This is a genomic window from Amycolatopsis marina (assembly GCF_900111885.1).
Lineage (GTDB): Bacteria > Actinomycetota > Actinomycetes > Mycobacteriales > Pseudonocardiaceae > Amycolatopsis > Amycolatopsis marina.
The window spans coordinates 249648-306437 of the sequence record NZ_FOKG01000002.1 but is presented as its reverse complement, the minus strand read 5'-3'; the positions used below and the strand labels follow the sequence as shown (position 1 = coordinate 306437).

At 70.2% G+C, this 56790-nt stretch carries 49 protein-coding genes, 1 pseudogene and 2 riboswitches (2 of these 52 running past the window's edge); of the genes and pseudogenes, 21 read left to right on the top strand and 29 right to left on the bottom strand.

Annotated features, from left to right (window positions below; translation table 11 throughout):
- From BM199_RS05590 to BM199_RS05580, 3 genes are all read right to left on the bottom strand, one after another.
- Window positions 1-200, bottom strand: partial view of an RNA-binding S4 domain-containing protein gene (locus BM199_RS05590; protein WP_091670509.1) — the 5' portion only. 22 nt of this gene lie to the left of the window's left edge; the window shows 200 of its 222 coding nt (coding positions 1-200); the start codon lies at window positions 198-200; its stop codon lies beyond the left edge, outside the window.
- Between the two features lie 7 nt (window positions 201-207).
- Entirely contained in the window at window positions 208-1443 is a 1236-nt protein-coding gene (locus tag BM199_RS05585; RefSeq protein ID WP_245788171.1) for a hypothetical protein, read from the bottom strand.
- Window positions 1444-1507: 64 nt separating this feature from the next.
- On the bottom strand, window positions 1508-3220 hold the full coding sequence (locus BM199_RS05580; RefSeq protein WP_091670938.1) for a GMC oxidoreductase: 1713 nt from the start codon (window positions 3218-3220) through the stop codon (window positions 1508-1510).
- A gap of 118 nt (window positions 3221-3338) precedes the next feature.
- On the opposite strand from BM199_RS05580, the gene BM199_RS05575 reads away from it, so the two are divergent.
- From BM199_RS05575 to BM199_RS05560, 4 genes are read left to right on the top strand one after another with little or no spacing between them, the layout of a single operon-like run.
- Entirely contained in the window at window positions 3339-4412 is a 1074-nt protein-coding gene (locus BM199_RS05575) for an AraC family transcriptional regulator (RefSeq protein WP_091670506.1), read from the top strand.
- 58 nt (window positions 4413-4470) lie between these two features.
- Window positions 4471-5025 (top strand): TetR/AcrR family transcriptional regulator, encoded by a 555-nt coding sequence (locus BM199_RS05570; RefSeq protein ID WP_091670503.1) that lies wholly within the window; start codon window positions 4471-4473, stop codon window positions 5023-5025.
- Window positions 5018-5746, top strand: coding sequence for an ABC transporter ATP-binding protein (locus BM199_RS05565; RefSeq protein ID WP_091670500.1), 729 nt, complete (start codon window positions 5018-5020; stop codon window positions 5744-5746). Before BM199_RS05570 ends, BM199_RS05565 begins: the two co-directional genes overlap by 8 nt.
- Window positions 5743-6510: an ABC transporter permease gene (locus BM199_RS05560; protein ID WP_218160292.1), complete on the top strand. Its 768-nt coding sequence runs from the start codon at window positions 5743-5745 to the stop codon at window positions 6508-6510. Before BM199_RS05565 ends, BM199_RS05560 begins: the two co-directional genes overlap by 4 nt.
- A gap of 134 nt (window positions 6511-6644) precedes the next feature.
- Here the strand turns inward: BM199_RS05560 and BM199_RS05555 are convergent, their stop codons facing one another.
- Window positions 6645-7388: a TetR/AcrR family transcriptional regulator gene (locus BM199_RS05555; protein ID WP_091670495.1), complete on the bottom strand. Its 744-nt coding sequence runs from the start codon at window positions 7386-7388 to the stop codon at window positions 6645-6647.
- Window positions 7389-7477: 89 nt separating this feature from the next.
- Between BM199_RS05555 and BM199_RS05550 the strand changes: the two genes are divergently transcribed.
- Window positions 7478-8383, top strand: a complete 906-nt coding sequence (locus BM199_RS05550; RefSeq protein ID WP_218160291.1) for an AurF N-oxygenase family protein — start codon at window positions 7478-7480, stop codon at window positions 8381-8383.
- 10 nt (window positions 8384-8393) lie between these two features.
- On the opposite strand, the gene BM199_RS05545 is transcribed toward BM199_RS05550, so the two are convergent.
- Both BM199_RS05545 and BM199_RS05540 read right to left on the bottom strand, forming a co-directional pair.
- Complete coding sequence (locus BM199_RS05545) at window positions 8394-8852, bottom strand: GreA/GreB family elongation factor (RefSeq protein ID WP_091670489.1); 459 nt, start codon at window positions 8850-8852, stop codon at window positions 8394-8396.
- A gap of 56 nt (window positions 8853-8908) precedes the next feature.
- Entirely contained in the window at window positions 8909-11338 is a 2430-nt protein-coding gene (locus BM199_RS05540) for a Tex family protein (RefSeq protein WP_425425500.1), read from the bottom strand.
- A gap of 113 nt (window positions 11339-11451) precedes the next feature.
- Here BM199_RS05540 and ilvD point away from each other — a divergent pair, with 113 nt between their 5' ends.
- The 3 genes and pseudogenes from ilvD (at window position 11452) to BM199_RS33745 (ending at window position 13566) form a co-directional block, all read left to right on the top strand.
- Window positions 11452-13125 carry a dihydroxy-acid dehydratase gene (gene ilvD, locus BM199_RS05535; protein ID WP_091670487.1) on the top strand — a complete coding sequence of 558 codons (1674 nt, stop codon included), beginning with the start codon at window positions 11452-11454 and terminating at the stop codon, window positions 13123-13125.
- 152 nt (window positions 13126-13277) lie between these two features.
- Window positions 13278-13388, top strand: a pseudogene (locus BM199_RS35150) (hypothetical protein); the annotation flags it as partial.
- A gap of 34 nt (window positions 13389-13422) precedes the next feature.
- On the top strand, window positions 13423-13566 hold the full coding sequence (locus BM199_RS33745; protein WP_177242484.1) for a hypothetical protein: 144 nt from the start codon (window positions 13423-13425) through the stop codon (window positions 13564-13566).
- Between the two features lie 44 nt (window positions 13567-13610).
- Here the strand turns inward: BM199_RS33745 and cobN are convergent, their stop codons facing one another.
- The 4 genes from cobN to BM199_RS05515 form a co-directional block, all read right to left on the bottom strand.
- Window positions 13611-17231 (bottom strand): cobaltochelatase subunit CobN, encoded by a 3621-nt coding sequence (gene cobN / locus BM199_RS05530; protein WP_091670484.1) that lies wholly within the window; start codon window positions 17229-17231, stop codon window positions 13611-13613.
- Window positions 17232-17270: 39 nt separating this feature from the next.
- Window positions 17271-17416: riboswitch (cobalamin riboswitch) on the bottom strand.
- Window positions 17417-17513: 97 nt separating this feature from the next.
- The gene (locus tag BM199_RS05525) at window positions 17514-17753 is read right to left on the bottom strand and encodes a helix-turn-helix transcriptional regulator (protein WP_091670482.1); all 240 of its coding nucleotides are present in this window, start codon (window positions 17751-17753) and stop codon (window positions 17514-17516) included.
- Window positions 17754-17760: 7 nt separating this feature from the next.
- Window positions 17761-18612 (bottom strand): ABC transporter permease, encoded by an 852-nt coding sequence (locus tag BM199_RS05520; RefSeq protein WP_091670479.1) that lies wholly within the window; start codon window positions 18610-18612, stop codon window positions 17761-17763.
- Window positions 18609-19574 carry an ABC transporter ATP-binding protein gene (locus tag BM199_RS05515; protein WP_091670477.1) on the bottom strand — a complete coding sequence of 322 codons (966 nt, stop codon included), beginning with the start codon at window positions 19572-19574 and terminating at the stop codon, window positions 18609-18611. The genes BM199_RS05520 and BM199_RS05515 overlap by 4 nt, the downstream gene beginning before the upstream one ends.
- Before the next feature lie 101 nt (window positions 19575-19675).
- On the opposite strand from BM199_RS05515, the gene BM199_RS05510 reads away from it, so the two are divergent.
- From BM199_RS05510 to BM199_RS05500, 3 genes are read left to right on the top strand one after another with little or no spacing between them, the layout of a single operon-like run.
- A complete protein-coding gene (locus tag BM199_RS05510; protein ID WP_091670475.1) occupies window positions 19676-20878 on the top strand; it encodes a nitrite/sulfite reductase in 1203 nt (400 codons plus the stop codon).
- A complete protein-coding gene (locus BM199_RS05505) occupies window positions 20875-21498 on the top strand; it encodes a precorrin-8X methylmutase (RefSeq protein ID WP_091670472.1) in 624 nt (207 codons plus the stop codon). Before BM199_RS05510 ends, BM199_RS05505 begins: the two co-directional genes overlap by 4 nt.
- Window positions 21498-23033 (top strand): precorrin-2 C(20)-methyltransferase, encoded by a 1536-nt coding sequence (locus BM199_RS05500; RefSeq protein ID WP_091670468.1) that lies wholly within the window; start codon window positions 21498-21500, stop codon window positions 23031-23033. Before BM199_RS05505 ends, BM199_RS05500 begins: the two co-directional genes overlap by 1 nt.
- A gap of 90 nt (window positions 23034-23123) precedes the next feature.
- Here the strand turns inward: BM199_RS05500 and BM199_RS05495 are convergent, their stop codons facing one another.
- From BM199_RS05495 to BM199_RS05485, 3 genes are all read right to left on the bottom strand, one after another.
- Window positions 23124-26207: an arabinosyltransferase domain-containing protein gene (locus BM199_RS05495; protein WP_091670466.1), complete on the bottom strand. Its 3084-nt coding sequence runs from the start codon at window positions 26205-26207 to the stop codon at window positions 23124-23126.
- A 241-nt stretch (window positions 26208-26448) separates the two neighbouring features.
- Complete coding sequence (bluB, locus tag BM199_RS05490; RefSeq protein ID WP_091670463.1) at window positions 26449-27114, bottom strand: 5,6-dimethylbenzimidazole synthase; 666 nt, start codon at window positions 27112-27114, stop codon at window positions 26449-26451.
- Window positions 27111-27908 (bottom strand): cobalt-precorrin-6A reductase, encoded by a 798-nt coding sequence (locus tag BM199_RS05485; RefSeq protein ID WP_177242482.1) that lies wholly within the window; start codon window positions 27906-27908, stop codon window positions 27111-27113. The genes bluB and BM199_RS05485 overlap by 4 nt, the downstream gene beginning before the upstream one ends.
- Before the next feature lie 21 nt (window positions 27909-27929).
- Between BM199_RS05485 and BM199_RS05480 the strand changes: the two genes are divergently transcribed.
- Entirely contained in the window at window positions 27930-29018 is a 1089-nt protein-coding gene (locus BM199_RS05480; RefSeq protein WP_091670460.1) for a cobalt-precorrin-5B (C(1))-methyltransferase, read from the top strand.
- 5 nt (window positions 29019-29023) lie between these two features.
- On the opposite strand, the gene cobM is transcribed toward BM199_RS05480, so the two are convergent.
- Together cobM and cbiE are read right to left on the bottom strand one after the other, a co-directional pair.
- Window positions 29024-29788, bottom strand: a complete 765-nt coding sequence (gene cobM / locus BM199_RS05475) for a precorrin-4 C(11)-methyltransferase (protein ID WP_091670457.1) — start codon at window positions 29786-29788, stop codon at window positions 29024-29026.
- A 109-nt stretch (window positions 29789-29897) separates the two neighbouring features.
- Entirely contained in the window at window positions 29898-31124 is a 1227-nt protein-coding gene (gene cbiE, locus BM199_RS05470; RefSeq protein ID WP_245788170.1) for a precorrin-6y C5,15-methyltransferase (decarboxylating) subunit CbiE, read from the bottom strand.
- A gap of 110 nt (window positions 31125-31234) precedes the next feature.
- A riboswitch (cobalamin riboswitch) is annotated at window positions 31235-31307 on the top strand.
- A 92-nt stretch (window positions 31308-31399) separates the two neighbouring features.
- Here cbiE and BM199_RS05465 point away from each other — a divergent pair.
- Genes BM199_RS05465 through cobC form a run of 4 tightly spaced genes read left to right on the top strand, consistent with a single transcriptional unit; the run spans window position 31400 to window position 36439 of the window.
- Entirely contained in the window at window positions 31400-33436 is a 2037-nt protein-coding gene (locus BM199_RS05465; protein WP_091670455.1) for a putative cobaltochelatase, read from the top strand.
- A 6-nt stretch (window positions 33437-33442) separates the two neighbouring features.
- On the top strand, window positions 33443-34066 hold the full coding sequence (gene cobO / locus BM199_RS34225) for a cob(I)yrinic acid a,c-diamide adenosyltransferase (RefSeq protein ID WP_091670452.1): 624 nt from the start codon (window positions 33443-33445) through the stop codon (window positions 34064-34066).
- The gene (locus tag BM199_RS05455) at window positions 34060-35424 is read left to right on the top strand and encodes a cobyrinic acid a,c-diamide synthase CobB (protein ID WP_091670450.1); all 1365 of its coding nucleotides are present in this window, start codon (window positions 34060-34062) and stop codon (window positions 35422-35424) included. The genes cobO and BM199_RS05455 overlap by 7 nt, the downstream gene beginning before the upstream one ends.
- Window positions 35357-36439: an Rv2231c family histidinol phosphate aminotransferase CobC gene (gene cobC / locus BM199_RS05450; protein ID WP_091670447.1), complete on the top strand. Its 1083-nt coding sequence runs from the start codon at window positions 35357-35359 to the stop codon at window positions 36437-36439. The genes BM199_RS05455 and cobC overlap by 68 nt, the downstream gene beginning before the upstream one ends.
- A gap of 86 nt (window positions 36440-36525) precedes the next feature.
- Here the strand turns inward: cobC and BM199_RS05445 are convergent, their stop codons facing one another.
- Genes BM199_RS05445 through BM199_RS05435 form a run of 3 tightly spaced genes read right to left on the bottom strand, consistent with a single transcriptional unit; the run spans window position 36526 to window position 38995 of the window.
- Window positions 36526-37257 carry an adenosylcobinamide-GDP ribazoletransferase gene (locus BM199_RS05445; protein ID WP_091670928.1) on the bottom strand — a complete coding sequence of 244 codons (732 nt, stop codon included), beginning with the start codon at window positions 37255-37257 and terminating at the stop codon, window positions 36526-36528.
- A 29-nt stretch (window positions 37258-37286) separates the two neighbouring features.
- Window positions 37287-38336 (bottom strand): nicotinate-nucleotide--dimethylbenzimidazole phosphoribosyltransferase, encoded by a 1050-nt coding sequence (gene cobT, locus BM199_RS05440; RefSeq protein ID WP_425425499.1) that lies wholly within the window; start codon window positions 38334-38336, stop codon window positions 37287-37289.
- Window positions 38333-38995: a bifunctional adenosylcobinamide kinase/adenosylcobinamide-phosphate guanylyltransferase gene (locus BM199_RS05435; protein ID WP_091670444.1), complete on the bottom strand. Its 663-nt coding sequence runs from the start codon at window positions 38993-38995 to the stop codon at window positions 38333-38335. The genes cobT and BM199_RS05435 overlap by 4 nt, the downstream gene beginning before the upstream one ends.
- Window positions 38996-39034: 39 nt before the next feature.
- On the opposite strand from BM199_RS05435, the gene BM199_RS05430 reads away from it, so the two are divergent.
- Window positions 39035-40015 carry a cobalamin biosynthesis protein gene (locus tag BM199_RS05430; RefSeq protein ID WP_425425498.1) on the top strand — a complete coding sequence of 327 codons (981 nt, stop codon included), beginning with the start codon at window positions 39035-39037 and terminating at the stop codon, window positions 40013-40015.
- On the opposite strand, the gene BM199_RS05425 is transcribed toward BM199_RS05430, so the two are convergent.
- Together BM199_RS05425 and BM199_RS05420 are read right to left on the bottom strand one after the other, a co-directional pair.
- Window positions 39999-40220 (bottom strand): helix-turn-helix domain-containing protein, encoded by a 222-nt coding sequence (locus BM199_RS05425; protein WP_091670442.1) that lies wholly within the window; start codon window positions 40218-40220, stop codon window positions 39999-40001. The genes BM199_RS05430 and BM199_RS05425 overlap by 17 nt on opposite strands.
- Entirely contained in the window at window positions 40220-40855 is a 636-nt protein-coding gene (locus tag BM199_RS05420; RefSeq protein WP_143101769.1) for a hypothetical protein, read from the bottom strand. The genes BM199_RS05425 and BM199_RS05420 overlap by 1 nt, the downstream gene beginning before the upstream one ends.
- A gap of 122 nt (window positions 40856-40977) precedes the next feature.
- Between BM199_RS05420 and BM199_RS05415 the strand changes: the two genes are divergently transcribed.
- Window positions 40978-41895 (top strand): ROK family protein, encoded by a 918-nt coding sequence (locus BM199_RS05415; RefSeq protein ID WP_091670436.1) that lies wholly within the window; start codon window positions 40978-40980, stop codon window positions 41893-41895.
- A gap of 3 nt (window positions 41896-41898) precedes the next feature.
- Here BM199_RS05415 and BM199_RS05410 read toward each other — a convergent pair whose 3' ends face one another.
- From BM199_RS05410 to BM199_RS05385, 6 genes are all read right to left on the bottom strand, one after another.
- A complete protein-coding gene (locus tag BM199_RS05410; protein ID WP_091670433.1) occupies window positions 41899-42189 on the bottom strand; it encodes a DUF6343 family protein in 291 nt (96 codons plus the stop codon).
- A gap of 90 nt (window positions 42190-42279) precedes the next feature.
- Window positions 42280-43731 carry a glutamate synthase subunit beta gene (locus BM199_RS05405; protein WP_091670431.1) on the bottom strand — a complete coding sequence of 484 codons (1452 nt, stop codon included), beginning with the start codon at window positions 43729-43731 and terminating at the stop codon, window positions 42280-42282.
- Window positions 43724-48262: a glutamate synthase large subunit gene (gltB, locus tag BM199_RS05400; RefSeq protein ID WP_245788188.1), complete on the bottom strand. Its 4539-nt coding sequence runs from the start codon at window positions 48260-48262 to the stop codon at window positions 43724-43726. The genes BM199_RS05405 and gltB overlap by 8 nt, the downstream gene beginning before the upstream one ends.
- Window positions 48263-48882: 620 nt before the next feature.
- The gene (locus BM199_RS05395; protein ID WP_091670426.1) at window positions 48883-49395 is read right to left on the bottom strand and encodes a hypothetical protein; all 513 of its coding nucleotides are present in this window, start codon (window positions 49393-49395) and stop codon (window positions 48883-48885) included.
- On the bottom strand, window positions 49392-50189 hold the full coding sequence (locus BM199_RS05390; protein WP_091670422.1) for a 2-keto-4-pentenoate hydratase: 798 nt from the start codon (window positions 50187-50189) through the stop codon (window positions 49392-49394). The genes BM199_RS05395 and BM199_RS05390 overlap by 4 nt, the downstream gene beginning before the upstream one ends.
- Window positions 50190-50257: 68 nt before the next feature.
- Window positions 50258-51163 (bottom strand): phosphotransferase family protein, encoded by a 906-nt coding sequence (locus BM199_RS05385; protein ID WP_245788169.1) that lies wholly within the window; start codon window positions 51161-51163, stop codon window positions 50258-50260.
- A 186-nt stretch (window positions 51164-51349) separates the two neighbouring features.
- On the opposite strand from BM199_RS05385, the gene BM199_RS05380 reads away from it, so the two are divergent.
- The 3 genes from BM199_RS05380 (at window position 51350) to BM199_RS05370 (ending at window position 53902) form a co-directional block, all read left to right on the top strand.
- Window positions 51350-52228 (top strand): SDR family oxidoreductase, encoded by an 879-nt coding sequence (locus BM199_RS05380; protein ID WP_091670917.1) that lies wholly within the window; start codon window positions 51350-51352, stop codon window positions 52226-52228.
- A 141-nt stretch (window positions 52229-52369) separates the two neighbouring features.
- On the top strand, window positions 52370-53455 hold the full coding sequence (locus tag BM199_RS05375; protein ID WP_091670420.1) for an alpha/beta fold hydrolase: 1086 nt from the start codon (window positions 52370-52372) through the stop codon (window positions 53453-53455).
- Window positions 53456-53515: 60 nt separating this feature from the next.
- A complete protein-coding gene (locus tag BM199_RS05370; RefSeq protein ID WP_143101768.1) occupies window positions 53516-53902 on the top strand; it encodes a hypothetical protein in 387 nt (128 codons plus the stop codon).
- A gap of 10 nt (window positions 53903-53912) precedes the next feature.
- Here BM199_RS05370 and BM199_RS05365 read toward each other — a convergent pair whose 3' ends face one another.
- The 3 genes from BM199_RS05365 to BM199_RS05355 all read right to left on the bottom strand — a co-directional run.
- Window positions 53913-55130 carry a cytochrome P450 gene (locus tag BM199_RS05365; protein WP_091670415.1) on the bottom strand — a complete coding sequence of 406 codons (1218 nt, stop codon included), beginning with the start codon at window positions 55128-55130 and terminating at the stop codon, window positions 53913-53915.
- Window positions 55131-55209: 79 nt separating this feature from the next.
- Window positions 55210-55437, bottom strand: a complete 228-nt coding sequence (locus tag BM199_RS05360) for a hypothetical protein (protein WP_091670412.1) — start codon at window positions 55435-55437, stop codon at window positions 55210-55212.
- A gap of 398 nt (window positions 55438-55835) precedes the next feature.
- Window positions 55836-56790, bottom strand: partial view of an acyl-CoA dehydrogenase family protein gene (locus BM199_RS05355; protein WP_091670409.1) — the 3' portion only. 260 nt of this gene lie beyond the right edge of the window; 955 of the gene's 1215 nt are visible here — the last part of the coding sequence; its start codon lies beyond the right edge, outside the window — the gene reads right to left on this strand; it ends in the stop codon at window positions 55836-55838.

Below are 56790 nucleotides of genomic sequence, written 5' to 3'. Positions count from 1 at the left end.
CGCTCGTCCTCGATGGCGACCACGTCACCGCCGCGCAACTGCCGCCCCCGCCGGTGCTCGGCCTCGCCGTTCACCGTGACGTCACCGGACTCGAGCAGCATGCGCGCGTGGGAGCCGTCGTCGGCGAGGCCGGCCAGCTTCAGGAACTGGCCGAGTTTGATGGGCTCTTCGTTGATACTGACGTCGCGAACGCTGGACATGTCCACATCATCGCGCACGGCCGGTGAGAGCTGTCCACGGCACGTGCACGGTGACGCGTTCACGCAGCTGTTCGTTCATCAGCCAGAGTTCGCCGGTGGCGGGCCAGTAGGACAGGTTCTGGCTGTTCACCGGTGCGCGGCCCAGGCGTGTGGTGGACTCCCCGCCCACGCCGCCGTGCAGGCAGGACGGTTTGTCGCCGGGTGTGCCCGCGAACTCCGGGCAGACGCCGGTGAGCAGCAGGTAGCCGTCCTTCGCGAGCGCGCCCTGCATGCCCCAGACCGGAGACCGGAAGCCTTCCGCGGCATGTACCCGCTGATCCGCCGCCATCCGGAGCAACCCCGTCGTGCGGTCCAGGGGCCACCGGACTATCCGGCCGCCTGCCGCCCCTGGCACGTGTTCCGCGGCGATCAGCGATCCCGTGCCGCTGTGGTCCAGCGACAGGGTCGCCAGGCAGGGGCGGGGCCCTGTCCTGCTGGTGCAGCCGCCACCTCCCGGATACCAGTAGGCACCGACCTGAGGGAGGGCGAATGCGTGGTAGGCGGCGTGGTACTTCCCGTCGGCGCCGAGGCCGACCTCGCCGGTGCTGTGGTCCATCCGCCAGAAGTGCGCGGTGTCGAAGACCCGGATCACGCCGCCGCTGGTGGCGACGAACAGCCGGTCGCCGATCCAGGTCACCCCGTGGCCGTGTCCGGAGATGGCCGCGAAGTCGTTGTCCGAGGTGGGTTCGACGAGCAGCACGTGCCGGTATTTGGGCCTGCTCGGGTCTGTCACGTCGACGAACGACAGCCGGATCAGGGTGTCGCCCCGGTTGTGCCAGGACGCGACCACCACCCGCTTGCCGCCGGCCCTGCCGGTGCCGGGCCGGGCATCGCCCGAGCCGGTGACGCCCTGCGGGACCCAGTCGTTGTTGGTGTCGTCACCGCTGGTGTCCCAGCAGAACCCCGCCGGCTTCAGCGTCGGGTCGAGGTGCGTGGCGTGACACAGCGGCCGGGCAGTCCGGTTGGTCGCGCCGAGTACGTCGCTCAGCCCGAGCGCGGCGAGTTGCGGGTGCCGCTCCAGTTCCGCGATCCGGCCGGGATAGACGGTGAACGTCTGACCCCTGGTCAGCCGGAAGGTGTCCAGCTCCGCGGTTCCGAGCCGGGGCAGCGGCGCCGCCGCGGCCGCGTTCGGGACGGCGACCAGCAGAGCCGCCACCATGAGCAACGCCGCGGCGAACCCGTGAACCACCCGCGATCCGTGCACGACCGCCTCCTCGTCAACTCGTCGAGGACCAGAGTGCCGGGTGGGGGTACACGATCGCTACAACTCACACCGGGGTGATCGGCAGCCGCAGCGCGCCCGGCGCGAACTCGGGCACCACGGGGTTCTTCGGTGGTACCGGCCGCAGCCGCTGGTAGGCGGCGCCCAGTGGCGGGCGGGGGTCGGATTCGCCCTTGTTCGGCCAGCAGGCCATCGCCCGCTCGGCCTGTGCGGTGATGGTCAGCGACGGGTTCACGCCGAGGTTGGCCGAGATGGCGGAACCGTCCACCACGTGCAGGCCCGCGTGCCCGTACAGCCGCTGGTACGGGTCGACCACGCCGGTTTCCGGCGAGTCGCCGATCGCGCAGCCGCCGATGAAGTGGCCGGTGATCGGGATGTTGAACATGTCCGGCCACGCGCCCTGGGGAAGCCCGCCGATCTTCTCGGCGACCCTGCGGGTGACCTCGTTGCCCGCGGGGATCCACTCCGGACTCGGCATGCCATCGCCCTGCCGGGTCGTCATCCGCCTGCCCAGTAGGCCACGACGGGTGTAGGTGGTGACCGAGTTGTCCAGCGTCTGCATGACCAGCAGCCCGATCATCCGCTCCGACCAGCGGCGCGGGTTGTGCAGCCGGTGCAGGTGACGGCGTTGCCGCCAGAGCTCCCGCAGACCCAGCACCCAGCGCCGTCGTCCCGGCTCCGCGTCCACGAGCGCGGTGGTGAGCAGGCCCATGAAGTTGCTGCCCTTGCCGTAGCGCACCGGCTCGACGTGGGTCACGGCGTCGGGGTGGATCGAGGACGTGATGGCGACGCCCTTGGTGAAGTCGTTGTCCGCGCGCAGGGAGCGCGCGGCGAGCACGGCTTCGGAGTTGGTCCTGGCGAGCATGCCGAGGCGCGGGGAGATCCGGGGCAGCGCGCCGTTGTCCTTCAGCGTGTGCAGCAGTCGCTGCGTGCCCAGCGAGGCCGCGGCGAAGACGACCTGGTCGGCGGTGAAGGTGCGGGAACCCTTGCGCAACCAGCGGCCGGTCCGCTCGGTGTACACGCGGTAACCGCCACCGGCCAGGGGTCGGACGTCCACCGCGGTGGTCAGCGGGTGCACCTCGGCTCCGGCCTGTTCCGCCAGGTAGAGATAGTTCTTGACCAGGGTGTTCTTCGCGCCGTGCCGGCAGCCGGTCATGCACTCGCCGCAGTGGGTGCACGTCCGGCGTTCGGGGCCTGCCCCGCCGAAGAAGGGGTCGGCCACGCTCTCGCCCTGCCGGGTGCCGGGAGGGCCGAAGAACACGCCGACGGGGGTTCTGCGGTAGGTGTGGCCGATGCCCATGTCCTCCGCGACCTCGCGCAGCACCCGGTCGGCCGGGGTGGTGGCCGGATTCTCGGTCACGCCGAGCATCCGGGAAGCCTGGTCGTAGTGCGGGCCCAGTTCGGCCTTCCAATCGGTGATGTGGGACCACTGCGGGTCGTCGTAGAACGTGTCCGGCGGTTCGTAGAGCGTGTTGGCGTACACGAGCGAGCCGCCACCGACCCCGGAGCCGCTCATGACGAAGGTGTTCTTCAGCAGGGTGAGCCGCTGGATCCCGAAGCAGCCGAGTTTGGGCGCCCACAGGTACTTGCGCAGCCGCCACGACGTCGCCGCGAACTCGTCGTCGGCGAAGCGGCGGCCGGTCTCCAGCACGCCGACCCGGTAGCCCTTCTCGGTCAGCCGGAGCGCCGTCACACTGCCGCCGAAGCCGGAGCCGATCACCAGCACGTCATAGTCGGAGTCGGATTCCCACTTCGTCATGGCGCGACGGTAGAGCGCCGCATCCCGCGAGTGAAGTGCAACACAGGTCAGCGAATCGAGAAAACCGGCCAGATCCCCCTGTGGTGCGGCCGGGGCGAGCGGATCCATAATTCCGGTCATGTCCGAACTCGCTGTTCCGGCCGTCCGGGACTGGGACTTTCCCCGCAATCCGGCGAGCATCCTGCTGATGTCGGAGTTCGCGCGGGAGCGCGAGGTCCCGGTGGCGGAACTGCTGCGTGGATCCGGGCTGCGGGAGGCCGACCTGCGTGATCCGGAGCTGCAGGTCGACGCCAGGCAGGAACTGGGGGTGGTGCGCGCACTCGTGGCCGCGCTCGGGGACGACAATGCGATCGCGGCCGAACTGGGGCGGCGCTACCACGTCACCACGTTCGGCATCTTCGGCTTCGCCTGCATCAGCAGCCCCACCCTGCGGGACGCGATGGTGTTCGCCCTGCGCTACCTCGATCTCAGCTTCACCTTCAGCATTCCGCACGTGACCGTCGACGGTGCGCAGGTCACGCTGACGCTGCACAACGAGCGAGTGCCCGAGGACGTCGCCGGATTCCTCGTCCTGCGCGATCTCGCCGCGATCCACACGATGATGCGCGACCTGCTCCCGGCCATCTCGCTGCTCGGCGTCGAACTGCGTGGGCCGCGTCCGGCCGGTGTCGACCTCTATCTGGAGGTCTTCGGCATCGAGCCGTCGTTCGAGTCCGGCGTCGTCACCCTCACCTTCGACGTCGCGTATCTCGATCGAGCGCTGCCACAGGCCAACCAGCACACGGTGGCGATGTGCATGGCGCAGTGCGCCGAGATGGTCGCGCGGCGGCGGGCACGGACGGGGATCGCGCACGAGGTCCGGGAACGGTTGCTGCGCACCGGGCCGCAGACGGGCATGGACCAGCTCGCGCGTGAGCTGACCATGAGCCCGCGAACGCTGCGGCGCAGGCTCACCGAGGCAGGCACGAGCTATCGCACGCTGGTCGACGAGGTCCGCCAGACACTGGCCGAGGAACTGCTGGCCACCGGCGCACTCTCGGTGGAGGAGGTCGCCGTGCGCCTCGGTTACGCCGAGGCGTCCAGCTTCATCTACGCGTTCAGACGGTGGAAGGGGATGACGCCGTCGGCCTATGCGCGCGAGCGCAGGCCCACGCTGCCCGGGATCGGCAGGCGGCCGCCGGTGCAGGGGTGAGGAAGGCCTCGCGGTTACTCTCCACGCCACTTTGTTAGCGGCTAACATTACGGCTGTGATGACTCCTCGGCACAGACGCACGCACGCGCGGTTGATCGAGTGCGCGTTGGACCTGTTCGAAGTCCAGGGGTTCGAACAGACCACGGTTGCGCAGATCGTCGCCGCGGCGGGGGTGACGGAGATGACGTTCTTCCGCCACTTCGCCAGCAAGGAGTTGGTCGTCCTCAGCGATCCTTACGATCCGGCGATCGCGGACGCGGTCGCCGGGCAGCCGGTGGACGATCCCGCTCTGGTCCGGGCCGTGCGCGGGATCCGTCAAGCGCTGAGCGGGTTGTCGGAGCCGGAGTCGGAGCTGGTGCGGCGCCGGGTCAGGATCATCGCGGGCTCGGCGGCTCTGCGGGCGAGCAGTGCGGGCGTCAATGCGGCCACCGAGGCCCGGATCGGCGACCAGCTCATCGCCGACGGTGCACCGGTACTCGTCGCCCGCGCGGCAGCGGCCGCGGTGCTCGCCGTGCTGACAGCGGCCCTGTTCGAGTGGGCTCGCGACGAACGGCTGACCTTGCGTGCCGCGGTCGATGTCGCGTTGCGCACCCTGGAAGCACGCGATGACTGAACGACTGAGTGTGCGTGGCGCTACCCGGGTGTTCGGGCCGGACGCGGGCCTGTTCGGTCTCGACCTGACCGTCGCGGCAGGTGAGGTGCACGCGCTGGTCGGTCTCAACGGCGCGGGCAAGACGACGCTGATGCGCGCGATCCTCGGGATGCTCCGCTTGACCGACGGCGGCAGCGTGCACATCGACGGCGTTCCGCTCCACCGAGTGTCGCCCGGCGTCTGGCGCCGAGTCGGACATCTGGTGGACCACCCGTTCGCCTACCCCGAACTGGACACCCGCACCAACCTCACCCTTGCCGCCCGACTGAACGGCGTCGGGGCCGCGTCGGCTCCCGGCACCGCGGATGCCGCGATCGCGGAGCTGGACCTCGGCCGCTACGCGGCTGTTCGAGCGCGCAGGCTGTCGCAGGGAAACCGCCAACGTCTCGGCCTGGCCGCCGCACTCCAGCATCATCCCGCGGTGATCGTGCTGGACGAGCCGACCAACGCGCTCGACCCCGCCGGCGTGATCCTGCTTCGCGAGACGCTGCTGCGTCGTGTAGGCGACGGGGCAGGGGTGCTGGTGTCCAGCCATCACCTCGACGAGGTCGCCCGGATCGCACACCGCGTCTCCGTGCTCAATCACGGCCGGATCGTCGGCGTCCTCGACCCTGACACACCGGATTTGGAACGGGCCTTCTTCGACTCGGTCCATGCCGACGACGAACAGAGGAAATCGTGAATCCCCAGGGTATCGCGGTGCACGTCGAGCTGCGAAAGGCTCTCGCCTCCCGTGTGTTACACACCGTCACCATCCTCGTCGTCCTCGGCATTGCCGTCCTGTCCGGGACGCTGGTCGCCGCAGTCCTGGCCGGCAACGAGCAGATCAACGCCAAGCTCGGACCACTCGCCGACGAGACCGGCTGGAGCCTGCTGACCGGCGTCACCGCTCAAATCACCGCCGCCGGAGCCTTGCTCGCCTTCGGCATCGCACTGAGCTGGACCTTCGGCCGCGAGTTCACCGAAGGGACCATCACCGGCCTGTTCGCCCTGCCGGTCTCCCGGCACACGATCGCACTGGCGAAACTGTGCATTCACTTTCTGTGGACCGCCGCCATCGCCCTCACCCTGACCGTCCTCGTTCTGGCCGCCGGGCTCATCCTCGAACTCGGGCCGGTCAACGGCGAGGCGCTGTCGCAACTCGCCCGCCAGGCGGCTCTCACGGTTCTCACCGGGATGATCGCAACTCCAGCCGGCTTGGCCGCGACCCTCGGCCGCGGACCGCTGCCTGGTATCGCCGTCACCCTGGTGATCCTGATCGCCGCGCAAGTCACCGCTGTCGCCGCACTCGACACCGCGGCCTGGCTACCACTCGCCGCACCGGCCTTGTGGGCGCTGCGGCCCGACACCGTCCACCTCGGACAGCTCGCCCTGGTCGCGATCATCCCGATCTTGTTCGCAGCACTGACCGGTATCGCCTGGCGACGACTGCAGCTCGACCGGTAGTCCCGCGGAGGAGTGTTCCTCCACTGATCACAGCTGGTGTTATCGAGGGTTTGGCTGCCATGGACATAATATATTGGCGGACAAATATAAGGACAGGCATGTGCTGTGCCTGGTTGGGCGGAGTTACCGCCGGATCAGTCGCGTTCCGCCGATGGCGCGGCCGGCGTGGACAGCGGCGGGAGCGGCCGGTCGGGGTCCAGTTCCACGCCACCGATGCGCAGCTGCATGTCGAGCAGGGTCCAGATGGCGCTGGTGAGCAGGCCCGCGAGTTCGTCCTGCGTGATGGTTCCTTCGCTCTCCAGCCAACGGGTGGTGGCCGATTCCACGTAGCCGACGATGCCGAAGGCCACGGTCTCGGCAGGCCGCGGATCGAGGCCGAACTGACTGAGATAGCCGTGGAACATGCCGGTCAGGTGCACCCCGATCGCGGTCTGGACGTCCACGCAGCCCGAGGTGCCGGGTGCCTGCGTGGTGAGGGCGTGCCGGGTGAGGTAGCGGTGCAGCTCGCTGTGCTCGGTCAGCCACCGCAGGTGGGTGTCCACTGCTGTGGCGATCATCTGCGCGGGCGTGCCCTGCGGGTTCCACACCGGCTCCAGCTCTTCGGTGATCATCGCCGCGGCTCGCTGGGCGATGGCGCGCTGCAGTTCGCCCGCGTCGGTGAAGTGCTTGTACAGACGGGTGCGAGCGACTCCGGCCTGTTCGGCGATCTGCTCGGTGGAGACGTCCGCGCCGTGCTCGGCGATCGCCCGCAGTGCGGCGTCGACGAACTGCGCACGCCGCCGGTCGTGCTGGCCGCGCCAGCGCGTCGCGCGACCGTCCTGACCGGACCGGTCCGGCTGGTCGTGTTGCTCACGCTGGTGCGCCGTCCGGATGGGCATAGGTCAAGTCTACCGAGTAATGGGTACAGCCTGTACCCTCCGAGTATCGAGTACTTGCTGTACCCGCTATCTCGACGAGGAGAATGTCAATGGCGACAACGAGCCGGGCAGAGCAATCCAGGGACCCCCAGGTCACCGCGGCACGGCTGCTGACCTCCTCGGCGCGCAACTCCTACGACCCCGATCTGGACGTCGACTGGGACGCGCCGCTGGTCGAGGGCAAGCCGTTCATGCCGCTGGAGCGGGTGTCGCTCTACGGCACCGAGCTGTGGAACACGCTGAGCGAGCAGCAACGGATCGAGCTGTCCAAGCACGAGATCGCCAGCATCATGAGTGTCGGGCTGTGGTTCGAGATCTGCCTGATACAGATGCTCACCCGCTATGCCTACGACCTCGACCCCCGCAGCCCGCACGCGCAGTACGCGCTCACCGAGATCGGTGACGAGACCAGGCACTCGGTCATGTTCGCCAGGGCGGCCGAACGCCTCGGCGTGCCGCGCTACGGGCCGCCGCGGATCGTGCACAACCTCGCGCGGCTGTTCAAGGCCACCGCGAGCGGGCCGTCGATGTTCGCGAGTGTGCTTGTCGCGGAGGAGACCACCGACCGGCTGCAGCGCTCGATGATGGACGACGAGAACATCCAGCCCCTCATCCGCGCGGTGAACCGGATCCACGTGGTCGAGGAGGCCAGGCACGTGCGGTACGCGCGGGAGGAGGTCGCCAGGACCATGCCCACGCTGTCCCGGGCGAGCCGGAGCCTGCACCGCTGGCGCACCGGCGTCGTGTCCTACGCGGTGGTCGAGTGCCTGATCGACCCGAAGGTGTATGCCTGCGTCGGCATCCGCCCTGCCGTGGGCCGAGCCGCCGCGCTCGCCAACCCGCACTTCCACGAGACGCGTCGCTGGATGGGGGAGAAGGTCGTGCCGTTCCTCCGCGAACACGACCTCATCGGCGGACCCACCACCGGCCTCTGGCGCCGGGCCCACCTGATCTGAGCCCGGTTTGCTACTTGGGCGGGGTCATCTCAAGGATCTCCGCCGTGGCCTCACCTCTCGGGGTGCGGTAGGTGATCTTGTCGCCGGGGCCGTGCGCCGCGACGGCCTTGCCGAGCGGGCTGTCCAATGTCAGTGCGTCCGCGTCGTCGACGGCTTCCTCGGCGATCGCGATGATCCGCATCGTGTCCTCGCTGCCGTCGGCGAAGCGCAGCTTCACCTCCGTGCCGGGCGCAACGGCGTAGTCCTCGGCGTCGGGGCCGCTCCTGAGCAGCTCCCTGATCTCGTGCATGCGTCGTTCCATCCAGGCCGCCGTCTCGGCGCGCTCGAGCATGTCCGCCTGGTCCGCACTGTCGCCGACGGACTCCTCGCCGAATCGTGGCGCCAGCTCGGCGTGCTGCTCCTGCAACTGGGCGAGTTCCTGCTCCAGCCGGGCTCGCGTGGCCGGGTTCAAACCACCTGTGGAAGACATGGCCGCCATTGTCCTGGTCTGGTGGCACCCTCGCCACACAGATCAGGACCCAGCACCTACTTCCCGTAGCCCGCGCGGCGCAGCGCGTCGGCGAGGGCACCACTACCGCCCGCTGCCGGGCCACCCCGGCCTTTGTCCTGCTTACCGCGCTGCTGACCCTGACCCTGACCCTGGCCCTTGCCGCGCTGACCCGGCTTCTGCGGGCCGCCGCGACCGCGATCTGCGCCGTCGCCCTGGCCACCCTTGGGGCGACGTTGGTCACTCGTCTTCGCGCCGGGCTCGTCGTCGAGGCGCAGGGTCAGCGAGATCCGCTTGCGTTCGACGTCCACCTCGAGGACCTTCACCTTGACCACGTCGCCGGGCTTGACCACCTCGCGCGGGTCCTTGACGAAGTTGTGCGACATCGCCGAGACGTGCACGAGGCCGTCCTGGTGCACGCCGACGTCGACGAAGGCGCCGAACGCCGCGACGTTCGTCACGACGCCCTCCAGCCGCATTCCCGGCTCCAGGTCTGTGACCTTCTCCACCCCGTCCGCGAACGTGGCCGTGCGGAACTCCGGTCGTGGGTCGCGCCCCGGCTTCTCCAGCTCCTTGAGAATGTCGGTGACGGTCGGCAGCCCGAACGTGTCGTCCACGAAGTCGTCCGGGCGCAGCGTTTTGATCGCGCGGGAGTTGCCGATCAGCTCGTGCGTGGCGGTGCCGGCCGCGGTGACGATGCGACGCACGACCGGGTAGGCCTCGGGGTGCACGCCGGAGATGTCCAGCGGGTCGTCTCCACCGTTGATCCGCAGGAAGCCCGCGCACTGCTCGAACGCCTTCGGCCCCAGCCGGGAGACCTCCTTCAGCGCGAGCCGGGTCCGGAACGGCCCGTTCGTGTCGCGGTGGTGCACGATGTTCTCCGCGAGCCCGGTGCCGATGCCCGACACCCTGCTCAGCAGCGGGGCCGACGCGGTGTTGAGATCCACCCCGACGGCGTTCACGCAGTCCTCGACCACCGCGTCGAGTGAGCGGGAGAGCTTGAACTCGGCGAGGTCGTGCTGGTACTGGCCCACACCGATGGACTTCGGGTCGATCTTCACCAGTTCGGCCAGCGGGTCCTGCAGGCGGCGGGCGATCGACACGGCGCCGCGCAGCGAGACGTCCAGTTCGGGCAGCTCCTGGGAGGCGAACGCGGACGCCGAGTACACCGAGGCGCCGGCCTCGGACACCATCACCTTGGTGAGCTTGAGTTCCGGCCGCAGCGCCACCAGTTCGCCCGCCAGCTTGTCGGTCTCCCGCGACGCGGTGCCGTTGCCGATGGCGATGAGCTGGACATTGTGCTCGCGTGCGAGCCGCTCCAGCACCACCAGCGCGTCGGTCCACTTGCCCTGCGGTTTGTGTGGGTAGATGGTCTCGGTGGCCACGACCTTGCCGGTGTCGTCCACCACCGCGACCTTCACGCCCGTGCGGTAGCCGGGGTCGAGCCCCATCGTCGCCCTGGTGCCCGCGGGGGCGGCGAGGAGCAGGTCGCGCAGGTTCGACGCGAACACCCGCACCGCCTCGTCCTCGGCGAACTGGCGCAGGCGCATCCGCAGGTCGATGCCCAGGTGCAGGAGGATCTTCGTCCGCCACGCCCAGCGCACGGTGTCGTTCAGCCAGCGGTCGGCCGGCCTGCCGAGGTCGGCGATGCCGAACCGCGCGGCGATGTCGGTCTCGTAATCGCTGGGACCGGGCTTGAGCGCGTCGGCGTCCTCGCTGCCGTCGGTCGGGTCCGTGGTGAGGTCGAGGATCTCCTCCTTCTCACCACGGAACATCGCGAGGATGCGGTGCGAGGGCAGCTTGGGGAACGGTTCGGCGAAGTCGAAGTAGTCGGCGAACTTCGCCCCCTCGGCCTCCTTGCCCTCCCGCACCTTCGACGCGAGTCTGCCGCGTGACCACATCTTCTCGCGCAGGTTCCCGATCAGGTCGGCGTCCTCGGCGAAGCGCTCGACCAGGATCGCCCTGGCGCCGTCCAGCGCCGCGGCGGCATCGGCTACGCCCTTGTCCGGGTCCACGAACACGGCGGCCGCGGCCTGCGGGTCGGTGTCCGGGTCGCTCAGCAGGCCGTCGGCGAGCGGCTCCAGCCCGGCCTCACGGGCGATCTGTGCCTTCGTCCTGCGCTTGGGCTTGTACGGCAGGTAGATGTCCTCGAGGCGGGCCTTGGAGTCGGCGGCGAGGATCTGGGCCTCGAGCGCGTCGTCGAGCTTGCCCTGCTCGCGGATCGAGTCGAGGATCGTCGCGCGACGCTCCTCCAGCTCACGCAGGTAGCGCAGGCGCTCCTCCAGCGTGCGCAGCTGCGTGTCGTCGAGGGTGCCGGTCACCTCCTTGCGGTACCGGGCGATGAACGGCACCGTGGACCCGCCGTCGAGCAGGTCGACGGCCGCCTGGACCTGCCGTTCCCGGACGCCGAGTTCCTCGGCGATCTTCCGGTGGATCGACTGCCGTACAGCTTCCGCAGACACCGCCACGTCCTGTCCCACTTCCTCAGATCCCGCTCTCTCGTTCGCGTTGCACGCCGTCGCAGAATTGTGCACCGTCGACCTGCCGGGAAGAACACGGACCTGTGCGGCATCATCAGGGCATGGCCGACTATGACATCAAGCCGCGCAGCCGTGAGGTCACCGACGGGATCGAGCGGGCCGCCGCGCGCGGGATGCTCCGCGCGGTGGGCATGGGGGACGAGGATTTCGCGAAGCCGCAGATCGGGGTCGCTTCGTCCTGGAACGAGATCACCCCGTGCAACCTGTCGTTGCAACGGCTGGCCGAGGCGAGCAAGCAGGGCGTGCACGCGGGCGGCGGGTTTCCGATGGAGTTCGGCACGATCTCGGTGTCCGACGGGATCTCGATGGGGCACGAGGGAATGCACTTCTCCCTAGTGTCGCGCGAGGTGATCGCCGACTCCGTGGAGACCGTGGTCGAGGCCGAGCGCCTCGACGGCACCGTGCTACTCGCCGGCTGCGACAAGAGCCTGCCCGGCATGCTGATGTCGGCCGCGCGGCTCGACGTCGCCTCGGTGTTCCTCTACGCGGGCACGATCCTGCCCGGCACGGTGGACGGCGAGGAGGTCACGATCATCGACGCCTTCGAGGCCGTCGGCGCCTGCGCCCGCGGGCTGATCTCCCGCGAGCAGGTCGACAAGATCGAGCGCGCCATCTGCCCCGGTGAGGGCGCCTGCGGCGGGATGTACACGGCCAACACGATGGCCTGCGCGGCCGAGGCGCTGGGGATGTCGCTGCCCGGCTCGGCGAGCCCGCCCTCTGTGGACCGCAGGCGGGACGGCTTCGCCAGGGCCAGCGGCGAGGCCGTCGTGGAGATGCTGCGTTCCGGGCTCACGGCGCGCGACATCATGACCAAGGAGGCGTTCGAGAACGCCATCGCCGTGGTCATGGCGCTCGGCGGTTCCACCAACGCCGTGCTGCACCTGCTGGCCATCGCGCACGAGGCCGAGGTGGAGCTGACCCTCGACGACTTCACCCGGATCGGCGACCGGGTCCCGCACCTGGCCGACGTGAAGCCGTTCGGCAGGCACGTGATGACCGCGGTGGACCGCGTCGGCGGTGTGCCCGTGGTGATGAAGGCGCTGCTGGACGCCGGCCTGCTGCACGGCGAGTGCATGACCGTCACCGGCCGCACCGTCGCGCAGAACCTGGCCGAGCTGGCACCGGCCGAGCTCGACGGCTCGGTGATCCGCAAGCTCACCGACCCGATCCACCCGACCGGCGGGCTGACGATCCTGCACGGCAGTCTCGCCCCGGAGGGCGCCGTGGTGAAGAGCGCCGGATTCGACTCGGCGCGGTTCGAGGGCACGGCCAGGGTCTTCGACGGCGAGCAGGCGGCGATGGACGCGCTCGGCGAGCTCAAGGCCGGTGACGTGGTCGTCATCAAGAACGAGGGTCCGCGCGGTGGCCCGGGGATGCGCGAGATGCTCGCGGTCACCGGCGCGATCAAGGGCGCGGGTCTCGGCAAGGACGTGCTGCTGCTGACCGACGGCCGCTTCTCCGGCGGCACGACGGGACTGTGCGTGGGACACGTCGCGCCCGAGGCCGCGCACGGCGGCCCGATCGCGTTCGTCCGCGACGGCGACCCGATCGTGCTCGACATGGAGAAGCGCACCCTCGACGTCGAGATCGACCCGGCGGAACTCCAGCGCCGCAAGGAAGGCTGGCAGCAGCCGGAGGTCCCCCGCCGCACCGGCGTCCTGGCCAAGTACGCGAAACTGGTCGGCTCAGCAGCCAACGGCGCCGTAACCTCGTAACGCGAGGTTTGCGCGAGATTGCGTTTCGTGCACCTGAGATTGCGTTTCCTGTACGCGAGTTTACGTTTCGTGTACGCGAGATTGCCTTTCGTGCACGGCTTCTCCGCTGCCGCCAGTGTTTGTCGGTCCCACTGGTACTCAAGGATCCAGCGGTGGTCCGCGAGGGCGGGCTCACGGGGAGGGGAGCGACGACGGTCGAGGTTCTGGTCGCGACGCCGGCGACGCACGGTTCTCGCGACCGGAATTACCACTGGTGCGTCGAGGGTGAACTGGTGTTCATCCTGCCGATGTGCAGCCGTGGCCGAGCGGATCCGCAAACAGCAGGGCTACGACGAGTTCTCGGCTGCCGAGCTGGCGGACGGTCTGCTGGAGGCGGGCTATGTACAGGTCCGGGAGGAGCCGGCTGACGTGCGCGCCCACGTCCGCAGGTGGCAATCTTAGGCGCACAGAACGCGAACGCGAGTGCACAGAAGGCGAACTCGCGCTCAGTCCTCCAGGTCGCCCTCCAGGCGGAGGTAGACCTCGCGCATGCGGTCGAGCAGGTCGGGGTCCGGTTCGGCCCAGAGGCCGCGATCGGCCGCCTCGTTCAAGCGCTCGATGATGCCCCGCAGCGCCCAGGGGTTCGCCGAGGCCAGGAACTCCTGGTTCTCCACGTCGAGCACGTAGGACTCCGAAAGCTTCTCGTACATCCAGTCGTCCACCACGCCCGCTGTGGCGTCGAAGCCGAACAGGTAGTCCACAGTGGCCGCGAGTTCGAAGGCGCCCTTGTAGCCGTGCCTGCGCATCGCCGTGAGCCAGCGGGGATTGACCACCCTCGCCCGGAACACCCGCGCAGTCTCCTCCGAGAGCGAACGGGTACGCACGGCGTCGGGCGTGGTGCTGTCGCCCACATAGGACGCGGGTGCGGTGCCGGTCAGCGCGCGGACCGTCGCGATCATCCCGCCGTGGTACTGGAAGTAGTCGTCGGAGTCGGCGATGTCGTGCTCGCGGGTGTCGGTGTTCTTCGCCGCCACCACGATCCGCCGGTAGGAGTTCTCCATGTCCTCCCTGGCGGGCGCGCCGTCGAGGTCCCGGCCGTAGGCGTAGCCGCCCCAGACGGCGTACACCTCGGCGAGATCCGCGTCGTCGCGCCAGTTGCCGGAGTCCATCAGCGGCAGCAGGCCCGCGCCGTAGGAGCCGGGCTTGGAGCCGAAGATCCGGGTGGTCGCCCTGCGCTGGTCGCCGTGGCGGTCCAGGTCGGCGCGTGTGTGCGCGCGGACGTAGTTCTCCGAGTCCGGCTCGTCCAGCCCGGCCACCAGGCGCACCGCGTCGTCGAGCAGGTCGATGACGTGCGGGAAGGCGTCCCGGAAGAAGCCGCTGATCCGCACGGTCACGTCGATTCGCGGCCTGCCGAGTTCGGCGAGCGGGATCGCCTCGATGCCGGTCACCCGCCGCGACGCCTCGTCCCAGCGCGGCTGCACGCCGAGCAGCGCCAGCACCTCGGCGGCGTCGTCCCCGGAGGTGCGCATCGCCGAGGTGCCCCACACCGAGAGCCCCACCGAGCGTGGCCAGTCGCCGGTGTCCTCGCGGTAGCGGCGCAGCAGCGAGTCGGCCAGCGACTGCCCGGTCTCCCAGGCCAGCCTGCTCGGGATCGCCTTCGGGTCGACCGTGTAGAAGTTCCGCCCGGTCGGCAGCACGTTCACCAGACCGCGCAGTGGCGAGCCGCTCGGGCCTGCCGGGACGTAGCCGCCGTCCAGCGCGTGCAGCACCGCGTCGATCTCGGCCGCGGTGCCCGCGAGCCGGGGCACGACCTCGGTGGCGGCGAACGTCAGCACCCGCGCGACGTCAGAATCGCCCTCGCCCTGCAACACCTCCGCGCAGACGGCCGGGACGGCCCCGGGGGACCAGTCGCGGGCCTCCATGGCCTGCACCAGTGCGTGCGCCGTGTTCTCCACGGCGTCCACATCGGACATCGGGGCGTTCTCCTTCAGCCCCAGCGCAGAGCGCAGCCCCGGTACCGCGCCCTGCTGCCCGCCCCACATCTGCTGCGCGCGCAGGATCGACAGCACCAGGTTCACCCTGGCCTCGCCGACGGGCGCCGCGCCGAGGATGTGCAGGCCGTCGCGGATCTGCGCGTCCTTGACCTCGCACAGCCAGCCGTCGATGTGCAGCAGGAAGTCGTCGAACTCCGCGTCGTGCGGCCGCTCCTCGACGCCGAGGTCGTGGTCGAGCTTGGCCGCCTGGATCAGGGTCCAGATCTGCGAGCGGATCGCCGGCAGTTTCGCCGGGTCCATCGCCGAGATGTTGGCGTACTCGTCCAGCAGCTGCTCCAGCCGCGCGAGGTCGCCGTAGCTCTCGGCCCTGGCCATCGGCGGGATCAGGTGATCCACGATCGTGGCGTGCGCCCGCCGTTTGGCCTGCGCGCCCTCGCCGGGATCGTTGATCAGGAAGGGGTAGATCAGCGGCAGGTCACCGAGCACCGCGTCGGGCGCGCAGGACGCCGAGAGGCCCGCGGTCTTGCCGGGCAGCCACTCCAGTGACCCGTGCTTGCCGAGGTGCACCACGGCGTGCGCGCCGAACTCCTCCTCCAGCCAGCGGTAGGCCGCCAGGTAGTGGTGGCTCGGCGGCAGGTCCGGATTGTGGTAGATCGCCACCGGGTTCTCACCGAATCCGCGTGGCGGCTGGATCATCAGCACCATGTTGCCCGCTTGCAGCGAGGCCAGCACGATCTCGCCGTCGGGATCCTGGGAGCGGTCCACGTACAACTCGCCCGGCGGCGGCCCCCAGTGCTCCTCCATGGCCGCGCGCAACTCTTCCGGCAGCGTCGCGAACCACTCGCGGTAGCGGGCGGCGGGTACCCGGATGGGGTTGCCGGCCAGTTGCTCCTCGGTCAGCCACTCGGGGTCCTGCCCGCCGGCGGCGATGAGCGCGTGGATCAGCGCGTCGCCGTCCGGCTGCGGGGTGCCGTCGGGCAGCAGCACGCCGGTCGGCTCGACACCGGGGAACGCCTCCGGCCCGAGGTCGTAGCCACGATCGCGCATCTGCCGCAGCAGTTCGACGGCTGAGGCCGGGGTGTCCAGCCCGACGGCGTTGCCCACCCGCGAGTGCTTGGTCGGGTACGCCGAGAGCATCAGCGCGATCTTGCGCTCACCGGGCGGAGTGTGGCGCAGCCGGGCGTGGGCGAGCGCGATCCGGGCGACCCGGCCCGCGCGCTCGGCGTCCGGCACATAGCGGGGGAGGCCGTCGTCGTCCATCTCCTTGAACGAGAACGGCACGGTGATCAGCCTGCCGTCGAACTCCGGCACCGCCATCTGGTTGCCCGCGTCCAGCGGGGAGAGACCCTCGTCGTTGTCCTGCCAGGTGTCGCGGTCGCTGGTCAGGCAGAGCGCTTGCAGGATCGGGATGTCCAGCGCCGCCATCTCGGCGACGTCCCACGCCTCGTCGTCGCCACCGGCCCCCGCCTCCGACGGCCGGGTGCCACCCGCGGCGAGGACGGTGACCAGCAGTGCGTCGGCCTCGGCGAGCGCGGCCATCATGTCCGGTTCGCGGGAGCGCAGTGAGGCGCAGTAGATCGGCAGCGCCCGGCCGCCCGCCGCCTCGATCTGCGCGGCGAGGGTCTCCACGAATGCCGTGTTTCCGGACAGGTGATGAGCCCGGTAGTAGAGGATCGCCACCACGGGCGCGTCCTGTCCCGCCGCACTTTCCCGGGAAAGTGCGCCCCAGGTTGCCTGCTCCGCCGGTGCTTCGAACCCGTGCCCGGTCAGCAGGAGGGTGTCGGAGAGGAAGTGGTACAGCTGCGTGAGGTTCTCCGGCCCGCCCTGGGCCAGGTACACGTGCGCCTGCGTTGCGATGCCCGCCGGAGTGGTCGAGAGCTCCATCAGTTCCGCGTCCGGGGCCTGTTCACCGCCGAGCACCACGGCGTGCTTGCCGCTGGCCCGGATGGTGTCCAGACCTTCCTGCCACGACTTCGGCGAACCCAGGATCCGCACGATGACGATGTCCGCCCCATCGAGCAGACCGGGCAGGTCCGCGAGGTCGAGGCGGGACGGGTTGGCCAGCCGGTAGTCGGCGCCGCTGGCGCGGGCACTCAGCAGATCTGTGTCCGAAGTGGACAGCAACAGGATCACGCGCGCGAGTCTCCTCTCCGGGGAGTCCTCGCCCCGGGTGGTGGATACGCGCAGGCGGGAGTTCCTGGCTCTCGCACGTGCGTGCGGTGACAGTGGCGGGTCCGCCCCGGACTTTCACCGGGTTCCTCCACTGCCTGCGCGTAGGGTCGCCGTTCACTCTCCGGTCCGCGCGCGCAACCGTCAAGGTGACGCGCGCGGCCCGGAAGCGCCGACTCGAGCCCCCGAACTGCAAAGTCGGGCCCCTGGAACTGCCAACTCGGGCCCTGGAACTGCGAAGTCGGGTCAGGCTGTGCGTTCGGCTCCGCCGATGCGGGGGAACGGGGCGGTGGAGAAGATCACCTCCACCGGGACCTCGAAGTACTCCGCGATCCGCAGGGCCAGGTAGAGGCTGGGGCTGTACTCGCCCCGCTCCAGGTAGCCGACCGTCTGGTAATGGACCCCGAGTGCCTCGGCCAGTTCGCGGCGCGAGATCCCGCGCTCGGCGCGCAGCATCGCGATCCGGTTGTAGATCGTCTCGCTCATCGCCGTGTCACCTGACCTGCTGCAATGCCTTCTCCCGCCGCGCCGCGACGGCCGAACCCGATTCCCGTCGCGCCATTCTGCGCAGCACGACCGGCGCCAGGGCGTATCCGATCACAGCCCAGATCCCGAGCACGCCCAGGGTCTCCAGGTGCCGCCACGACTCGCCGATCTCCACCGCGGCCATCGAGTCCGGCAGCAGCGCCGAGCGCATGCCGAGGCCGAGCCAGTAGATCGGGAAGATCTGGCTGAAGCCCTGTACCCACTCCGGCAACGCGGTGATCGGGTAGAAGATCCCGGAGACGGCGGTGAGTATCGAGAACGGCAGCATGACCAGGCCCATGCTGCGCGGGCTGGGCATCAGGGCGCCGATGATCGCCCCGAGCGGCATCGTGGCCAGCAGGCCGACCGCGAGCACCCATGCCAGGGTGAGCCACGAGGTGAGCCCGCCGGTGGCCAGGCCGTCGAACAGGAACAGGCACGGCACCAGCGTGAGTACCAGTCCGCCCACCGCGTAGGCGGAGGAGGAGACGACTCGTCCGACCAGGTATCCGCGCATGCCGTTGGGGATGGCCTTGGCGCGCAACAGGGTGCCGTCCTCCCGGTCCACGCTGAGCCCCGCGGCGATCCCCACGACCCCGCTGAACACCAGGCTCATGCCCAGCACGCTCGGTACGGTCATGGTGCCGAGGGAGAAGTCCGTTCCGGGCACGGTGGACCCGCGCATGAGCACCATCACCACGATGAAGATCGTGGTGAAGACGAGCGTGCTGCCCAGGTCCTCGCTGTTGGTCAGCATCTGCCGGGATTCGATCTTGCCGCGGGTGATCCCGGCGCGAATCGCGTTCAGTGTCGGGTTCATGCCACGTGTCCTTCCAGGGTTGCCGCGTCGCCATCGCTGTTCTGCACCGCGAACACCCGCGCGGCCGCTTCGTCGTTACCGGACTCGGCCTGGCGGACCATCGTCACGTAGGTGTCCTCCAGGGAAGCCCGGCGGACCTCGAGTTCCCCGATCGCCTCGCCGTACTGCTTGAACAGGCCGTGGACGAACTGCGTCGCCTCGGTCGTCGAGTGCACGAACCGCTGCCCGTCCCTGGTCCAGCGGACCTCCGCCGCACCCTCGATCTGTCGGCTCAGCGCGTCCGCCGAGCCGTTGGCGATGATCGTGCCGCCGGACAGGATCAGGATCCGGTCCGCCAGTTTCTCCGCCTCGTCCAGGTCGTGCGTGGTGAGCAGGATCGTGGTCTCGTGGTCATCGGCGAGCCGCGCGACCAGGTCGTGGAACTCCCGCCGTGCCTCCGGGTCGAACCCCGTGGTCGGTTCGTCGAGGAACAGCAGTTCGGGCCGGCCGACGATGCCGATGGCGACGTCCAGCCTGCGCCGCTGCCCACCGGAGAGTTGCTTGCTCTTCTTGTTCGCGTGCTCGGTCAGGCCGACCGCCTCGAGTAGCTCGTCCGGGTCCCACGGCCGTTTCCGCTGCTCGGTCGAGTACGGCACATAGAAGCTGCCGAGGTGCGCCAGCAGTTCCCGGAGCCGCCACTTGCCGTGATCACGCCAGGACTGCAGGACGATGCCCAGCTTGGCCCGCCAGGCCTCGTCGCCGTCGGCCGGATCCACGCCGAGCACGCTGACCTCTCCGGCCGAACGCATCCGGAAGCCCTCGAGGATTTCGATGGTCGTCGTCTTGCCCGCGCCGTTGGGGCCGAGAAGTGCGAGCACCTCGCCCTTGTGCGCCTGGAAGGTCACGCCGCGCAGGACGTCCTTGGTTCCGTAGCGCATGCGCAGGTCGCGTATGTCCAGCGCGAGTTCGTCGGAAAACTTCATTACCCCCACCTCGATCCGATGTGTGCATCGAAAGATAGCATGTGTACTACATAAGATCGCAGGGGTATTGAGGGCCTAAGCGGCCATCTACAGTGACCCGCATGCCGACCGCCGAGCGTTCCCACGCTGACGCGTGTCCCGGCGTATTCGCCACCCATGACGCCGCCGATGGCCCGTTGGCCCGGGTGCGGCTCCCCGGTGGGGCGGTCACCGCGTCGCAGTTGCGTGTTCTCGCGGACTGCGCCGAGGACCTCGGTGATGGGTTCGTGCACCTGACCTCGCGGGGAAACCTGCAGCTCAGGGGCCTGTCCAAACAAGACTCGGAGCTGGTTCCCCGGCTGGCCGGGGCCGGTCTCCTGCCCGCGCCGGAACACGAGCGGGTGCGCAACTTCCTCGCCTCGCCCGCCAGTGGGCTGACCGGCGGGCTGCTCGACGTCCGGCCCCTGGTTCGCGAGCTGGACCGGTCGGTCTGTGCCCGCTCCGAGCTGGCCTCGCTGCCCGGCCGGTTCCTCTTCGCCCTCGACGACGGCCGCGGCGACGTCTCGGGTGAGGATCCCGACGTGTGCTGGCGGGCGGTGGACGCGACAACCGGTGCACTGCTTGTCGCCGGTGCCGACAGCGGTCTGCGAATCCCCCGGCAGCACGCTGTCACGGCGCTGGTCAGCGCGGCCGCGACATTTCTCCAGATCAGGGGCACCGGGGATCAGGCGGTGTGGCGCGTACGCGAGTTGCCCGGAGCGGTCGAGGCGATCACCACGGCGTTGGCCGCGGTCGGACGACGCGTCCCACCGCGGCCGATGCCCGGCGGGGAACGCCTGCCGATCGGTACGCACAGGACGGACGGCGGTGATCTGATCGCCTGTGTCGCGCCCGTACTCGGACAGCTGGATTCGCCCGCGTTGCGGTTGCTGGCCGGGATGACCGCCGAGGTCGTGGTGACACCGTGGCGCACGATCGTGGTTCCCGTCGGCTCCGGCTCCGCCGTGGCCGAACTCACCGAAGCCGGGTTCGTCACCGACGCCGCCGATCCAGTCGCGGGCGTCAGCGCCTGCGCCGGGCTGCCCGGTTGCGCCAAATCGAGGGCCGACGTGCGGAGCGACGCGCTCCGCGCGAGCGCGGCCCTTTCACCGGGGATCAGGACGCACTTCTCCGGTTGTGAACGACGGTGTGGCAGGCCGAGGCAGGCGCACCGGGACGTGCTCGCCGAGGACGGCGGCTACCGGGTGGACGACGCCTGGGTGCCGCTCGACCGGCTCGTGGATTCGCTGGCGAGTTCGCCCGCGGGAAAGGAAGACGACGCGTGATCGACTACATCCGTGACGGTGCGGAGATCTACCGGCACTCGTTCGCCACCATCAGGGACGAGGCCGACCTCGCGATCCTGCCCGACGACCTCGAAGCGGTCGCGGTCCGGATGATTCACACCTGCGGGATGGTCGATCTGGTGGAGGACCTGAAGTACTCGCTGGAGTTCGTCGAGGCCGGCCGCAAGGCGCTGCGTGCGGGCGCGCCCGTGCTCTGCGACGCGAACATGATCGCCAGCGGCATCACCCGTGCACGCCTGCCCTCGGACAACGAGGTGCTCTGCACCCTTTCCGACCCCAGCGTGCCCGGTCTGGCCGAGCGGATGGGTACCACGCGCTCGGCCGCGGCACTGGAACTGTGGCGGGACAGGCTGCCCGGCTCGGTCGTCGCGATCGGCAACGCGCCTACCGCCCTTTTCCGGCTGCTCGAACTGCTCGAAGAGGGCGTCGGCGTTCCGGCTGCGATCATCGGGGTCCCCGTCGGCTTCGTCGGCGCCGCCGAGTCGAAGGACGAACTCGTCGCGCGTGCCCCCGCGCCCTATCTCGCCGTTCGTGGCCGCCGTGGCGGGAGCGCCATGGCCGTCGCCGCCGTCAACGCCATCGCCACCGAGGAGGAATGATGACCACCCCGAAGACAGGCACACTGTGGGGGGTGGGCCTCGGCCCCGGTGACCCCGAGCTGATGACCGTGAAGGCGGCGCGGGTGATCGGCGAGGCCGACGTCATCGCCTATCACAGCGCGCGGCACCGGCGCAGTATCGCGCGTTCGGTCGCCGAGCCCTACCTGCGCGAAGGCCAGTTGGAAGAGGCGCTGGTCTACCCGGTCACCACCGAGACCACCGATCATCCCGGCGGGTACGAGGGGGCGATCGCCGACTTCTACGAACTCAGCGCCAAGCGGCTCGCCGAGCACCTGGACGCGGGCCGGGACGTGGTCCTGCTCTGTGAGGGCGACCCCTTCTTCTACGGCTCCTACATGTACATGCACGAACGGCTCGCCGATCGGTACCGCGCGCAGGTGATTCCCGGCGTGACGTCGGTCAGCGCCGCCTCCGCAGTCCTCGGCAGGCCGCTGGTGCAGCGGGACGAGGTGCTCACCCTGCTGCCAGGCACGCTGCCCGCACCGGAGCTGGCGCGGCGGCTCGCCGACACCGATGCCGCCGCGGTGCTGAAACTGGGCCGCACCTTCGGTTCCGTGCGTGACGCGCTGGCCGAGTCGGGCAAGCTCGAGGACGCCTTCTACGTGGAGCGGGCGACCTGGGGCACGCAGCGGGTCGAGCCCTTCACCGATGTCGACCCGGAGTCGGTGCCGTACTTCTCGCTGGCCGTTGTGCCGAGTCCGGCCTATGCCGCAAGAACCGCGGGCACCGCCACGGCCACCGCCACTGGCACCGGCACGGTAGACGCCTGCGGTGAGGTGGTGGTCGTCGGGCTCGGCCCCGCGGGGCCGCAGTGGCTCACTCCCGAGGCCGAAGAGGCGCTGTCCGCTGCCGAGCATCTCGTCGGCTACGGCCCGTATCTGGCGAAGGTGCCGCAGCGGGCCGGTCAGCGCAGGCACGCGTCGGGAAACCGGGTCGAGGCCGAGCGCGCCGCGGAGGCGCTCGACCTCGCAGCGCAGGGGGCAAGGGTCGCCGTGGTGTCCTCCGGTGATCCGGGAGTGTTCGCGATGGCGTCGGCCGTGCTGGAGCAGGCCGAGTCGGACGAGCAGCGTTGGAGCGGTGTCAACGTGCGGGTCCTTCCCGGGCTCACCGCGGCGCAGGCCGCCGCCTCCAGGGTCGGCGCCCCGCTGGGACACGACTACTGCGTGCTCTCGCTGTCCGACCGGCTCAAGCCGTGGGAGATCATCGAACGCAGGCTCGACGCCGCCGGCACGGCCGATCTCGTGGTGGCCCTCTACAACCCGGCGTCCCGCAGCAGGACCACTCAGCTGGCGGCCGCGAGGGACGTGCTGCTGCGCCACCGCGCGCCGGAGACGCCGGTGGTGATCGCCCGCGACGTCGGCGGGCCGGAGGAGTCGGTACGCGTGGAGCGGCTCGGCTCGTTCGACGTGAGCGAGGTCGACATGCGCTGCCTGCTGATCATCGGTTCCACGCGTACGCGGGTCCGCGAGCAGGAGGACGGCACCGCCGTCGTCTGGACCCCCCGCTCGTACTGACGCAGGGAACCCTGGGGATGTCCCCAGTGTGGCATTGGGGAACTTCAACGTCCCCAATGCCACATTGGGGACAACGCTGGCAGCGCGCCCTCAGCGCGTGGGCTGGTCGCCGTCCGGCTGGGCAGGGCCCGGGCCGGGGGACCACCAGCCGGGGTGCACCTCCCGGCCGCGGATCACGGTGGGCGCGGTGCCCTCGGCGTAGGTGTCGATCTCCACCAGTTCGCCCCACGGCTGGGAAGGTTGGCCGCGGAGGAAGCTGGGCACTTCGGGCTGGTCGGCGATCTCCTCGAGCCAGCCGTTCGGGCCGCCGCCCTTGCTGCTCGCCCACGCGCCCTCGTAGGCCAGGGAACTCGCGGTGATCCGGTACGCGGGTACCTCGCTGATCCCGTCGCGGGTCTTGGCCGGGGTCAGGCACGGGTACACGAACGACGTCGGCCAGTCCATGTACACGGGCTTGTCGCCGACCTTGTCGGTGAGGGTGGTGAACGTCGGGATCCGCGGCGCCGTCACCGCCACCCAGCCGTCCTCGGTGAAGTCGGAGTCCACCGCGACGATGCGCGCCGTGGTCGCCGAGGGCGGGGCGTCGACGAGATTGAGCCGGACGTCGGTCCAGCTCCCACTGCCCCATCCCGCGGGCAGCGCCGTCGAGCTGCCCACGACCTTCACCCCCTCCGGGGTCGGCCTGCCGTACTCCACCCGCACCGTGGTCGCCTTACCGGACTTGGCGGCGATGGCGAGGACGAACTGGCCGCCGGGAGGGCGCTCGCCGAGGTCGTACCAGTCGGTGCGCAGGGTGCCGGTGGGCGTGTTGCGCTCCTCGAAGCTGCTCCACATCGCCACCGTGCTCGTGCTGAACCCGTGGGGTGGCTCGGCGATCGGGTCACTGCCGGACGTGGCGCGCGTGTGGAAGCCCTTGCGGGAGCGGCCGTTGCCCTCGTCGGAATCGGGCAGGTCGCCAGGGGTGCTGCCGGACTCCTGTTCCACGGTCCGCTGCGAACCCGGCGGCAAGGGCGTCAACATGCTGTTGATCGGGTCCTTCTCCACCATCACGTGATCGGCCAGGTTGCAGCCGCTGCCGAGCAGGTGGTCGATGTTCGCCTCGCCGAGGCTGTAGCTGTCCCGCTGCTTGTGGATGGCCTTGGCCATGCTGGCGAACTCGCTCGCTGCCACCAGACCACAGACCACGACCAGCGAGAGGGCGCCCAGCTTCAGCGCCCTGCCGCGCCGTTCGGGAGGCAGCGGTGGACCGGGCCGGTGGGCGCGCACGTTCTCGATGAAGGCGATCACCGCGGCCACCGCGGCGCCGAGCAGCAGGATCGTGGAGAGGCCGAGACCGCCGATCGACGGTGCCTTGTCGAACCACGGAACCCCGAATCCGGAGACGAACCAGTAGGCGTTCGGTCCCGTGGCGGCCAGTGCGGCGACCACCAGCAGGCCCGCGGTGAACGCGGCTCTGTTCCGTTTCGAACGCAGCACGCTGGAACTCGTCGCCAGCGCGGTCAACGCCGCCATGGCCGCGCCGACGGCGGCGAACGCCCCGAAGTGGTGTGTCCACTTGGTCGGCGTCAAAGCCATCAGCAGGAAGAACAGGGCCACCGTGCCGATCAACCGCCGGCTCGGCCCCAGCGCGGCGCCGGGAATCCGGCCTCTGCGCAGCAGCACCACAAGACAGGTGCCGGTACACAGCAGCAACAGCAGGACCGGGAAACGGCGGGTGGCCGAGCCGTCGGCCGTGCTGCTGAACAGCAGCTCGTAGCGAGCGAGTTCCTCGAACCAGGACAGACTCGGCCCGACCTGGCTGCGCAGGCGGGTGGCCTCGCCGACCGTGGCGAAGGTCTGGTCCGCGAAGACGACGATCAGCACCAGCAGCCCGGACGCCAGTATCGGCGACAGCACGGGCAGCCAGCCCCGGCTCGCCCTGCTGCGCAGCAGGTGGAACAGCGGCCGTGCGGCGACCAGGAAGGGAGCCACGGCGATCAGCCCGGTCGGCGTGGCGGCCAGGGTGAACGCGGCGGCCAGCAGGCCGAGACACAGCGGGAGCATTCTGCGGGTCACCAGCGCCCGCTCCACCGCGCAGATCGCGATCAGCGAGCCGACCGCGGCGATCGGCTCCGGCCGTACGCCGTTGTTGTACGGCATCCACCACACCAGGAACACCGCGGCCGCGGCCCAGCCCGCGGCCCGGCTGGTACGGACCTCCTTGCCGAGTCTCGGCATCACCTCCCGGCTGATCAGCAGCCAGCTGGCGATGCCGAGCACGAACGAAGGCAACCGGATCCACGGAGGTGCGGTGCTGAAGTGCGTCATCAGCTCGTAGACGTGGTAGAACCAGCCGAACGGCGCCTCGGCCACCCCGAACCAGCGGTGGTAGTTGGTGAGGTAGCCCGCGTCCTCGGTGACTCTGGCCATCCCGAGGATGTAGCCGTCGTCCGAGGTGACCGGTCCGATGAACACCCAGGCGCCGAGCGCGAGGAACACCACGATGTCGCGGCCGGTCAGATGCCACCAGCCGATGGGTGCCCAGCGCGGGGCCCGCCGGGCGACGCCGGAGTCCAGCCGGTTCACCCCGATCAGGCAGACCACGATCGCCAGCAGGCCGAGAATGCCCACCGCGGTCTTCAGCGGGGTGGGGGAGGACTGGTATCGGGTGTCCGGGGTGATCGACACGGAGAGCCCGTCGATCGGGTCCTGCGCTGCGTCGATGGCGGTGTAGATGCCGATCACGCGCGGGCGGACATCGCCTTCCTCCTGGTAGATCGGGGTGTCCGCGACGCTCACCGACGTGCCGTGGGCGTCGGAGGCGACGTGCACGTCGCAGCCGTTGAGCGGCAGCGGCTGGCGGGCGATCTGTTCGCCCCTGCTGGAGGCGACCAGCACCCCGTCGCCGACGTGTAGCTGCAGGCCCGCGCCCTCCTCGGTGCGGGCGGCCGGCACGGTGGAGAACAGCAGGGCGTCACCGGGAGTGCGCGCATCAGCCGACCGGATGGTGTCGCACGGCATCCGCACCTGCAGGTCCTGCGCCCAGTACCCGGTGAGCGGGGCGTTCACCTGGGTGGTGTCACCACCCACCGGCCAGACGATCCGTGCCGTGTCCTGCGCCACGGGCAGGAACGGGAACGACAGCGCGCACGCGGCCGCGATGAGTCCGAAGACGACCGCGAGCCGCCGCCACATTTTGCTCCGGCCCGCGTTGGCGCCCGCTCCGTCGATCCCAGGACCTGGCGCGGTGTCCCGGGATGTCGGGGTGGACGTGGTGGCGGGGGGCATCGAGGCCAACGCTAGCCAACCGCTTGTGCCGTCCCTGACCTGGGTTGGGTCCGTACCGAGTCGGTGTGTTCGCCCGCTGTGCACCCGAGTCGGGCATTCGTGCGCGTGTGTCCGCTATTCCCGCACACGGCCGCCCGTTCCACCCCGCTCAGTCCGGATCGGACTCGGCTGTCCTGAAGCGTTCCCGGTGCACCGCGGCGGACAGTGGCCTGCGGCTCCGCCAGCCGTGCCGTTCCAGATCCGGCACCTCGGCGAGTTCGCGAACCGGTCCGAGGCAGAGCCAGGCCACCGGCCGGACACCTGCCGGGATGGCGAGCAGGTCCCGCAGGACCGGTTCGCGGTAGAAACTGACCCAGCCGACCCCCAAGCCCTCCGCGGTCGCGGCGAGCCACAGGTTCTGGATGGCGAGGCAGACCGAGTACAGCCCGGCGTCGGCGATGGCGTGCCTGCCGAGCACGTCCGGTGCCCCGCGCGCGGGGTCGTAGGTCACCACCACACCCATGCTCGACTCGAGAATTCCCTCGATCTTGATCCGGGAGAACTTCTCGGAGCGCTGCCCGTCCAGTGTCCCGGCGAACACCTCCCGTTCGGCGCGCACGTGCTCGGCGAACTCCTGCCGGGTCGCCCTGTCCTCGACGAGCACGAAGTCCCACGGCTGGGTCAGCCCGACACTCGGCGCGGCGTGGGCCGCCGCCAGGATCCGATCGAGCACGTCCGCCGCGACGGGTGCGCCGGTGAACTCGCCGCGCACGTCGCGGCGTCGCCGCAGCACGTCGTAGAAGGCGTCCACTCCGGTGTCGTGATCAATGCTCATGTCCCCGGTACCTCCTGCTCGATCGCCCAGCGTGCGGCGGCCGCGACGCTGGTCACACTGTTCGTTTCCGGGCGGGCCGGTCGCCGCACCAGCACCACCGGCAGCCCGAGTTCCCGCGCCGCGACGAGCTTGGCCGAGGTCATCGACCCGCCACTGTCCTTGGTCACCAGCACGTCGATCCGGTGGTCTCGCAGGAGCGCAAGCTCGTCGCCCACTCGGTACGGCCCCCTGCTGAGCAGCACCTCGGAGTGCGGCGGCAGCGGTGGCTCGGGCGGGTCGACACAGCGGATCAGGAACCACAGCGAGGTCAGCCCGGCGAACGCGGCCAGCCCCTGCCTGCCGCTGGTCAGGAAAACCCGCTCGCCCAGCCGGCCCACGGCGAGCGCTGCCTCCGCCAGCGACGTCACCGGACGCCAGTCGACGTCGGCCCACTCGCGTTCGTCCGCCCAGCCGGGCCGTTCGAGTCGGAGCAGCGGTACTCCCGCCGCTGCGGCACCGGCGGCCGCGGAGGCGCCGATCCGCTCGGCGAAGGGATGTGTCGCGTCCACGACGGCGGTGATTCCCTCGCCCGTCAGCCATGCGGCCAGCCCTTCGGGGCCACCGAAACCGCCGATCCGTACCTCGCCATCGGGAAGTTTTGGTGCGCTCACCCTGCCTGCCAGCGAGGAGATCACCGGGACGCCTTCGGCGACGAGGGTCGAGGCGAGTGCCCTCGCCTCGGCCGTGCCGCCGAGCACGAGTACGCGGTGTGCGACAGCCCTGGGGGTGGCCGCCTCGGCATCGACGGAGTTCATGCGGCGATAATCCCTTTCCTGATGGCAACACCGAACGAGCAGCTCCGGTACGGGTGGACCACGGGCGCCTGTGCGACCGCCGCGACGACGGCCGCGTACACCGCGCTGCTCACCGGCGAGTTCCCCGACCCGGTCGAGGTGCTGCTGCCCAAGGGCAGGCGACCGAGTTTCGCCCTGGCCACCGAGGAGCTCGACCAGGTTCGTGCTGTCGCGAGTGCCGGCGTCATCAAGGACGCGGGCGACGACCCGGACGTCACGCACGGCGCGCTGATCGTCGCCACGGTGTCGGCAGGCGCCGCTGGATCCGGGGTGACCTTCCTGGCCGGTTCAGGTGTGGGCACGGTCACCCGCCCCGGGTTGCCGCTGCCGATCGGCGAACCGGCCATCAACCCGGTGCCACGGCAGTTGATGACCGATGCGGTGCGCCGGGTCGCGGAGGCCAACGGCGCGGCGGGGGATGTCGTGGTGGAGATCTCGATCCCGCACGGCGAGGAGATGGCCAGGCACACGTGGAATCCGCGGCTCGGCATCCTGGGCGGGTTGTCCGTGCTCGGCACGACCGGCGTCGTGGTGCCGTATTCGTGCTCGGCCTGGATCGACAGCATCCGGCGGGGCGTGGACGTGGCGAGGGCGATGGGTCACCAGCACGTCGCCGGCGCCGTCGGCAGCACCTCCGAGCGGGTGGTGGCCGATCTGTACGGCCTGCCGGAGAGCGCGTTGCTGGACATGGGCGATTTCGCCGGGGCGGTCCTCAAGTACCTGCGCAGGAATCCGGTCCCCAGGCTGTCGATGGCCGGCGGGTTCGCGAAGTTCTCGAAGCTCGCTGCCGGTTTCCTGGACCTGCACTCGAAACGGTCGAGAGTGGACCTCGGGCTGCTCGCGGAGCTGGCCTCCGATGCGGGAATCGACACGCTCGCGGAGCCGATCCGGAACGCCAACAGTGCACTGCACGCACTGGAACTGGCCACCGCGGCCGGGCTGGATCTCGGTGGTCTGGTCGCGGAGCGGGCCAGGCGGACCTGCGTGGACGTGCTGGGCGACGCCCCGATCGACGTCGACGTGGTGGTCATCGACCGAGCGGGCACCATCGTCGGGCGTGCCCCGAGGTGACGCGGTCACGGTAGCGAGCGCGGCTGGGTCGAGCGCTCGCGTGTCGCCGAGTACAGGAAGCTGTCCGGGAAGCCCTCCGCGGCGAGGACGCGACCGACGAAGATCATCGCGGCCCGGCTGACGCCTGCCTCGCGCACCTGCGCCGCGATGTCGGCCAGCGTGCCGCGCAGCACGGTCTGCGCGGGTTGGCTCGCGTGCGCTACCACAGCCACGGGGCAGTCGGCGCCGTAGTGCGGGAGCAGTTCGTCCACCACCTGCTCGATCCGGTTGATCGCCAGGTGCAGGGCGAGTGTGGCCCCGCTCGCGGCGAACGTGGCGAGTTCCTCGCCCTCGGGCATCCGGGTGGACCGGGCCTGGGCCCTGGTCAGGATCAGGCTCTGCCCGACGGTCGGCACGGTCAGTTCCCGGCCGAGCACCGCGGCCGCCGCGGCGAACGCGGGCACGCCGGGGGTGATCTCGTAGGGCACGCCGGCCTCGTCGAGCCGCCGTGCCTGCTCGGCGACGGCGCTGTAGACCGAAGGGTCGCCGGAACACAGCCTGGCCACGTCCTGGCCCCTGGCGTGGGCCGCGGTGAGTTCGCCGACGATCTCCTCGAGCGTGCGATCGGCCGTGTCCACCAGCCGTGCGCCGGGCGGACAGTGCGCGAGCAGGTCGGACGGCGTCAGGCTGCCCGGGTACAGGCAGACGGCACAGCGGGCGAGCAGATCCCGCCCCCGCACGGTGATCAGATCGGCCGCCCCCGGCCCCGCCCCGATGAAGTGCACCGTCATACAGCGCCCTCGGGGGTAGTTCCCCAATGTGGCATGGGGGAACTTGAACGTCCCCAATGCCACATTGGGGACGTCCCGCCCCGTGCCGTTCGCGTCGTGAACGGTCCGTTCATGCCTTGCCTCCGTTCCACTGGGTCACCGTGCGCGCCGGGGTCCAGCCGGTGAAGCCGCCCAGCGGGGCGGCCTGCTCGACCGAGATACGCACCAGTTCGCCGCCCCACTCGGCGTAAGCGGCCGCCAGCGCGCGCTCCGCCTCCAGGGTGACCCCGTTCGCCACGAGCCTGCCGCCGGTTCGCAACGCCTTCCAGCAGGTGTCCAGCAGCCCTGGTGCGCTGACGCCGCCGCCGACGAACACCGCGTCGGGGGCGGACAGTTCCGCCAGCACCTCCGGCGCGTGCCCGATCACCACGCGCAGGTCCGGGACGCCGAGGCGGCGCGCGTTGCGCTCGATTCGCGCTGCCCGCTCGGGCACCGGCTCGATCGCGATCGCCCGATTCGCCGGATGCGCCCTGCACCATTCGATCGCGACGCTGCCCGCACCCGCGCCGACATCCCACAGCAGTTCGCCGGGGCATGGTGCGAGCCTGGCGAGCGTGCTGGCCCGCAGGTCCCGTTTGGTGAGTTGCCCGTCGTGCTCGAAGGCCGAGTCGGGCAGGCCCGGCTGCCGCGGCAGCACGAGGGTTCCCGGATCGGGGCGACAGCGCACGGCGAGCACGTTCAGTGCCGGGACCTCGGGCCGTGGCCATTCACCTGCGGTGCCGGACGCCCGGTACTCGCCGGGACCGCCCAGTTCACCCAGCACCGTCAGCTCGCTTTCCCCGTAACCCCGCTCCGTGAGCAGCGCGGCAACGTCGCCGGGAGTGTCCGCGCCCGAGCTGAGCACGAGCACCTTCCGGTCGGGCGCGAGTGCCCTGAGCACGCGGTGGACGTCGCGTCCGACGACGCTGACCACCTCGACGTCCTCGGCCGCCCACCCCAGACGGGCGCGCGCCAGCGTGATCGACGAAACACCGGGCAGGATGCGCACCCTGGCCGTGCCGAGGCGGCGGACGAGTGTCGTGCCGATGCCGGAGAGCAGGGGATCGCCACTGGCCAGCACGCAGACCCTGCGGCCGGTGTGGGCGTCGAGGGTGGCGTCGAGATTCGGCAACAGCGGGCTCGGCCACGGCACCTTCCGCGCCCCGACTTCGGGGACGAGGTCGAGCTGGCGTGGGCCGCCGAGCAGCACCTGCGCCGCCCGGATCTCGGCCCGCGCCTGCGCGCCGAGCCCACTCCAGCCGTCCGCGCCGATACCCACGACGGTGATCGGCTGTTGGTGCGGTCGGTCTTCGGGCACGACAGGCACGCTAGCCGGTCGGGCGGCGCGGGAACGGTCGGGTTTGTCACGTCGTCGCCAGACCGGCGCGGCGTGATCGGTGTGCGATGATCGGGCGCGACGATCGCCGAGGAACCCGGTGCGAATCCGGGACGGTCCCGCCACTGTGACCGCTCGCCGCCTCCGCGCGGCGAGCCGGGAGTCAGAGCTTTGGCGCTCGTCGCGTGCCGGGCTCACCGGTGCGCGCCAGTTCGGCGTGGGCGTGGACACCCACTCGTGGCAAGGGAGTTTTGTGTATGCGGCCGTATCCGTTCTCCGCCGTCGTCGGGATGCGAGACCTGCGGCTGGCCCTCGTGTTGTCGGCGATCTCGCCCGCGATCGGCGGGGTGCTGGTGCGCGGCGAGAAGGGCACCGCGAAGTCCACCATGGTCCGCGCGCTCGCGGGCCTGCTGCCCGGCGTGGACGTCCTGGACGACTGCCGGTTCTCCTGTGATCCGCTGCGCCCGGATCCCGGCTGTCCCGACGGTCCGCACCCCGATGGCGCGCCCGCGAACCGCAGGCCCGCTCGCCTCGTCGAGCTGCCCGTCGGCGCCGCGGAGGACCGCGTGGTCGGGTCGCTGGACCTGGAGCGGGCGCTCGGCGAGGGGGTGGCCGACTACCAGCCCGGCCTGCTGGCCGGTGCGCACCGCGGGCTCCTCTACGTCGACGAGGTCAACCTCCTGCACGACCACTTGGTCGACACCCTGCTCGACGCGGCCGCGATGGGCAGGGCGACGGTCGAGCGTGAGGGGGTCTCCGTTTCACACGCCGCCCGGTTCGTGTTGATCGGCACCATGAACCCGGAGGAGGGTGAGCTGCGTCCGCAGCTGCTGGACCGGTTCGGGCTCACCGTCGAGGTCACGTCGAGCCGTGCGCCGGAGCAGCGCGTGGAGGTCGTGCGCCGCAGACTCGCGTACGAGTCCGATCCGGACGGTTTCGCCGCCGGTTTCGCCGAGGCGGACACCGAGCTGGCCGCCGACATCGAGGCCGCGCAACGGCTCCTTCCTGCCGTGGCGCTCACCGACGACGCCTTGCTGCAGATCGCCGAGGTGTGCGCCGCCTTCGAGGTCGACGGCATGCGCGCGGACATCGTCACCGCGCGGACAGCGATCGCACACGCCGCATGGTCCGGCCGGGACGAGGTCACCACCGAGGACGTCCGCGTGGCCGCGCGTCTCGCCCTGCCGCACCGACGCAGGCGCAACCCGTTCGACGCGCCGGGCATCGACGACGAGCAGCTGGAACAGGTGCTGCGCGACAGCACGCCTGAGCAGAATCCGCCCGAGCAGGTCCCGCCCGAGCCGGGCGAGCAGCCTTCGGGCGACGGCCCGGAGGATCAGGGGCCGGACGACGACGGGCCCGGTTCGGGGCGGAGTCCGGACGCGAACGGCAAAGACGAGCCGCAAAACGGCAAAGACGAGCCGCGGAACTGCCAAGACGAGCCCCGGAACGACCAACTCGCGGGAGAGCGGACGGTGGGGGCCGATGGGTCCTACCGCGCGCGGCTGTTCACCGTGACCGGTACGGGGGCCGGGGCGCAGGGGCGGCGCTCGCGCGCCGTCACCGACACCGGCCGGACCGTGGGGGTGCGGCCGCAGGGCGTGCGCGAGGGCGGCCCGCACCTGCTGGCGACCGTCCGGGCGGCCGCGCCGCACCAGCGGGCGCGGGGGCGCCACGGGCCGGGACTGGTCATGCGCTCCCAGGACGTGCGCTACGCGCTGCGGGAGGGCAAGGAGGGCAACCTCGTGTTGTTCTGCGTGGACGCATCGGGCTCGATGGGGGCGCGATCGCGCATGGGCGAGGTGAAGTCGGCCGTGCTGTCCCTGCTGCTCGACGCCTACCAGCGCAGGGACAAGGTCGGGCTGGTGACGTTCCGGGCGGCCGAAGCCCACGTCGCGCTGCCGCCGACGATCAGTGTCGAGGCCGCCGCGGCGCGGCTGGAGGGGCTGCCGACCGGGGGCAGGACCCCGCTGGCGGAGGGGCTGCTGCGCGCGGCCGAGGTGCTGCGCGTGGAGGCCATCCGGGACCCGAGGCGCAGGCCGCTGCTCGTGGTCGTCACCGACGGCAGGGCCACCAGCGGACCCGACGCGGTGGCCCGTTCGCAGGCCGCGGCCGGGCTGCTCGCGGGCACCGGGGTGAGCACGGTCGTGATGGACTGCGAGTCCGGGCGAATGCGGCTCGGCCTGGCCGAGGAGTTGGCGGCCCGGCTCGGCGCCGAACACGTCCCGCTCGGCGAGGTCACCGCGGGAACGCTCGCAGGCGAGGTGCGGGCCAGGACCGGAAGGGCTGCGTGAGCTGACATGCCCAAGGGAAAGCCGGACGTCGTTCCGGACGACGGACTCACCACGCGGCAGCGGCGCAACCGCCCGCTCTTGATCGTCCACACAGGACCAATGAAGGGCAAGTCGACCGCCGCCTTCGGGATGGCGCTGCGGGCCTGGAACCAGGGCTGGTCGATCGGGGTGTTCCAGTTCGTGAAGTCGGCGAAGTGGCGCGTCGGGGAGGAGTCCGCGCTGCGTGCCCTCGGGGAGGTGCACGAGTCCACCGGGCAGGGCGGCCCGGTTGAGTGGCACAAGATGGGCGAGGGCTGGAGCTGGTCCAGGAAGAAGGGCAGCGAGGCCGACCACGCCGCGAACGCGCGTGAGGGCTGGGCGGAGATCCGGCGCAGGCTCGCCGAGGCACGGCACGACTTCTACGTGCTCGACGAGTTCAGCTATCCGCTGCACTGGGGCTGGATCGATGTCGAGGACGTCGTGACGGCGCTACGCGACCGGCCGGGGCGCCAGCACGTGGTGATCACCGGCCGCAACGCGCCGCCCGCGCTGATCGACGCCGCCGACCTGGTGGTCGAGATGACCAAGGTCAAGCACCCGATGGACGCGGGCCAGAAGGGCCAGAAGGGCCAGCGAGGCATCGAGTGGTAGGCGAAGCGCCCCACGCGCGGCTCGTCATCGCGGCCCCCGCGTCCGGGCACGGCAAGACGACGGTCGCCACCGGGCTGATGGCCGCACTGCGGGAACGCGGCATCGCGGTTTCCGGACACAAGGTCGGCCCCGACTTCATCGATCCGAGTTATCACGCGCTCGCCACCGGCCTGCCCGCCCGCAACCTGGATCCGTTCCTGCAGGGCGAGCAACGCGTGGTGCCGCTGTTCCTGCACGGCGCCCGCCAGGCGGAGATCGCCGTGATCGAGGGCGTCATGGGGATGTTCGACGGGATGCTCGGAACCGAGGGGTATGCCTCGACCGCGCACGTCGCCCGATTGCTCGACGCCCCGGTGGTGCTGGTGGTGGACGCCTCGGCGGCGAGTCGCAGCGTCGCGGCCGTGGTGCTCGGATTCGCGCACTACGACCCGAACGTGCGCCTCGCCGGGGTAATCCTGAACAAACTCGGGTCGCAGCGGCACGAGGACGAGGTCCGCGCGGCCCTTGGCCCCACCGGTATCCCGGTGCTCGGCGCGCTGCGCCGCAGCGAGGAGATCCACGCCCCGAGCAGACACCTCGGTCTGGTGCCGGTTGCGGAACGGGCCGCCGAGGCCGAGCGGTTCCTGCCCCGCCTGGCCGCTTGGACCGCGGGAGGAGTCGACCTCGACGCCGTACGCAGGGTCGCGGAATCCGCGCCACCACTGCGGGGCGCCGTGTGGGATCCCGCCACCGAGGTGCGCGCGGTGACTACCGGTACTTCACGACCGGTTGTCGCGGCGGCGGGTGGCGAGGCGTTCACGTTCCGCTACACCGAGACGACGGAGTTGCTCAACGCCGCGGGCGTGGACGTCGTGGACGTGGATCCGTTGCGCGACAACGACCTGCCGGAGAACTGCGCCGGTCTGTACTTCGGTGGCGGTTTCCCCGAGGTGCATGCCGAGGAGCTGTCGGCGAACTCGCGGCTGCGGGAGCAGGTCGGGGCGGCGATCCGGCGGGGCATGCCGGTGGTGGCCGAATGCGCGGGCCTGCTGTACCTGTGCCGTGAGCTGGACGGCCTGCCGATGGTGGGGGCGGTGGACGCCGTGGCGCGGATGACGAAGCGCGGGGCGCTCGGCTACCGCAGGGCGAGAGCGGAGTCCGACACCCTGCTCGCCGCGCGCGGCGAGCAGGTGACCGGCCACGAGTTCCACCGCACCGAGGTGCTGCCGGGAGCGGGTGAGAATCCGGCGTGGCGGTGGGACGAGCGCGCGGACGGATTCGCGACCGAGACCCTGCACGCGTCCTATCTGCATGTCCACTGGGCCGGGCATCCCGGTGTCGCACGGCGGTTCGCGCGGAAGGTCCACAGTGGATTTTGACCTGGCCCACCACGGTGACCGTGACGTGGCCGACGGGCTGGTCGATCTCGCGGTGAACGTGCGCCTGCCCGCCCCGCCGGAGTGGCTGCGCCGCGAGTTGGAACTCGCGATTCCCCGGCTGGCGGCGTATCCCGACGTGCGGGAGGCGGCGGCCGCCATCGCCGCCCGGCACGGGCGAGCACCAGCGGACGTGCTGCCGACCGCGGGCGCCGCGGAGGCGTTCACCCTGTTGGCCACGGCGCTGCGCCCGCATCGCGTCGCCGTGATCCATCCGCAGTTCACCGAGCCGGAGGCAGCGGTGCGGGCCGCGGGCCATTCCGTCGCCAGGGTCCTGCTGCGCGAGGTGGACGGCTTCACCCTGCGACCCGCCGCCGTGCCGGAGGACGCGGACCTGGTGTTCGTGGGGAACCCGACGAACCCGACGTCGGTGCTGCACCCCGCCGCTGCCCTGCGCGGGCTGGGGCGACCCGGCCGTATCGTCGTGGTGGACGAGGCTTTCCTCGACGCAGTTCCCGGTGAGCCGGAAACCCTCGCCGGAGAACGGCTTCCCGGGTTCGTGGTGCTGCGCAGCCTGACAAAGACCTGGGGCATCGCTGGGCTGCGCGCGGGGTACGCGCTGGCCGAACCGGACGTGGTGCGGCGACTGCGCGCGGTGCAGCCGCCCTGGTCGGTGTCGAGTCTGGCCGCGACCGCGATGATCGCCTGCAGCGGTCCCGACGCGCTCGGGGAGGCCGAGTCGCTCGCGAAGGAGGCCGTCCGGGACCGGGAGTTCCTCGTCGCGGGCCTGCGTGAACTCGACGTCGAGGTCGCGGGCGTGCCGCGTGCGCCGTTCGTGCTCGTGCGCGTGTCCGAGGGCGACCACGTCCGGGCGGCCTTGCGGTCCGCCGGATACGCGGTGCGCCGCGGCGACACGTTCCCCGGGCTCGGCCCGGACTGGCTGCGCATCGCCGTCCGCGACGAGGACACCGCCCGCGAATTCCTCACCGAACTGGCCCGCGTGCTCCCGGGAAACTGAGATACCTGCACGTGCAACCACTCGCACTTTCCCGGGAAAGTGCGAGCAGGGGAGCCGCACTTTCCCGGGAAAGTGCGCCGGGGCGCTCAGGGGGCGAGGGTCAGTAGCGCGGCGGTTGTCGCGGCCTCGACGCAGCCCCCGAGGACATCGCCGGTGATCCCGCCGAGGCGCGTCACACAACGCATCAACAGCGCCGCCGCCGCGACGCAACCGAGCAGCACCGCGAGTGGGCCGCGCCACCACGGCAGGCCGGGTGCGAGCGTGGCGAGCCCGCCCACGGTCACCAGCACCAGCAGGACGCCGGGGATCGGGACGGCACCGGCCACGGTCGCGCCCAGCCCCTCGGGCCGGGCCGAGGGGACTCCGCGAGCGCAGCACAGCACCAGCACCGCACGCCCGGCGATGACGGCGACGACCACCGCCGCGACGCCGTGACCCGCGCCGACCGCCCCGGCGAGCGCGGCGCACTGCACGAGCAGCACCAGTGTCAACGCCGCGACCCCGGACGGTCCCACGTCGCCCTTGCGCATGACCGACAACGCTCGTTCCCGGTCGTAGGAGGCACCGAGCCCGTCGGCTGTGTCGGCCAACCCGTCGAGGTGCAGCCCCCTGCTGCCGAGTGCCACCGTGGCAACGGCCAGCACGGCAGCGGCGAGCGCGGGCAGACCGAGCAGCCCACCCGCCCACACGACGAGACCTGCGGGAACGGCGAGCGCCACCGCGGCGAGCGGGGCCAGCACCATCGCACCGCCCGCCACCCGCCGGTCGATCACCCGTGGGGCCGGTACCGGCAACGCGGTGAGCGTGCCCAGCGTCATCCGCAGCGCGTCGACGGCGAGACGCACCTTCAACCCAAATCGAGATCGGCGAGCGAGCCCATCCCGGCGAGCACGGCCCGGGCAGAGCGCAACACCGGCACCGCCTGGACCGCGCCGCTGCCCTCCCCGAGACGAAGGCCGAGGTCGAGGATCGGGTCGAGCCCGAGTGCCTTCAACGCGTAGGCCTGGGACGGTTCCGTCGACCGGTGCCCGGCCAGCCACCAGTCCTGCGCTCCCGGCGCCAGTTCGGCGGCCAGCAGTGCGGCAGCGCCGGAGTACACGCCGTCGAGCAGCACCGGGACTCCGCGGACGGCGGCCTGTGCGAGGAACCCGGTGGTCGCGGCCGCGCACGCGCTGCCGAGCGCGGTGAGCAGCGCGACCGGGTCGCCTGCCTGCCCGCCCGCGCGCTCCAGCGCGGTGCTCACCACCGCCACCTTGTGCGCGCGGCCCGCCTCGTCCACCCCGGTGCCGGTGCCGACGACCTCGTCGGCCGGCAGTCCCAGCATTGCGGCCACCAGCGCGGCGGCCACCGTGGTGTTGCCGATTCCCATGTCGCCGGGGATGAGCAGGTCGGCGCCCGCCTCGATCTCCTCGTCGGCCACCGCACGTCCCGCGGCCAGCGCCCGCAGCGTCTCGGCGGATTCCAGGGCATCGGCCACGTCGATCGAACCCGAACCGCGGCGGACCTTGTGCGCCGTGATCTCCGGCGCGACGTCGGCCAGTTCGGCGTCCACCGCGATGTCCAGCACCCGCACCCTGGCACCCACCTGCTCCGCCAGCACGCTCACGCCGCTGACCCCGGCGAGGAACACCCGCACCATCGCCGCGGTGATCTCCCTCGGGTAGGCCGACACCGCCGAGGTCGACGCGACGCCGTGGTCCCCGGCGAAGATCACCACTCGGACGTCGTCCAGCGGCCGGGGTGGCACCTGGCCGTGCGCGGCGCAGAGCCACGCGGCGATCTCCTCCAGCCTGCCCAGCGCGCCGAGCGGCTTGACCAGCCCGTCCAGCCGTTCCTGCGCCGTCGCCCTCGCCTGTTCGCTCGGCCGGGGAACGGGCGGTAGCTCGAACATCGTCATCGGGTCTCGTTCTCCTTCAGCTCCAGCACCCGGCCGGCCACGATCAGCAGCACCTCGTCCGAACGGGCGGCGACCTGGCTGTTCAACGCGCCGAGCACGTCGCGGAAGACACGGCCCGCGAAGGTCGGCGGCACGATCCCGCTGCCGACCTCGTTGCTCACCGCCACCACCGGCACCCTGGCACCCGCCCATGCTTCCACCACGTCGGCCAGCCGCTCGTCCACCCGCACCTGCCACCCCTCGCGCTGGTCCCACGCCCCGACCTCGTCCAGCACGCGGCTCAGCCAAGTGCCGAGGCAGTCGATCAGCAGCGGGGTGGTCGCCTCGCGCAACGTGGTCGCGAGGTCGGTGGACTCAACGGTGTGCCAGTGCGCGGGCCTGCGCGCGCGGTGCAGGGCGACGCGCTGAGCCCACTCGGGATCGTCGTCGCTCGGCGGCAACCCGCCCGCGACGTAGGTGACGGCGGGGTACCGGGCGATCAGCTGCTCCGCGTGCCGGGACTTACCGGAACGGACACCACCGAGGATCAGCACGCGGCCGTCCCGGTCCGGGATTCCGCTGAACCTGCGCAGCACCCTGGCCCCGGCTTCCAGCCGGTTGGCCACGAGCTCGGCGAGCCGTCGGGTGGGGCGGGCGGAGGGGGTCTTGGCGGGAGGCATGGGAGGTATTGTCGCGGACGCATTAGGGTCCCCGCTGTGGTGTCCGCGAGGTTGACCTGCCGGGCTGCGACGGCGGCCGGTATCGCCGCTGGTTACGCGGCCGATCTGCGCTTCGGAGATCCACGACGCGGCCATCCCGTCGCGGTGTTCGGAGCTGCCGCCGCCGCGCTGGAGCGGCGGCTGTGGGCGCGCTCGCGCCGGCGCGGCCTGCTGTATACGGCGGCGACCGCGGGCGGTGCGACCGCACTCGGCACGGTGCTGGCCGCCGCCACTCGCGAACATCCGGCCGGACGGTTCGCGACGACGGCGGTGACCACCTGGGCGGTACTCGGCGGCAGCGGGTTGGCCGCGGAGGGCGGGGAGATGGCCCGGCTGCTCGACGCGGGCGATCTGCCGGGCGCGCGGGCGCGGCTGTCGCATCTGTGCGGTCGCGATCCGGCCGGCCTCGATGCCGCCGCGCTCGCGCGGGCGGCCACCGAGTCGATCGCGGAGAACACCTCGGACGCGGTGGTGGCGCCCCTGTTCTGGGGTGGTGTCGCGGGCCTTCCCGGGCTGCTCGGCTACCGCGCGCTGAACACCCTCGACGCGATGGTCGGCCACCGTTCGCCCCGGTATGCCGAGTTCGGCTGGGCCTCCGCGCGCGCGGACGACCTCGCGAACCTGGTCCCGGCCCGGCTCAGCGCGGCGGCGGCGGTCCTGTGCGCACCGCTCGTGGCCGGCGCGCCGGCCGCGTCCCTGCGCGCGTGGCGCAGGGACGCGCACCGGCACCCGAGTCCCAACGCGGGGTCGGTGGAGGCGGCGTTCGCCGGAGCGCTCGGTGTGCGCCTCGGTGGTGTCAACAGCTACGGCGGCCGGGTGGAGGACCGGGGACCGCTGGGCGCAGGTCCGCCCCCCGACACGGCGGACCTGCGCCGCGCGGTGCGGCTCTCGCGGCTGGTCGGCGCGACCGCGCTCGCGGTCGGCGTCGGGCTGGCCGGTTCCCGGCCGCCGTGGCGACATCGTGCTAGCGGCCGAACGTGAGCAGGTCACCTGGCTGACAGCCGAGCACCTCGCACAGCTTCGACAACGTCGAGAAGCGGATCGCCTTGGCCCGGCCGTTCTTGAGTACGGAGATGTTCACCGGCGTGAGTCCCACCCGTTCGGCGAGTTCCGCCACCGTCATCTCCCGGTCGGCGAGCACGGCGTCGAGGTGTATCCGGATCCGGTGTGCTTCCTCGGGCGGCATCAGATCGTCCCTTCCAGGTCCTCGGCCATCCGGACCTCGATGCGCAGCAGTTTCGCCACCACGAGCGCGGACACGCCGGCGAACACCGACCACCACGGGAAGTCCATCTGCAACTCCTGCATCCATGCGGGGTAGCCACTCAGGCCGTATTCCGCACCGAGCAGGCTTTCGGCGAGTTCGTAGGTGAAGAAGTGCCGAGCGGCTTCGGAGACTGGGCCACCGATGAGTACGAACCAGCCGAGCAGGCGCATTCGTCCCGGCGTGACGGGTGAGTGCAGTCCAGGGCGGACCGCGCCCCAGAGGAACCGCCACAGCAGCAGCAACGCGACCCCGCTGAACAGCAACGAGGGCAACGTGGCGCCGATCGAGAGCAACAGGTCCGGGGTGGCGAGGTCCTGCCCGAGAGGCCCGCAAACGCGGTTGCTGGCCGCGGTGACGGGTACGCCGGAGTCGAGAACAGTGCTGCCCGTTAGGGGACCGCCCTGGCTGATTTCGACGCAGCCGGTGTTCATTGAACTGAATTTGCCGAGGTTCACCAGGGCGAAGGCCAGCACGAAGAGCGAGCCGACGATGGTGATGGTTCGCTTGTCCGCAGTGCTCAGCGGTTCGGTCAGACGCTTCCGAAGCGGGGACATGATCACAACTCCTATCGTTTTTCGATGTTATCGAAAGACGATAGCATCGAAAGTCGATAGGTCAAGTCCGGGTCCTGCTTCCGGACACGTCGCTCAAGATGACTCGGGGCAGGATGCGGGGTATGAACGTTCCCGTTGTCGCCGCGTTCGACGTCGGCGGTTCCAGCATCAAGGCCGCACTGCTCGACGCGGCGGGCAGCCGGATCGCGGCGCTGCGCCGTGCCGTTCCCGCCGCCGCCCAGGGTGTCGTGTCCGCGGTGGCGGTCGCCGACGAGATCGCCGACATGGCCAGGGAAATGAGCACGGCTTCCGGGCTGCGGCCGGTCGCGGCGGGAGCGGTCGTACCGGGCATTGTGGATGAAGAGGCGGGAATCGCGCGGTTCGCGGCGAATCTCGGCTGGCGCGACGTGCCTTTCGCCGCGATGCTCCGTGATCGCCTCGGTGTGCCGGTGGCGTTCGGCCACGATGTCAGCGCGGGTGGACTGGCCGAGTGGCGGCTCGGTGCCGCGCGTGGGTACCGCGACGTCGCAGTGGTCCCCGTCGGCACGGGGATCGCCGCGGCGCTGCTGCTCGACGGCAGGCCGTATCGGGCAGGCGGACACGCGGGGGAACTCGGACACGTCGACATCGGGCACGGCCTGCCCTGCGGCTGCGGTGCGGTCGGCTGCCTCGAGGTGGTGGCTTCGGCGGGTGGCATCGCCCGGCGTTACGGCGAACGGGCCGGCGTAGCGGCGACGGGAGCGGCCGAGGTGCTCCGGGCCGCCGAAGCGGGCGATACGATCGCGGCCGAAATCGTGCGGGACGCCACCGAGGGGCTGGGCAAGGGGTTGCGGGTGCTGGCCACCCTCGTCGCGCCCGAGGTCGTGGTGCTCGGCGGCGGGCTCTTCGAGGCCGGTTCCGTGCTGCTCGATCCGGTCGGGCGCTGGCTCAGCGCGAATCTGCCGTTCCAGCGCGTGCCGCGGCTGGTGCTGGCGGAACTGGGCGCGGAGGCAGGCTGCCTCGGCGCGGGGCTGATGGCCCTGGAAGTGGCAGGCCGGTGAGCGTCAACCGGGTTCACCGCGTCGCTTGCGGTGAATCACCCAGCCGAGGTCGATCGCGCTGGCCAGCGCGAACACCCCGAGCGCGATGACTGCCCAGGTCACGCCTTGCGTCGCGAAGTACACGCCTGCGGCCAAGGCCAACAGCAGTCCGATACTCGCCAGCACGATGCGCAGTGTCAGCGCGCTGTAGGCCGGTGCGGCTCCGCCGAACCCACCAGTCGGGTCGTGGTAGTCGGGCAGGCCCTGCGCGTACTCCGCACGAGTACGCCGTCTGCCCCTGTCGTCGTGAGGCATACCTGTCGGGTACCCGCCGGGGCAGGACTCAACCCCGGAGGTGTGGAGCGGGTCCGCACACGCCGTTGTGCGCGGCCCGCTCCGGCTCTGTCAGGCGATCGGGCGCTCCGTCGGCAGAATCGGCGACGGGAGCACGTCTCGCCCGGTCAGGTAGGCATCCACGCCCGCGGCCGCGGACCGGCCCTCGGCGATCGCCCACACGATGAGGGACTGCCCACGGCCCATGTCGCCTGCCACGAACACGTTGTCGAGGCTGGTCCGGTACTCGCTGTCCCGGGCGACGTTGCCGCGCGGGTCGAGCTCGACGCCCAGTTCGGTGAGCAGGCCGTCCTTCTCGGGGCCGACGAAGCCCATCGCCAGCAGCACCAGCTGGGCGGGCAGCTCCCGCTCGGTGCCTTCGACCGGGACGAACTTGCCGCCCTCGTTGCGTACCTCGACCAGCTTCAGCGCACGCAGCCTGCCTTCGTCGTCGGCGACGAACTCCTGCGTGTTCACCGAGTACAGCCGCTCGCCGCCCTCCTCGTGGGCGGAGGAGACCCGGTAGATCATCGGGTAGGTCGGCCACGGGTGCGCGTCGGAGCGGATTTCCGGTGGCTTCGGCATGATCTCCAGCTGGGTCACCGACTTCGCGCCCTGACGGTGCGCGGTGCCGACGCAGTCGGCGCCGGTGTCGCCGCCGCCGATCACCACGACGTCCTTGCCCTCGGCGCTGATCGGGGACCGCTCCAGGTCGCCGCTGGCCACCTTGTTGGCCGGGGGCAGGTACTCCATCGCCTGGTAGACGCCCTCGGTCTCGCGCCCGTCGATCGGCAGGTCGCGCCACGCGGTGGCGCCACCCGCGAGCACCACGGCGTCGTACTCCGAGCGCAACTGCGCACCGGTGATGTCGACGCCGACGTTGACCCCGGCGCGGAACTCGGTGCCCTCCGCACGCATCTGGTCCAGACGCCGATCGAGGCGGTGCTTCTCCATCTTGAACTCGGGGATGCCGTAGCGCAGCAGCCCGCCGATCGCATCGGCCCGCTCGAACACGACCACGTCGTGCCCGGCACGGGTCAGCTGCTGGGCCGCGGCGAGTCCGGACGGGCCCGATCCGACGACCGCGACCTTCTTGCCGGTCTTGGTCTCCGGGGGCAGCGGCTTGACCCAGCCCTCCTCCCAGGCGCGGTCGACGATCGAGATCTCGACCCGCTTGATCGTCACCGGGTCGTCGTTGATGCCCAGAACACATGCGGTCTCACACGGTGCGGGGCACAGCGTGCCGGTGAACTCGGGGAAGTTGTTGGTCGCGTGCAGCCGCTCGATCGCGTTCTGCCAGTCCTCGCGCCAGACCAGCGTGTTCCACTCCGGAATCAGGTTGCCCAGTGGGCAGCCCTGGTGACAGAAGGGAATGCCGCAGTCCATACAGCGACTCGCCTGCTTGGCCACCTTGCTGGTGGCGAAGTCCTCGTAGACCTCGCGCCAGTCCATCAGCCGCAGGTCGACGGGACGAGTCTTCGGAGTCTCCCGCTCCGTGGTCAGAAAACCCTTGGGGTCAGCCATGTGCGGCCTCCATGATCGCAACGTTGGGGTCCCTGCCGTCGCGCTCGGCCGCAGCCTGCGCGCTCAGGACACGCTTGTAGTCCTTCGGCATGACCTTCGAGAACCGGTCGATGGCGGTGTCCCATTCGGCCAGCAGCGTGCGGGCCACGGCCGACTCGGTCTCCGCGTAGTGGCGTTCCACCGCATCGCGGAGAATCTCGCCGTCCTCGTCATCGAGCGGGTCGAGATCCACCATCTCCTGGTTGACCCGTTTCGGGTCGAGGTCGAGTACATACGCGACACCGCCGGACATACCCGCCGCGAAGTTGCGGCCGGTCGGTCCCAGCACCGCGACCCGGCCACCGGTCATGTACTCGCAGCCGTGGTCGCCGACGCCCTCGACGACGGCCAGCGCGCCGGAGTTGCGGACGCAGAAGCGCTCGCCGACCTTGCCGCGCAGGAAGATCTCGCCGCTGGTCGCGCCGTAACCGATGACGTTGCCAGCGATGATGTGCTCCTCGGCGGGGAACTGTGCGCTGTGGTCGGGACGCACGATGATGCGCCCGCCGGACAGGCCCTTGCCGACGTAGTCGTTGCCGTCACCGACGAGCCGCAGGGTGATTCCCTTCGGCACGAAGGCGCCGAAGGACTGGCCCGCGGTGCCGGTGAAGGTCACGTCGATGGTGTCGTCGGGCAGGCCGTCACCGCCCCACTTCTTGGTCAGCTCGGAGCCCAGCATCGTGCCCACCGTGCGGTTCACGTTGCGCACCGGCAGTTCCAGCCGGACCCGGTCGCCCGAGGACAGTGCACCCTCGGCGAGCTGGATCAGCGTGTTGTCCAATGCCCTGTCCAGCCCGTGGTCCTGGGTGACCACCTGGTGCCGTGCCGCGCGCGGCTCCAGCTCCGGCACGTGGAAGATCGGCGTGAGGTCCAGCCCCGACGCCTTCCAGTGCTCGACCGCCTTGCGGGTGTCCAGCAGCTCGGCATGGCCGACGGCCTCTTCGATGGACCGGAAACCCAGCTCCGCCAAGTACTCCCGGACCTCCTGCGCGATGAACTCGAAGAAGTTCACCACGTACTCGGCCTTGCCGCTGAACTTCTCCCGCAGCACCGGGTTCTGGGTCGCGACACCGACCGGGCAGGTGTCCAGGTGACAGACGCGCATCATGATGCAGCCCGACACCACCAGGGGCGCGGTCGCGAAGCCGAACTCCTCCGCGCCGAGCAGCGCGGCGATCATCACGTCCCGGCCGGTCTTGAGCTGGCCGTCGGTCTGCACGACGATCCGGTCGCGCAACCGGTTGGACAGCAACGTCTGCTGCGTCTCGGCGAGCCCCAGCTCCCATGGGCCACCGGCGTGCTTGATGGAAGACAGGGGAGAGGCGCCGGTGCCGCCGTCATGCCCGGAGATGAGCACCACGTCGGCATGTGCCTTGGACACACCGGCCGCGACCGTGCCGACCCCGACCTCGGACACCAGCTTCACATGGATGCGTGCCGAGGGGTTGGCGTTCTTCAGGTCGTGGATCAGCTGTGCCAGATCCTCGATGGAGTAGATGTCGTGGTGCGGCGGCGGGGAGATCAGGCCGACACCCGGTGTCGAGTAGCGGGTCCTGGCGATCCACGGGTACACCTTGCTGCCAGGCAGCTGCCCGCCCTCGCCGGGCTTCGCGCCCTGCGCCATCTTGATCTGGATGTCGTCGGCGTTCACCAGGTACTCGCTGGTGACGCCGAACCGTCCACTCGCGACCTGCTTGACCGCGGAACGCCGTTCCGGGTCGTAGAGCCGCTCGGCGTCCTCACCGCCCTCACCGGTGTTCGACTTGCCGCCGAGGCGGTTCATCGCGATCGCGAGCGTCTGGTGCATCTCCTGTGAGATCGAGCCGTAGGAGATGGCGCCGGTGGCGAACCGCTTGACGATCTCGGAAACCGGCTCGACCTCCTCGATCGGCACCGGCGCTCGCTCGCTCTCCCTGAAGCCGAAGAGACCGCGCAGGGTCATCAGCCGCTCGGACTGATCGTCGACGGCCTTCGTGTACTCCTTGAAGATCTCGTACTTCCCCGAGCGGGTGGAGTGCTGCAGCTTGAACACCGTCTGCGGGTTGAACACGTGTGGCTCGCCCTCGCGGCGCCACTGGTAGTCGGCACCGGTCTCCAGCTCGCGGTGGCTCGCCCGTACGCCGTCCTTGGGGAACGCGGTGGCGTGCCGCTTCTGCACCTCCAGGGCGAGCGTGTCGAAGCCGACGCCGCCGAGGCGGGAGGTGGTGCCGGTGAAACAGTTCTCGATGACCTCCTCACCGAGCCCGATCGCCTCGAAGATCTGCGCGCCGGTGTAGGAGGCGACGGTGGAGACGCCCATCTTGGACATCGTCTTGCGCACGCCCTTGCCCAGCGCCTTGATCAGGTTCCTGGTGGCCTGCTTGGCGTCCACCCCGGGGATCAGGTCGCGCTCGGCCATCTCCTCCACGGTTGCCATCGCCATGTACGGGTTGACCGCGGCCACGCCGTAGCCGATCAGCAGCGCGATGTGGTGCACCTCGCGGGCGTCGCCGGACTCCACGATCAGGCCTACCTGGGTGCGGGTCTTCTCCCGGACCAGGTGGTGGTGCACGGCGCCGGTGAGCAGGAGCGAGGGGATCGCCGCGTGCTTCTCGTCCACGCCACGGTCGGACAGCACGATCAGGCGTGCACCGTCCTCAATGGCTTCGGAGACCTCCTTGCGGATCTCGTCGAGCCGCCGGTTCAGCGCCTCGCCGCCGCCCGCTACCTCGTAGCGACCGAGGACGGTCACCGCCTGGAACTCCGGCAGCGTGCCGTCGTCGTTGATGTGCACGAGCTTGGCGAGCTCGTCGTTGTCCAGCACCGGGAACGGCAGCACGATCCGCCTGCACGAGTCCGCGCCAGCCTCGAGCAGGTTCGGCTCCGACCCGAGCTGGGTGCCAAGTGCGGTCACCAGCTCCTCCCGGATCGCGTCCAGCGGCGGGTTGGTGACCTGTGCGAAGAGCTGGGTGAAGTAGTCGAAGATCTGCCGTGGCCTGCTGGAGAGCGGGGCCAGCGGTGAGTCGTTGCCCATCGAGCCGATCGGTTCCGCGCCCGCCGCCGCCATCGGCTTGAGCAGGACGTCGAGCTCCTCCTCCGTGTAGCCGAACGCCTGCTGGCGGCGGACCAGCGAGGAGTGCGTCGGTACTTCGCGCTCGCGCTCGGGCAGCTCGTCCAGGTGCAGCAGCCCGTCGTGCACCCACTCGTCGTAGGGGTGCTCCGCGGCCAGGCCGCCCTTGATCTCCTCGTCGTCGATGATGCGCCCCTGCGCGGTGTCGACGAGGAACATGCGGCCGGGCTCGAGCCGGCCCTTCTTGACGATCTTCGAAGGCTCGATGTCGAGCACGCCGACCTCGCTGGCCAGCACGACGAGACCGTCCTCGGTGACCCAGTAGCGAGCGGGGCGGAGGCCGTTGCGGTCGAGCACGGCGCCGATCTGGGTGCCGTCGGTGAACGAGACCAGCGCCGGACCGTCCCAGGGTTCCATCAGCGTCGAGTGGAACTCGTAGAACGCCCTGCGGGCGGGGTCCATCTCCTGGTGGTTCTCCCAGGCCTCCGGAATCATCATCAGCACGGCGTGCGGCAGCGAGCGCCCGCCGAGGTGCAGCAGTTCCAGCACCTCATCGAACGAGGCGGAGTCGCTCGCGCCGCGGGTGATGATCGGGTAGATCCGCTTGAGGTCACCGGGAATCAGGTCGGTGTCCAGCATGGACTCCCTGGCGTCCATCCAGTTGCGGTTGCCGCGCAGGGTGTTGATCTCGCCGTTGTGCGCCACGTAGCGGTACGGGTGCGCGAGCGGCCAGGACGGGAACGTGTTGGTGGAGAATCGGGAGTGCACCAGGCCGATGGCGCTGGTTACTCGCTCGTCGCTGAGGTCGTCGAAGAACTTCTCCACCTGCGGCTCGGTGAGCATTCCCTTGTAGACAATCGTCCTGGAGGACAGGCTCGGGAAGTAGACGTCACCGTCGGCGGAGTCGGCGAGTTCGTGCTCGACCCGCTTGCGGACGCAGAACGCGGCTCGCTCCAGTGCGAGACCGGTGACGCCCTCATGGCGCGGGGCGAGGAACAGCTGGGCGAAGTGCGGCATCGTGGTCCGCGCGGTGGGACCGACGTGCTCGGTGTGCACGGGCAGTTCGCGCCAGCCGAGGATGCGCATGTCCTCCTCGGCGGCGATCGCCTCGATGGTGGTCATGGCGCGGCCACGGGCGGATTCGCCGGTCGGCAGGAACGCCGTGCCGACGGCGTAGGCGCCGGGCTCGGGCAGTTCGAAGTCCACAACCTCGCGGTAGAAGGCGTCCGGGACCTGGATCAGAATTCCCGCGCCGTCGCCGGTCTCCGGCTCGGCGCCCCGGGCGCCGCGGTGTTCGAGGTTGCGCAGGGCGACGAGGGCCTTGCGCACGATCGCGTGATCTCTTTTGCCTGCGAGATCGGCGACGAATGCGACGCCACAGGCGTCGTGCTCGTACTGCTCGTCGTACAAGCCCTGCTTGCGGTGCGGCTCGTGCGAGCTCAGTGCGTGGCGGTTCACGGCTGGCCGCCCTCCTAGGCGTCGGCGCGGCCGGGTCGGTTCGTGGGGCAGGTGAAGTCGCACCTGGCTAACGATCCGGCCCGGTGTTGCGATGGTCAGTCGAGAGATGAGAAAGCCCCGAGAGGGGCCCCGGACATCGCCGGATGGCCACACCTCGTCGTATGGCCTCGCACGTCGCTGTGCGTATCGCGTACTTCGCTGTACTGCGTCTACTGCAAAGCGCGCGCCAAGGGCCCTGTGGTGGGGACCGGGGAAGCGCGCGTCGGTTACTCCCGGGTTCGCCGGTCTTATGACACTAGTGTGAATTCGCCGTTATCGGCATAGGTCAAAGCCGACGCGTGGGAAACAACACGCAAGTGTTGACTGCCGTTGTTCGGCGTCCAGGCACCGAGGATAAATCCCGACCGGCCAGCTGAACAGGGAAAACGGGTGTGACGTCCGTCGGAGGACCGTCCCGCTCGCCCACCCGCCGCAGATAACGATCCTGTCGCGAAAACTTCCTTCGATCCGGCCATCGAGCCTCCCGCACTCGTGTTGGAGCGTCTGCAAGTACCCCCAAGCAAGATCGAGTTCGGCCGTTTCCGCCGCCAAGCTCGGCAAAATAGTTAACGCACCGCGACCGTCAGTGAACCGAGTGTGCTGAAGTGGCCCGCCACTCGCATTCCAGCCCGGACCGAGACCGGCTCGGTGAGTGCTCCGGTCAACAGAACCGCCCCGGACGGCAGTTCGCCGGTCCGAGCGGCGCGCACCAGTGTCTCGGCCAGCCGGACGGCCGCGATGGTCGCGCTGTCGGCAATCTGGCCGTCGACCTCCACCAGGCACCCTTCCAGCAGCAGGTCGACCTCGTTGACCGGTCTGGCGGCCGGGCCGGTGAGCCAGCGGACCGCCCGGTCCTCCTCGCTGGCCAGCAGCGCGCCACATACGGCCTCGACGGCGAGCAGTGCACGCACCGCGGAGACCTCCCCGCTCAGGCGCTCACGGAGCACGACGGCGAGATGCGCGCTCACTTTCGGTTCGGCGAGCCCGGACACGTCCAGGTGGTCCCCTGGGTGCAGCGCCATCGCGGCGGTCAGCGGGCTCGCGTCGTCCAGCAGCATTCCGTGCTCAGTGCCGCTCATGGCCGTCCCTCCCTGTCGAACACCGCGGTGACGCTGCCCAGCCCGGCGATGTCCGCCACCACCGCGTCCCCGGGGCGAACCGGAACCGCCCTGGTCATCGAGCCGGGAAGGACCACATGACCGGGTTCGAGATCAATCCCCAGCGGGCCGACGGTGTTGGCGAGCCACACCAGCGCGTTGACCGGTGACCCGAGCACGGCCCCGCCCGCGCCGGTCGCCACCAGGTCTCCGCCGTAATGCAGGGTGCAGCCGGCCAGTCGCAGGTCCACGGCCGTGAGTGAGGTGGGTTTGCTGCCGAGGATGACCCCGCCGGAGGACGCGTTGTCGGCGATCGTGTCGACGATCGAGATCCGCCAGTCGCTGATCCTGGAGTCGACGATCTCCAGCGCGGGCAGCACGAAGTCGACGGCCTGGATGGCGTCGGCCACGGTGACTCCCGGCCCGGACAGCCTGCGGCCGAGGACGAACGCGATTTCCGGCTCGATCCGCGGTTGCAGGAACCGCTGCGCCGGGATCGGCTGATGCTCCAGGTGGAACATGCCGCCGAGCAGGTGCCCGTAGTCGGGCTGATCCACTCCCATCTGCCGCTGCATGGCCGCGGAGGCAAGGCCGACCTTGTGCCCCTTGACGGGGTCGCCTGCCTCGTTCCAGCGGCGGACCTGCTCCTGCTGGATCCGGTAGGCGTCGGTGACGTCCGCGTCGGGATACTCGTCGATCAATGGCGCGATCGGCGTCCTGCTGCGATAGGCCCCTTGCAGCAGGTCGGCCGCGGCGCGTACGGCGCTGGCTTCCATGCTCGCCCACCCTGCTCGCGCGTGGGTGTCCCGGCAAGATCGGTGTACCGCTGACCGGTACGAACGCCTCAGGCTCCGGTGCCGAACCAGCGCACGGCCAGGGAGTCGAGGGTGGGTTCGGTAGGAGCGGGCAGCTCGCGCAGATACCAGCGCAGGTTCGAGTACCGGTGCAGCAGCGTGTACGCGAGGAGCCTGCGGGCCAGTTCGTCGCCGAGCTGCTCAGGAAGGTATCCGTAGGCAAGGAGCAGCTCGCGCAGGAAACGTGCGTCGCCGGCCGAGACGAACAGGCCGACGGCCACGAACTCGTACTCCGGTGCCCCGAGCATCGCCGGTTCGAAGTCGAACAAGCCGGACGGAACCCACCCCGAAGCCGTTCGTGAAAGTACGAGGTGATCGCGCATGACCTCGGTGTGCAGCAGCACGGGCCCTGCACAGGCCAGTTTCGTGTCGTCGACAGTGTCCAAGAAGGACGGGATCTGGGTCAGCCAGCCTTCGTCGAGCCCGTTCGCGCGCTGGCGTTCGACCGCGGTGGCCCGTTGCCGTGCGACGAACTCGGCCCAGTCGGGCCGAGGAATGTCCTCGAGGCGCGCACCGCCGGTCGCGTGTAGTGCGGCGAGTGTCCTGCCGAGAACGCCTGCCAGCTCCGAACGTTCCACAGGGGACAGCCGGGGCCAGACGGACTTCAGGCTCTCTCCGGGCAGCCTGCCCATCAACAGGTAGCCCCAGCCGCCGGTCGCTCCGGTGTCGACGACGTCGGGCGTCGCGATCGGCAGCCTGCCCTGAACCGCCCGCAGCGCCGCGGCCTCGACTCGCAGCTCGTCCAGATCCTCCGGCGGGTACAGCTTGAGCACGAGATCCGAACCCAGTTCGTACACCGGCAACGATCCGTCCGGAAACCGTTTCAGCGTCGCGGGGTCCCGGTCCAGCCTCCGGCACAGGGCGGCGAGCACGTCGTCGCCGGGGCTGTCGGTCACGGCGACGACGCTAGCCGGTGCCGACGTCTGCCCGCACTCGAATTCGCGCGCACTGAACCACAGCTCGATGAGCCACGGACGGGGTCTGGTGGTCCGGCCGCATTCGGTGCACCATGAGTGCGAACAGTTGGCGTTGTGTCAATAGTGCGCCCGCTGGACGTCGACGAGGACGAGAGGAGCCGGAGCATGGCCAAGCAGGTGCGTTCACTGCGGGGCAAGGTCATCGTGGTCACCGGGGGCGCGCAGGGGATCGGCGCGAAGACGGCGGCGGCGCTCGTGCAGCATGGCGCGAAGGTGGCGATCGGCGATCTCGACGTGGTCCGTGCCGAGAAGACCGCGGGTGAGCTGGGTCCGGACACCCTCGCGCTGGAGCTGGACGTCACCGACACCGCCGGCTTCATTGCCTTCCTCGACGAGGTCGAGCGGCGGCTCGGCCCGATCGACGTGCTGATCAACAACGCCGGGATCATGCCACTGGCGCCGCTGCACGAGGAGGACGACAGCTCCACACGCCGCCAGTTGGAGATCAATCTGCACGCCGTCATCCACGGGACCAGGGAGGCGGTCCGGCGGATGCGGCCGCGCGGCAGCGGGCACATCGTGAATGTGGCCTCGATGGCGGGCAAGGCGGGCTTTCCCGGCGCTGCCACCTACTGCGCCACCAAGCACGGGGTGGTCGGCCTCTCCGAGTCGGTGCACCTCGAACTGCGGGGCAGTGGTGTGGACGTTTCCTGCGTGATGCCCGCGATCGTGCGCACGGAACTGGCCAGCGGGCTCGGCGAGGCGAAAATGATCAAGTCGGTGCAGCCGGAGGACGTCGCTGCGGCGATCGTCGACGCCCTGCAGCGTCCCCGCTTCGACGTCTTCGTGCCCAAGTCGCTGGACGTCACCGGCCGGATCACCCGCCTCCTGCCCCGCGCGGCGGCCGAGTGGATGCTGCGCGCGCTCGGTGGTGACCAGGTTCTCGCTTCGGCAGCGCACTCCAGTGCCAGGGCGGGCTACGAGGCGAGGGCGGCGGAGAGCGCTCCCGGAGTTCGCGACGAGGATGGCGGTGGAAAGAAGTAAGCCACGCCACAGTCACACGTCCGAAGTGGACTTTAGTGTGATTATTCCGATCCGCCGAGCCTTCTGCGCTTGTTGAATAACGGCATCGCGGCAGGCAAGATTCGTTCCGGACGAGGATGCAGGCGGATCGAGGAGGCGGCGATGTCATCACCACCGGCAAGGGTGGCCGCCGCGGCCTCCAACGTGATCGGCAAGGTCTTCCAGGGCGGCGTCGCCGACCTGCGCCCGGTGCCGAGGGTGCTCATCGACCAGGGCCCGAACCGCTCGGTGTACCGGATGACGGCGGGTGCGCGTCCGCCCGAAGGTCCACCGGTGCTGCTCGTGCCGCCGCTGGCCGCACCCGCCCTGTGCTTCGATTTGCGCAGGGGGTGCAGTCTCGCGGAGCACCTGGTCGAATCGGGGAGGAGGACCTACCTGGTCGACTACGGCAACGTGGCGTTCTCCGACCGCAGGCTCGGGGTCGAGCACTGGATCGACGAGGTGCTGCCGAAGGCCATCCAGCGAGTCAGCGCGGACGCCGGTGGCCAGGAGGTGCACGTCGTCGCGTGGTGCCTCGGCGGCATCTTCTCCCTGCTGACCGCCGCAGACCGGCCCGACCTGCCGATCGCCTCGATCGCCACCGTAGCCGCGCCGTTCGACTTCACCGCGATCCCGCTCATCGCGCCGTTCCGGCCGCTGGTGGACTTCACCGGGGGCCACCTGCTGACACCGTTCTACCGGGCCCTCGGCGGTGCACCGTCCTATTTGGTCAGCCGAGCCTTCCGGATATCCGGGATCAACAAGGAAATCACCAAGCCGCTGGCGATACTGAAGAACCTGGATGATCGCGACTACCTCGCGCAGATCGAGGCGGTCGATCACTTCATGGACAACATGATCGCCTACCCCGGTCGGACGTTCGGCCAGCTCTACCACCGGTTCTTCCGCTCCAACGACCTCGCGGAGGGCACCGTGGACCTCAACGGCCGCATCATCTCGCTGACCGGGGTCAAGGCTCCGACACTCGTGATCGCGGGTGCGGACGACAGCATCGCACCGAGGGCCGCCGTCGAAAGACTCGTCGGACTGCTGGAGAACGCGCCGTCCGTGCGGTTCGAGGTGGCACCGGGCGGGCACCTCGGGGTGCTGACCGGTCGAAAGGCGCGGGGCACCACGTGGCGTCACCTCGACGAGTTTCTCACCCAACAGATCGATAACGTCGAGGGTGACACCGCCTCCGCGCACTGAAGCCGCGCCGCAAAGCGCCTAACCTGGAAGGGGAAGTCGCGGGGAAGGGGGTGCGGGGACATGTCGTTGTCAGCGGACGTCCGCAGGCGCTGCGCGGCCTTCCTGCCTGATGGAGCGCGTCTACGATACGTTTTCCCCGGTTTCGCGACCACGCTTCGCGGACCGATCGGGATGGCCGGATTCCTTGTCGTGGTGACGGATACGGAGATTGTGGTTCTCGCTTGTGGCTGGTTCCGGCGGCACCGGCCGGTATCGGTCTGGTCACGGTATCCCCGTACGACCACGCTGGGGCCACTGGAGTTGTCCGGCTCGATGGATCCGCTCTGCCACATCGGCTCGCTGATACTGGAAGTTCCGGAGGAGTTCGTCCCGGTGATCCGGGCGGTCGACGCCGAACTTTCGCCCGCGGAGCAGTTTCTTCCGCCGGACCCGTTTCCGGACCTGTAGAACGCCTCGTTCACGGCGTGAGGACCACCGGCAGCGTGTGTACAGAACGCAGGAACGCGCTCGATATCCTTGGTACATCGGCCGGATCGACCGCGAGCTGAAGCGCCGGAAAGCGCTCCAGGAGCACGCCTAGTGCCGCGCGTCCCTGGAGCCGGGCGTAGCGTGCGCCGAGACAACGGTGCATCCCGTGACCGAACGCGAGGTGCGCCGACACGGTTCGGGTCAGGTCGAGTTGATCAGGGTCCTCGAACCGGGCCTCGTCGTGATTTGCCGAGGCAAGCGACACCGCGACGAGGTCACCAGCCGCGAGCGGAGTCCCGGCGAGCACAAGGTCCTCGGTGACGCAGCGAAGCGAACTGATGTTGTGGGCGCCGTCGAACCGGAGCAGTTCCTCCATCGCGTTGTCGAACAGTCCGGGATCTGCGCGTAGCCGCCTCAGTTCGCCCGGGTGTGCGAGGAGTGCGCAGATCGCGTTGCCGAGAAAGGAAAACGTCGTTTCCACCGAGATGATCATCAGCAGCATGGCACCGCGCACGGTCTCGTCCTCGTCCGGTCCGCCGCTGTCCGCTACCTTCGTGCTGATGGCGGTGAGCAGGTCCGCGCGCGGATGTACGAGGCGTTCGGTCATCAGGGCCGTGATCAGCCGCGCGAGGCGCACACTGGACGCCTGCTCGATTTCCGGGTCCGGCGACAGGATCGTGTCCGTCAGCAGGGTGGTCACCTGGGGGCGCAGGTCCGCAGGGATGCCGATGAGTTCGCAGGCGCTCTCCACCGCGTAGGGAATGGTGAACTCCGTGACGAGATCGCTCACCCCGGCAGGTGACGGAATCCGGTCAAGGATGTCGTGCACCATCGCGGGGAGTCCGGCGGCGACCCTGTTGACCAGTTCGGGCCGCAGCTGTTCGCGCACGACGACGCTGACGTGCTGGGTGAAGGAGCGCATGAAGTCGCCGTAGGCGCTGGCCCGTGCCGCCTCGGCGGCGTCACCGGTCACCGAGACCTGCATCGCCCTGGCCAGGGCGTCGGAGTCCTTGCTGAGCCGCCGGTCGGACAGGGCCGCCATCGCGGTCTCGTAGCCCGTGACGAGCCACAGCCCCCGGCCGGGTCCGGTCGACATCCGGTGTACCTCACCGTAGCGGCGCAGTTTGCGGTAGGCGGAGTAGGGGTCTTGGAAGAACGAGTCGTCGATGTCGACGACCGCCGTCGCTGGACCGTCCTCTTCGGACACGGCAGTGCTCCTCGCGTGCGGGTGGAGAGGTCCCGGGCCGCCGGTGTTCCGCCGGCCCGGAACCGAGCCTGGCTTGCGGTCAGCCCAGAGCGCGACTGCGAACCGCGACCAGCGCGTCGACGTGGGCGTCTCGCGGCGCCCGCGCGGCAATCGTCGACGAAGGCGGAACGATCATGCCGATGGTCACGCCGGTGGTTATCTCGGTGATCCCGGTGATGATCACGGCCGGTGTGGCGGCCTCGGCACTGTTGCGCAACAGGCCAGGGCTGGCGTCCAGTTCCTCGGCCTTCGCGAGCAGTTCTGGCATCTCTGCGTCCTTTCGCTGATCCGGCGGGGTTCGGGCGCCCTGTCTGGCACGGTAGGGCGCGGCGCGCGATCGGCGAATCCGCAAGATGACGGGTGTTCGTCTCCCCGGTTACGCGAAACGGCCCGGTGTCGCCTGGCGAAGGACGCACTTTCCCGGGAAAGTGCGGAAAGGCAAGCCCGCGACCACGGGTGGAGCGTTCCGTATCGCGCACTTTCCCGGGAAAGTGCGATACCCGGCGCACGCAACCACCGCACTTTCCCGGGAAAGTGCGGTGACGACGATGGCACTTTCCCGGGAAAGTGCGGTTGGGGCTAGTTGGCGGCGCCGGTGATCTTGCTTGGTGGTACTTGCAGACGCACCATCCCTGGGGCCGGAGGTCCGGGCGTACGAGCGGGTGGCTACTTCAGTTCGGCGGAGGTCTTGCCGAGTACCTTGCGGGCCACGATCAGCTGCTGGATCTGTTGTGTGCCTTCGAAGATGTCCAGGATCTTGGCATCCCGGCTCCACTTCTCCAGCAGCGACTCCTCGGTGAACCCGACCGCCCCGGCGAGTTCCACGCAGCGCAGGGTGATGTCCACGACCGAACGGCCTGCCTTCGCCTTCGCCATGGAGGCCTGCAGCGAGTTCGGCTTGCGGTTGTCCGCCATCCAGGCCGACTCCATGGTCAGCAGGTACGCCGACTCGTAGTCCGCCTCCAGCTCCAGGTACGCGGCCGCTGCCGCGTGCTGCGAGTTGGCCGGCTTGTCGTAGTCGACCGTCACCCCCGCCTCGGCGAGGATGCGCGCTGTCTCCTCCAGCGCGGCGCGCGCGACGCCGATGGCCATGGCGGCCACCAGCGGGCGGGTGTTGTCGAAGGTCTGCATCACCCCGGCGAAGCCGGACTTGGTGTCGATCTCCGGGTTGCCGAGCAGGTTCTCCTTTGGCACCCGGCAGTCCTCGAACCGCAGCACGGCCGTGTCGGAGGCGCGGATACCGAGCTTGTGCTCCACCCGGACCACCTCGAAGCCCGGTGTGCCCTTTTCGACCACAAAGGACTTGATTGCCGCGCGGCCCTTGCTCTTGTCCAGGGTCGCCCACACCACGACGGCGTCGGCGCGCTGTCCCGCGGTGACGAAGATCTTCTCGCCGTTGAGGACGTAGTGGTCGCCGTCCTTACGGGCCGTGGTGGTGATGGCCGCGGAGTCCGAGCCGCAGCCCGGCTCGGTAATGGCCATCGCCGCCCAGATGCTGGCGAACCGCTCGAGCTGCTCGTCGTTGGCCACGGAGGCGATCGCCGCGTTGCCGAGTCCCTGGCGCGGCATCGACAGCAACAGTCCCACGTCGCCCCAGCACATCTCGATCGTGCCGAGCACG

Bases quoted from the DNA above. Each gene is read 5' to 3' on its own strand.
- BM199_RS05580 (WP_091670938.1), bottom strand. From the start codon at position 3,220: ATGACGAAGTGGGAATCCGACTCCGACTATGACGTGCTGGTGATCGGC.
- BM199_RS05575 (WP_091670506.1), top strand. From the start codon at position 3,339: ATGTCCGAACTCGCTGTTCCGGCCGTCCGGGACTGGGACTTTCCCCGC.
- BM199_RS05570 (WP_091670503.1), top strand. From the start codon at position 4,471: ATGACTCCTCGGCACAGACGCACGCACGCGCGGTTGATCGAGTGCGCG.
- BM199_RS05565 (WP_091670500.1), top strand. From the start codon at position 5,018: ATGACTGAACGACTGAGTGTGCGTGGCGCTACCCGGGTGTTCGGGCCG.
- BM199_RS05555 (WP_091670495.1), bottom strand. From the start codon at position 7,388: ATGCCCATCCGGACGGCGCACCAGCGTGAGCAACACGACCAGCCGGAC.
- BM199_RS05550 (WP_218160291.1), top strand. From the start codon at position 7,478: ATGGCGACAACGAGCCGGGCAGAGCAATCCAGGGACCCCCAGGTCACC.
- BM199_RS05545 (WP_091670489.1), bottom strand. From the start codon at position 8,852: ATGTCTTCCACAGGTGGTTTGAACCCGGCCACGCGAGCCCGGCTGGAG.
- ilvD (WP_091670487.1), top strand. From the start codon at position 11,452: ATGGCCGACTATGACATCAAGCCGCGCAGCCGTGAGGTCACCGACGGG.
- BM199_RS05525 (WP_091670482.1), bottom strand. From the start codon at position 17,753: ATGAGCGAGACGATCTACAACCGGATCGCGATGCTGCGCGCCGAGCGC.
- BM199_RS05520 (WP_091670479.1), bottom strand. From the start codon at position 18,612: ATGAACCCGACACTGAACGCGATTCGCGCCGGGATCACCCGCGGCAAG.
- BM199_RS05515 (WP_091670477.1), bottom strand. From the start codon at position 19,574: ATGAAGTTTTCCGACGAACTCGCGCTGGACATACGCGACCTGCGCATG.
- BM199_RS05510 (WP_091670475.1), top strand. From the start codon at position 19,676: ATGCCGACCGCCGAGCGTTCCCACGCTGACGCGTGTCCCGGCGTATTC.
- BM199_RS05500 (WP_091670468.1), top strand. From the start codon at position 21,498: ATGACCACCCCGAAGACAGGCACACTGTGGGGGGTGGGCCTCGGCCCC.
- BM199_RS05495 (WP_091670466.1), bottom strand. From the start codon at position 26,207: ATGTGGCGGCGGCTCGCGGTCGTCTTCGGACTCATCGCGGCCGCGTGC.
- bluB (WP_091670463.1), bottom strand. From the start codon at position 27,114: ATGAGCATTGATCACGACACCGGAGTGGACGCCTTCTACGACGTGCTG.
- BM199_RS05485 (WP_177242482.1), bottom strand. From the start codon at position 27,908: ATGAACTCCGTCGATGCCGAGGCGGCCACCCCCAGGGCTGTCGCACAC.
- BM199_RS05480 (WP_091670460.1), top strand. From the start codon at position 27,930: ATGGCAACACCGAACGAGCAGCTCCGGTACGGGTGGACCACGGGCGCC.
- cobM (WP_091670457.1), bottom strand. From the start codon at position 29,788: ATGACGGTGCACTTCATCGGGGCGGGGCCGGGGGCGGCCGATCTGATC.
- BM199_RS05465 (WP_091670455.1), top strand. From the start codon at position 31,400: ATGCGGCCGTATCCGTTCTCCGCCGTCGTCGGGATGCGAGACCTGCGG.
- cobO (WP_091670452.1), top strand. From the start codon at position 33,443: ATGCCCAAGGGAAAGCCGGACGTCGTTCCGGACGACGGACTCACCACG.
- cobC (WP_091670447.1), top strand. From the start codon at position 35,357: ATGTCCACTGGGCCGGGCATCCCGGTGTCGCACGGCGGTTCGCGCGGA.
- BM199_RS05445 (WP_091670928.1), bottom strand. From the start codon at position 37,257: ATGACGCTGGGCACGCTCACCGCGTTGCCGGTACCGGCCCCACGGGTG.
- cobT (WP_425425499.1), bottom strand. From the start codon at position 38,336: ATGACGATGTTCGAGCTACCGCCCGTTCCCCGGCCGAGCGAACAGGCG.
- BM199_RS05435 (WP_091670444.1), bottom strand. From the start codon at position 38,995: ATGCCTCCCGCCAAGACCCCCTCCGCCCGCCCCACCCGACGGCTCGCC.
- BM199_RS05425 (WP_091670442.1), bottom strand. From the start codon at position 40,220: ATGCCGCCCGAGGAAGCACACCGGATCCGGATACACCTCGACGCCGTG.
- BM199_RS05420 (WP_143101769.1), bottom strand. From the start codon at position 40,855: ATGTCCCCGCTTCGGAAGCGTCTGACCGAACCGCTGAGCACTGCGGAC.
- BM199_RS05415 (WP_091670436.1), top strand. From the start codon at position 40,978: ATGAACGTTCCCGTTGTCGCCGCGTTCGACGTCGGCGGTTCCAGCATC.
- BM199_RS05410 (WP_091670433.1), bottom strand. From the start codon at position 42,189: ATGCCTCACGACGACAGGGGCAGACGGCGTACTCGTGCGGAGTACGCG.
- BM199_RS05405 (WP_091670431.1), bottom strand. From the start codon at position 43,731: ATGGCTGACCCCAAGGGTTTTCTGACCACGGAGCGGGAGACTCCGAAG.
- BM199_RS05395 (WP_091670426.1), bottom strand. From the start codon at position 49,395: ATGAGCGGCACTGAGCACGGAATGCTGCTGGACGACGCGAGCCCGCTG.
- BM199_RS05390 (WP_091670422.1), bottom strand. From the start codon at position 50,189: ATGGAAGCCAGCGCCGTACGCGCCGCGGCCGACCTGCTGCAAGGGGCC.
- BM199_RS05380 (WP_091670917.1), top strand. From the start codon at position 51,350: ATGGCCAAGCAGGTGCGTTCACTGCGGGGCAAGGTCATCGTGGTCACC.
- BM199_RS05375 (WP_091670420.1), top strand. From the start codon at position 52,370: ATGTCATCACCACCGGCAAGGGTGGCCGCCGCGGCCTCCAACGTGATC.
- BM199_RS05370 (WP_143101768.1), top strand. From the start codon at position 53,516: ATGTCGTTGTCAGCGGACGTCCGCAGGCGCTGCGCGGCCTTCCTGCCT.
- BM199_RS05360 (WP_091670412.1), bottom strand. From the start codon at position 55,437: ATGCCAGAACTGCTCGCGAAGGCCGAGGAACTGGACGCCAGCCCTGGC.